Annotated in this window: 53 protein-coding genes (2 of these 53 cut by a window edge); 28 read left to right on the top strand and 25 right to left on the bottom strand. The window is 72.1% G+C overall.

What is annotated here, in order from left to right:
• The 3 genes from ACIP64_RS02580 to ACIP64_RS02570 all read right to left on the bottom strand — a co-directional run.
• Positions 1–74, bottom strand: the start of a protein-coding gene (locus tag ACIP64_RS02580; RefSeq protein WP_401580842.1) for a TetR family transcriptional regulator. It extends 559 nt beyond the left edge of the window; only the first 74 of its 633 coding nucleotides appear in the window; it begins with the start codon at positions 72–74; the stop codon falls past the left edge of the window.
• Positions 61–1599, bottom strand: coding sequence for an MFS transporter (locus tag ACIP64_RS02575; protein ID WP_401580840.1), 1539 nt, complete (start codon positions 1597–1599; stop codon positions 61–63). Before ACIP64_RS02575 ends, ACIP64_RS02580 begins: the two co-directional genes overlap by 14 nt.
• Before the next feature lie 132 nt (positions 1600–1731).
• Positions 1732–2433 (bottom strand): hemolysin III family protein, encoded by a 702-nt coding sequence (locus ACIP64_RS02570; protein WP_401580838.1) that lies wholly within the window; start codon positions 2431–2433, stop codon positions 1732–1734.
• Positions 2434–2688: 255 nt separating this feature from the next.
• Between ACIP64_RS02570 and ACIP64_RS02565 the strand changes: the two genes are divergently transcribed.
• A complete protein-coding gene (locus ACIP64_RS02565) occupies positions 2689–4518 on the top strand; it encodes a phosphoenolpyruvate carboxykinase (GTP) (protein WP_401580836.1) in 1830 nt (609 codons plus the stop codon).
• Between the two features lie 190 nt (positions 4519–4708).
• Here ACIP64_RS02565 and ACIP64_RS02560 read toward each other — a convergent pair whose 3' ends face one another.
• Positions 4709–5101 carry a hypothetical protein gene (locus ACIP64_RS02560; protein WP_401580834.1) on the bottom strand — a complete coding sequence of 131 codons (393 nt, stop codon included), beginning with the start codon at positions 5099–5101 and terminating at the stop codon, positions 4709–4711.
• A gap of 78 nt (positions 5102–5179) precedes the next feature.
• Complete coding sequence (locus ACIP64_RS02555) at positions 5180–6391, bottom strand: pyridoxal phosphate-dependent aminotransferase (RefSeq protein WP_360901780.1); 1212 nt, start codon at positions 6389–6391, stop codon at positions 5180–5182.
• 89 nt (positions 6392–6480) lie between these two features.
• On the opposite strand from ACIP64_RS02555, the gene ACIP64_RS02550 reads away from it, so the two are divergent.
• Positions 6481–8283, top strand: coding sequence for a P-loop NTPase fold protein (locus ACIP64_RS02550; RefSeq protein ID WP_401580832.1), 1803 nt, complete (start codon positions 6481–6483; stop codon positions 8281–8283).
• Here ACIP64_RS02550 and ACIP64_RS02545 read toward each other — a convergent pair.
• Together ACIP64_RS02545 and ACIP64_RS02540 are read right to left on the bottom strand one after the other, a co-directional pair.
• Complete coding sequence (locus ACIP64_RS02545) at positions 8204–9778, bottom strand: amidohydrolase family protein (RefSeq protein WP_401580831.1); 1575 nt, start codon at positions 9776–9778, stop codon at positions 8204–8206. The genes ACIP64_RS02550 and ACIP64_RS02545 overlap by 80 nt on opposite strands.
• Before the next feature lie 578 nt (positions 9779–10356).
• Complete coding sequence (locus ACIP64_RS02540) at positions 10357–11631, bottom strand: alanine racemase (RefSeq protein WP_401580829.1); 1275 nt, start codon at positions 11629–11631, stop codon at positions 10357–10359.
• A 70-nt stretch (positions 11632–11701) separates the two neighbouring features.
• On the opposite strand from ACIP64_RS02540, the gene ACIP64_RS02535 reads away from it, so the two are divergent.
• The 4 genes from ACIP64_RS02535 to ACIP64_RS02520 all read left to right on the top strand — a co-directional run bounded on the left by ACIP64_RS02535 (position 11702) and on the right by ACIP64_RS02520 (position 15312).
• Complete coding sequence (locus ACIP64_RS02535) at positions 11702–12610, top strand: sugar kinase (RefSeq protein WP_401580827.1); 909 nt, start codon at positions 11702–11704, stop codon at positions 12608–12610.
• Positions 12607–13362 (top strand): IclR family transcriptional regulator, encoded by a 756-nt coding sequence (locus tag ACIP64_RS02530; RefSeq protein ID WP_401580825.1) that lies wholly within the window; start codon positions 12607–12609, stop codon positions 13360–13362. Before ACIP64_RS02535 ends, ACIP64_RS02530 begins: the two co-directional genes overlap by 4 nt.
• Positions 13362–13766: a RidA family protein gene (locus tag ACIP64_RS02525; RefSeq protein WP_401580823.1), complete on the top strand. Its 405-nt coding sequence runs from the start codon at positions 13362–13364 to the stop codon at positions 13764–13766. Before ACIP64_RS02530 ends, ACIP64_RS02525 begins: the two co-directional genes overlap by 1 nt.
• 91 nt (positions 13767–13857) lie before the next feature.
• Positions 13858–15312 carry a GntP family permease gene (locus ACIP64_RS02520; protein ID WP_401580822.1) on the top strand — a complete coding sequence of 485 codons (1455 nt, stop codon included), beginning with the start codon at positions 13858–13860 and terminating at the stop codon, positions 15310–15312.
• Positions 15313–15368: 56 nt separating this feature from the next.
• On the opposite strand, the gene ACIP64_RS02515 is transcribed toward ACIP64_RS02520, so the two are convergent.
• Entirely contained in the window at positions 15369–16862 is a 1494-nt protein-coding gene (locus tag ACIP64_RS02515) for a chitinase (RefSeq protein ID WP_401580820.1), read from the bottom strand.
• A gap of 285 nt (positions 16863–17147) precedes the next feature.
• Here ACIP64_RS02515 and ACIP64_RS02510 point away from each other — a divergent pair, with 285 nt between their 5' ends.
• From ACIP64_RS02510 to ACIP64_RS02460, 11 genes are all read left to right on the top strand, one after another.
• Positions 17148–18068 carry a hypothetical protein gene (locus ACIP64_RS02510; RefSeq protein ID WP_401580819.1) on the top strand — a complete coding sequence of 307 codons (921 nt, stop codon included), beginning with the start codon at positions 17148–17150 and terminating at the stop codon, positions 18066–18068.
• A gap of 12 nt (positions 18069–18080) precedes the next feature.
• Positions 18081–18794 carry a Flp pilus assembly protein CpaB gene (gene cpaB, locus ACIP64_RS02505; protein ID WP_401580817.1) on the top strand — a complete coding sequence of 238 codons (714 nt, stop codon included), beginning with the start codon at positions 18081–18083 and terminating at the stop codon, positions 18792–18794.
• The gene (locus ACIP64_RS02500) at positions 18791–20359 is read left to right on the top strand and encodes a CpaE family protein (RefSeq protein WP_401580815.1); all 1569 of its coding nucleotides are present in this window, start codon (positions 18791–18793) and stop codon (positions 20357–20359) included. The genes cpaB and ACIP64_RS02500 overlap by 4 nt, the downstream gene beginning before the upstream one ends.
• On the top strand, positions 20356–20739 hold the full coding sequence (locus ACIP64_RS02495; protein WP_401580813.1) for a TadE/TadG family type IV pilus assembly protein: 384 nt from the start codon (positions 20356–20358) through the stop codon (positions 20737–20739). The genes ACIP64_RS02500 and ACIP64_RS02495 overlap by 4 nt, the downstream gene beginning before the upstream one ends.
• Positions 20736–22073: a CpaF family protein gene (locus ACIP64_RS02490; RefSeq protein WP_401580811.1), complete on the top strand. Its 1338-nt coding sequence runs from the start codon at positions 20736–20738 to the stop codon at positions 22071–22073. Before ACIP64_RS02495 ends, ACIP64_RS02490 begins: the two co-directional genes overlap by 4 nt.
• Positions 22070–23008, top strand: coding sequence for a type II secretion system F family protein (locus ACIP64_RS02485; protein WP_401580809.1), 939 nt, complete (start codon positions 22070–22072; stop codon positions 23006–23008). The genes ACIP64_RS02490 and ACIP64_RS02485 overlap by 4 nt, the downstream gene beginning before the upstream one ends.
• A gap of 16 nt (positions 23009–23024) precedes the next feature.
• Positions 23025–23912 (top strand): DUF5936 domain-containing protein, encoded by an 888-nt coding sequence (locus ACIP64_RS02480; protein WP_401580807.1) that lies wholly within the window; start codon positions 23025–23027, stop codon positions 23910–23912.
• 269 nt (positions 23913–24181) lie between these two features.
• Complete coding sequence (locus ACIP64_RS02475; protein ID WP_401580806.1) at positions 24182–24385, top strand: hypothetical protein; 204 nt, start codon at positions 24182–24184, stop codon at positions 24383–24385.
• Positions 24382–24966, top strand: coding sequence for a pilus assembly protein TadG-related protein (locus ACIP64_RS02470; RefSeq protein WP_401581156.1), 585 nt, complete (start codon positions 24382–24384; stop codon positions 24964–24966). The genes ACIP64_RS02475 and ACIP64_RS02470 overlap by 4 nt, the downstream gene beginning before the upstream one ends.
• 224 nt (positions 24967–25190) lie before the next feature.
• A complete protein-coding gene (locus ACIP64_RS02465) occupies positions 25191–25574 on the top strand; it encodes a hypothetical protein (RefSeq protein WP_401580804.1) in 384 nt (127 codons plus the stop codon).
• Between the two features lie 3 nt (positions 25575–25577).
• Positions 25578–26210 (top strand): OmpA family protein, encoded by a 633-nt coding sequence (locus tag ACIP64_RS02460; protein ID WP_401580803.1) that lies wholly within the window; start codon positions 25578–25580, stop codon positions 26208–26210.
• 408 nt (positions 26211–26618) lie between these two features.
• Here ACIP64_RS02460 and ACIP64_RS02455 read toward each other — a convergent pair whose 3' ends face one another.
• Positions 26619–26978 carry a DUF192 domain-containing protein gene (locus ACIP64_RS02455; protein WP_401581154.1) on the bottom strand — a complete coding sequence of 120 codons (360 nt, stop codon included), beginning with the start codon at positions 26976–26978 and terminating at the stop codon, positions 26619–26621.
• 45 nt (positions 26979–27023) lie between these two features.
• Between ACIP64_RS02455 and ACIP64_RS02450 the strand changes: the two genes are divergently transcribed.
• Positions 27024–27734: a prepilin peptidase gene (locus tag ACIP64_RS02450; protein ID WP_401580801.1), complete on the top strand. Its 711-nt coding sequence runs from the start codon at positions 27024–27026 to the stop codon at positions 27732–27734.
• A 33-nt stretch (positions 27735–27767) separates the two neighbouring features.
• Here the strand turns inward: ACIP64_RS02450 and mgrA are convergent, their stop codons facing one another.
• On the bottom strand, positions 27768–28808 hold the full coding sequence (mgrA, locus tag ACIP64_RS02445; protein WP_401580799.1) for an L-glyceraldehyde 3-phosphate reductase: 1041 nt from the start codon (positions 28806–28808) through the stop codon (positions 27768–27770).
• A 111-nt stretch (positions 28809–28919) separates the two neighbouring features.
• Here mgrA and ACIP64_RS02440 point away from each other — a divergent pair, with 111 nt between their 5' ends.
• From ACIP64_RS02440 to ACIP64_RS02425, 4 genes are all read left to right on the top strand, one after another.
• Positions 28920–29693 (top strand): isoprenyl transferase, encoded by a 774-nt coding sequence (locus tag ACIP64_RS02440; protein WP_401580797.1) that lies wholly within the window; start codon positions 28920–28922, stop codon positions 29691–29693.
• 648 nt (positions 29694–30341) lie between these two features.
• Complete coding sequence (locus ACIP64_RS02435; protein ID WP_319658749.1) at positions 30342–31661, top strand: PhoH family protein; 1320 nt, start codon at positions 30342–30344, stop codon at positions 31659–31661.
• Positions 31662–32095: 434 nt separating this feature from the next.
• Positions 32096–32767: a transglycosylase SLT domain-containing protein gene (locus tag ACIP64_RS02430; protein ID WP_401580795.1), complete on the top strand. Its 672-nt coding sequence runs from the start codon at positions 32096–32098 to the stop codon at positions 32765–32767.
• A 136-nt stretch (positions 32768–32903) separates the two neighbouring features.
• On the top strand, positions 32904–34256 hold the full coding sequence (locus ACIP64_RS02425; RefSeq protein WP_401580793.1) for an AI-2E family transporter: 1353 nt from the start codon (positions 32904–32906) through the stop codon (positions 34254–34256).
• Between the two features lie 48 nt (positions 34257–34304).
• Here the strand turns inward: ACIP64_RS02425 and ACIP64_RS02420 are convergent, their stop codons facing one another.
• The 10 genes from ACIP64_RS02420 to ACIP64_RS02375 all read right to left on the bottom strand — a co-directional run bounded on the left by ACIP64_RS02420 (position 34305) and on the right by ACIP64_RS02375 (position 47785).
• A complete protein-coding gene (locus ACIP64_RS02420; protein ID WP_401580791.1) occupies positions 34305–36704 on the bottom strand; it encodes an FtsX-like permease family protein in 2400 nt (799 codons plus the stop codon).
• Complete coding sequence (locus ACIP64_RS02415) at positions 36701–37387, bottom strand: ABC transporter ATP-binding protein (RefSeq protein WP_401580789.1); 687 nt, start codon at positions 37385–37387, stop codon at positions 36701–36703. Before ACIP64_RS02415 ends, ACIP64_RS02420 begins: the two co-directional genes overlap by 4 nt.
• The gene (locus ACIP64_RS02410) at positions 37384–37908 is read right to left on the bottom strand and encodes a PadR family transcriptional regulator (RefSeq protein ID WP_401580787.1); all 525 of its coding nucleotides are present in this window, start codon (positions 37906–37908) and stop codon (positions 37384–37386) included. Before ACIP64_RS02410 ends, ACIP64_RS02415 begins: the two co-directional genes overlap by 4 nt.
• A gap of 168 nt (positions 37909–38076) precedes the next feature.
• Entirely contained in the window at positions 38077–39525 is a 1449-nt protein-coding gene (locus ACIP64_RS02405) for a catalase (protein WP_401580785.1), read from the bottom strand.
• A 162-nt stretch (positions 39526–39687) separates the two neighbouring features.
• Entirely contained in the window at positions 39688–41670 is a 1983-nt protein-coding gene (locus ACIP64_RS02400; protein WP_401581152.1) for a SpoIIE family protein phosphatase, read from the bottom strand.
• A 678-nt stretch (positions 41671–42348) separates the two neighbouring features.
• Positions 42349–43035, bottom strand: a complete 687-nt coding sequence (locus ACIP64_RS02395) for a class I SAM-dependent DNA methyltransferase (RefSeq protein WP_401580783.1) — start codon at positions 43033–43035, stop codon at positions 42349–42351.
• A gap of 126 nt (positions 43036–43161) precedes the next feature.
• Positions 43162–43845, bottom strand: a complete 684-nt coding sequence (locus ACIP64_RS02390) for a DUF402 domain-containing protein (protein WP_401580782.1) — start codon at positions 43843–43845, stop codon at positions 43162–43164.
• Positions 43846–43943: 98 nt separating this feature from the next.
• Positions 43944–45353, bottom strand: a complete 1410-nt coding sequence (locus ACIP64_RS02385) for a class II fumarate hydratase (protein WP_401580780.1) — start codon at positions 45351–45353, stop codon at positions 43944–43946.
• A 210-nt stretch (positions 45354–45563) separates the two neighbouring features.
• Positions 45564–45935 (bottom strand): peptidase inhibitor family I36 protein, encoded by a 372-nt coding sequence (locus ACIP64_RS02380; protein ID WP_401580778.1) that lies wholly within the window; start codon positions 45933–45935, stop codon positions 45564–45566.
• Positions 45936–46126: 191 nt separating this feature from the next.
• A complete protein-coding gene (locus tag ACIP64_RS02375; RefSeq protein ID WP_401580777.1) occupies positions 46127–47785 on the bottom strand; it encodes a fumarate hydratase in 1659 nt (552 codons plus the stop codon).
• A 140-nt stretch (positions 47786–47925) separates the two neighbouring features.
• Here ACIP64_RS02375 and ACIP64_RS02370 point away from each other — a divergent pair, with 140 nt between their 5' ends.
• Both ACIP64_RS02370 and ACIP64_RS02365 read left to right on the top strand, forming a co-directional pair.
• The gene (locus ACIP64_RS02370; protein ID WP_401580775.1) at positions 47926–48594 is read left to right on the top strand and encodes a DUF1707 domain-containing protein; all 669 of its coding nucleotides are present in this window, start codon (positions 47926–47928) and stop codon (positions 48592–48594) included.
• 305 nt (positions 48595–48899) lie between these two features.
• Positions 48900–49253 carry a WhiB family transcriptional regulator gene (locus tag ACIP64_RS02365; RefSeq protein ID WP_401580773.1) on the top strand — a complete coding sequence of 118 codons (354 nt, stop codon included), beginning with the start codon at positions 48900–48902 and terminating at the stop codon, positions 49251–49253.
• Between the two features lie 347 nt (positions 49254–49600).
• Here the strand turns inward: ACIP64_RS02365 and glpX are convergent, their stop codons facing one another.
• Entirely contained in the window at positions 49601–50644 is a 1044-nt protein-coding gene (glpX, locus tag ACIP64_RS02360) for a class II fructose-bisphosphatase (RefSeq protein WP_401580771.1), read from the bottom strand.
• 160 nt (positions 50645–50804) lie between these two features.
• Between glpX and ACIP64_RS02355 the strand changes: the two genes are divergently transcribed.
• Positions 50805–51335: a DUF4245 domain-containing protein gene (locus ACIP64_RS02355; protein WP_401580770.1), complete on the top strand. Its 531-nt coding sequence runs from the start codon at positions 50805–50807 to the stop codon at positions 51333–51335.
• Between the two features lie 41 nt (positions 51336–51376).
• On the opposite strand, the gene ACIP64_RS02350 is transcribed toward ACIP64_RS02355, so the two are convergent.
• The 3 genes from ACIP64_RS02350 to xseA form a co-directional block, all read right to left on the bottom strand.
• A complete protein-coding gene (locus ACIP64_RS02350) occupies positions 51377–51970 on the bottom strand; it encodes a malonic semialdehyde reductase (protein ID WP_360915094.1) in 594 nt (197 codons plus the stop codon).
• 126 nt (positions 51971–52096) lie between these two features.
• Positions 52097–52348, bottom strand: coding sequence for an exodeoxyribonuclease VII small subunit (locus ACIP64_RS02345; protein ID WP_401580768.1), 252 nt, complete (start codon positions 52346–52348; stop codon positions 52097–52099).
• A 64-nt stretch (positions 52349–52412) separates the two neighbouring features.
• Positions 52413–53621 (bottom strand): exodeoxyribonuclease VII large subunit, encoded by a 1209-nt coding sequence (xseA, locus tag ACIP64_RS02340; protein ID WP_401580767.1) that lies wholly within the window; start codon positions 53619–53621, stop codon positions 52413–52415.
• 169 nt (positions 53622–53790) lie between these two features.
• Between xseA and ACIP64_RS02335 the strand changes: the two genes are divergently transcribed.
• The 3 genes from ACIP64_RS02335 to ppgK are packed head-to-tail and all read left to right on the top strand — an operon-like array spanning position 53791 to position 55821.
• Positions 53791–53976, top strand: a complete 186-nt coding sequence (locus tag ACIP64_RS02335; protein WP_401580765.1) for a hypothetical protein — start codon at positions 53791–53793, stop codon at positions 53974–53976.
• Positions 53977–54004: 28 nt separating this feature from the next.
• Positions 54005–55033: a 4-hydroxy-3-methylbut-2-enyl diphosphate reductase gene (locus tag ACIP64_RS02330; protein WP_360915082.1), complete on the top strand. Its 1029-nt coding sequence runs from the start codon at positions 54005–54007 to the stop codon at positions 55031–55033.
• A 29-nt stretch (positions 55034–55062) separates the two neighbouring features.
• Complete coding sequence (gene ppgK / locus ACIP64_RS02325) at positions 55063–55821, top strand: polyphosphate--glucose phosphotransferase (RefSeq protein ID WP_401580763.1); 759 nt, start codon at positions 55063–55065, stop codon at positions 55819–55821.
• Positions 55822–55863: 42 nt separating this feature from the next.
• On the opposite strand, the gene ACIP64_RS02320 is transcribed toward ppgK, so the two are convergent.
• Positions 55864–56379, bottom strand: the 3' portion of a protein-coding gene (locus ACIP64_RS02320; protein ID WP_360915076.1) for a DUF6542 domain-containing protein. The gene runs 21 nt beyond the window's last position; 516 of the gene's 537 nt are visible here — the last part of the coding sequence; its start codon lies off the right edge, out of view; its stop codon occupies positions 55864–55866.

Genomic DNA, 56379 nt, shown 5'->3' with positions numbered 1-56379 from the left:
TGGATCTTCTTGCGCTCGCGCAGGCTCGGGCGTGTCGGGCTGGTCGGTGCGGTCACGTGGTCATTGTCGGGCATCGACCACCGGCGCTGCCACGTCGGCGGGAGCCGCCGTCCGCGGCTTCCCGCCGGTGCCGGGCAGGAAGAGGGCGGTCAGGACGGCGGCCGCCACCGAGGCGGCGCCGCAGACGAGCAGGGCGAGGTCCATGCCGTGCACATAGGCGGCGTCCGCGGAGGCGGCCAGCGCCCGGTCGCCGAGGGCCGCGGCCACCGCGTGCGCGGCACCGACGGAGTCCGCGGCGGTGCCGGCGGCCGCGGCGGGCAGGCCGGTGGTGTCGAGCCGGTCGGTGTACGCGCCCGCGAGCAGGCTGCCCAGGATCGCCACGCCGATCGCGCCGCCGGTCTGCCGCAGGGTCATCAGCAGCCCGGAGCCGGCACCCGCGCGTTCCCTCGGCAGGGCGCCGAGCGCGGCGTCCATGGCCGGGATCATCGCGAAGCCGAAGGCGAACCCGGTGACCGACAGCCACAGCGCGGTGAACCCGTAGCCGTCGTGGACCTGCGTACGGCTGCCGAGCACGGCGGCCCCGGCGAGCACCAGCAGCCCGGCGGTCACCACCGGCCGTGCCCCGAACCGGGCCACCAGCGGCGCGCTGCCCCGGGCCGCCACCATCAGGCCGCCCATCATGGGCAGCAGCCGCAGGCCGGTGCCCAGGGCGTCGTTGCCGAGCACGGCCTGAAGGTACTGGGGCAGGACGAAGAGCAGCCCGGTGAGGATGAACGTGACCAGCGTCGCGGCGACCGCGTTCCACAGGAAGCCGCGCTGCCGCAGCAGTCCGAGGTCGAGCATCGGCCGCTCCTGGCGTCGTTCCCGCATCACGAGTCCGGTGAGCAGGGCGAGCGCGCCGAAGAGCGCGAGGAGCACCAGGGGGTCGGTCCAGCCGCGCCGCGGGGCCTCGATGATGCCGAGAACGAGCGTGCCGAGTCCGGTCATCGCCAGCACGGTGCTCGGCAGGTCGATCCGGGGGGTGGCGGGGTCGCGGGTCTCGGGGAGCAGCAGCAGGCAGGCGGTGATGCCGACGGCGACCAGCGGGATGTTGATCAGGAAGATCGAGCCCCACCAGAAGTGGTCGAGCAGGGCGCCGCCGATGATCGGCCCGAGCGGCAGGCCCAGCGCCATGGCGGCGGTGACCGCGCCGACGGCCTTCGAGCGCTCCTCGGGCCCGAACAGCGAGGGGAGCACGGACAGCGCGAGCGGCATCACCAGCGCGGCCCCCAGGCCCATCACCGTGCGGGCGGCGACCACTGTTCCGGGGCTGCCGGCGAGGACGCCGAGCACGGAGCCGGCGAGGAAGACCGCCAGGCCCGCGATGAGCATCCGGCGCCGCCCCCAGCGGTCGCCCAGCAGGCCCGCCGGGAGCATCGCGGCGGCGAACACCACGGTGTAGGCGTCCACGATCCACTGCTGGTCGCCGGTGTCGGCGCCGAGTTCGGCGGCCATGGTCGGCAGGGCGACGTTCAGGATCGTCATGTCGAAACCGAGGACGAGCATGCTCGCCACCAGGGCCCCGAGGGCCCACCAGCGGCGGGGGTCGTTCGTTGTCATGGCACAGCTCTTTCTGATAGCCGACGTCAAATGACAGTGACTCTCAAAAAAGAGTAGCTATCAATGCGGGCATGCGAAAGCCCCGCGGACCGCCGGTGCGGTGCGCGGGGCTCTCGGGGCCGCTGCGGGTGGCTACGCGTGGGTGTAGGCCACCAGCGAGATGCCGACGTAGTGGGCGATGAAGGCCGCGAGCGTGAACGAGTGGAAGACCTCGTGGAAGCCGAAGAAGCGCGGCGAGGGGTTGGGGCGCTTGGTGCCGTAGACGATCGCGCCGATGCTGTACAGCAGGCCGCCGACAATGATCAGCACCAGCACGGCGACCCCGCCGTGCCGCATGAAGTCGGGCAGGAAGAAGACGGCCGCCCAGCCGAGCGCGATGTAGCAGGGCGTGTAGAGCCAGCGCGGGGCGCCGACCCAGAAGACCCGGAAGGCGATGCCGGCCAGGGCTCCCGCCCACACCAGCCAGAGCAGTATCTCCTGCTTGCCGGTGGGCAGCAGGAGCAGCGTGAACGGCGTGTAGGTGCCCGCGATGATCAGGAAGATGTTCGCGTGGTCGAGCCGGCGCAGCACGGCCTCGCCGCGCGGGCCCCAGTTGCCGCGGTGGTAGAGCGCGCTCACGCCGAACAGCGCGCAGGCGGTCACGGTGAAGACCGCGCAGGCGATCCGCCCGCGGGTGCTCTCGGCGAAGGCGGTCAGGACGACGCCCGCGACGAGGACGGCGGGAAACATCCCGGCATGCAACCACCCCCTGAGCTTGGGCTTCAGCGGGGCGGTGGCGGAGGCGAGTTCATCAAGGGCGGGAGGCACAACGGGAGTCTCGTCCACGGAGCTCATGGGGTCAATGCTACCTACGCTGGCGTAGGTTACCGTGAGGTAATTTGCAATGTCGCCGGACGTTGGGAGTGGCGATGCTCACCCCACGCGCCCTGGACAGATCGTGTTTCCTGTCCTGATACTCATATGAGTGCGGTCGGCACCGGATGAGCAACCCACGAAGCAGCATCCGGGTCGCAGCCCCCAAGGGGTCCCAACAAAACACCCTCGAAAACTGACGCCAGGTGAGTGCACACCGGGCGGAACGGAGCGATCGTGGCGCGCGTCAATGCGGCTCCCACCCAACATCAGGACCTGATCGCCTGGGTCGGCGAGATCGCCGAACTGACCCAGCCCGACGAGATCGTGTGGTGCGACGGCTCGGAGGAGGAGTACCAGCGCCTGGCCGACGGGCTCGTGAAGCAGGGCACCTTCAAGAAGCTCGACCCGATCAAGCGCCCCAACTCGTACTACGCCGCCTCCGACCCGACCGACGTCGCTCGTGTCGAGGACCGCACCTTCATCTGCTCGGAGAAGGAGCAGGACGCCGGTCCGACCAACCACTGGATGGCTCCCGCCGAGATGCGGGAGATCTTCACCGGTGAGGGCGGTACCGGGGGACTGTTCCGCGGCGCCATGCGCGGCCGGACCATGTACGTGGTCCCGTTCTGCATGGGCCCGCTGGGCTCCGAGCTGTCCGCGCTCGGTGTGGAGATCACCGACTCCGCGTACGTCGCCACCGCGATGCGCACCATGACGCGCATGGGTCAGGACGTGCTGGACGAACTCGGCGAGGACGGCTTCTTCGTGAAGGCCGTGCACACCGTGGGCGCCCCGCTGGAGCCCGGTCAGGACGACGTTCCGTGGCCGTGCAACTCCACCAAGTACATCTCGCACTTCCCCGAGAGCCGCGAGATCTGGTCCTACGGCTCCGGCTACGGCGGCAACGCGCTGCTCGGCAAGAAGTGCTACGCGCTGCGCATAGCCTCGGTCATGGCGCGTGACGAGGGCTGGCTGGCCGAGCACATGCTCGTCCTGAAGCTCACCCCGCCGCGCGGCGGAGTCGAGGCCGTCAAGTACGTCGCCGCCGCCTTCCCCAGCGCCTGCGGCAAGACCAACCTCGCGATGCTGGAGCCCACGATCCCCGGCTGGACCGTGGAGACCATCGGCGACGACATCGCCTGGATGCGCTTCGGCGAGGACGGCCGCCTCTACGCGATCAACCCCGAGGCCGGCTTCTTCGGCGTCGCGCCGGGCACCGGCGAGCACACCAACGCCAACGCCATGAAGACCCTGTGGGGCAACTCGGTCTTCACCAACGTCGCCCTCACCGACGACAACGACGTCTGGTGGGAGGGCATGACGGAGGAGCTCCCGGCCCACCTCACGGACTGGAAGGGCAACTCCTGGACGCCGGAGTCCGGGACACCCGCCGCCCACCCCAACGCCCGCTTCACCGTTCCCGCCGCGCAGTGCCCGACGATCGCGCCGGAGTGGGAGGACCCGAAGGGCGTGCCGATCTCGGCCATCCTCTTCGGCGGCCGCCGCGCCTCCGCGGTGCCGCTGGTCACGGAGTCCTTCGACTGGCAGCACGGTGTCTTCCTCGGCGCCAACGTCGCCTCCGAGAAGACCGCCGCCGCCGAGGGCAAGGTCGGCGAACTGCGCCGCGACCCGTTCGCCATGCTGCCGTTCTGCGGCTACAACATGGGCGACTACTTCGGCCACTGGGTCGGGCTCGGCAAGACGCACGACGCGGACAAGCTGCCGAAGATCTACTACGTGAACTGGTTCCGCAAGGACGCGGACGGCCGGTTCGTGTGGCCGGGCTTCGGCGAGAACAGCCGCGTGCTCAAGTGGATCGTCGAGCGTCTCAACGGCCGGGCCGAGGGCGTCGAGACCCCGATCGGCGTGCTGCCGGCCGAGGGCTCCCTCGACGTCACGGGGCTCGACATCGAGCAGAAGGACCTCGACCTGCTGCTGTCGGTCGACCTCGACACCTGGCGCGAGGAGGCCTCGCTCATCCCGTCCCACCTGGAGACCTTCGGCGACCACACGCCCAAGGAGCTGTGGGACGAGTACCGCGCCCTGGTGAAGCGCCTGGGCTGACGCCCACCGGAATCCGGGGCGCCCGGCCCTCCTCGCGTGTGCGGCGCGGGCGGGCGGTCCCGGCGGTAGGCACGGCCCGGCGGCGGGGGGTCCCTGACCCTGACCACCCTCGCCCGGCGGGTCCGGCCGACCCTCACAGCCCGGGGCCCGGGCATGACGCGTGCGACGTCGTGCCCGGGCCCCGGGTCGTTCAGACGGTGCCGGCGTGGGCGGCGAGACGGCGCTCGGCGAGCGCCGCGGCCTCCGTGTCCTGCCGTGACTCGGCGACGACCAGTGCCCGGCCGGCGAGCGCGTGCGCCCGCCGGTGGAGGGCGGCCCTGCGGTCGGGATCCCCGGCCCGCGGACCGGCGGGGAGCCGGAGCGGCCGCCGTCCGTGGTACAGCCGCGTCACCACGTCCGCGAGCTGTTCCGCCGCACGGTCGAGCTCGGGGCACGGTACCGGCCCCCGCAGCTCGTCGGTGACGGTCAGCAGGGCGGCGAGGTGTCCGGCGAGCTGGAGGTCCAGCTCCTCGTCACGGCTGCGTCGCGGAAGGCGCGGTGCCGCCGCCGTATGGACCGATTTGGTGCGGATCGGTTCGTACATGGGTGCACTCCTCCTGCATTCAGGAGTACATCCTACCTTGGACAGAGTCTAAGGAGGGAGTGAATCGAGCCATCCGGCCTACGGCTGGCCGTAACCGTCCAGGAACCGCCCGATCCGGCCGACCGCGTCCGTCAGATCCTCCTTCGACGGCAGCGTGACCAGCCGGAAGTGGTCCGGCTCCGGCCAGTTGAAGCCGGTGCCCTGCACCACCAGGATCCGCTCCGCGCGCAGCAGGTCCAGCACCATCTGCTGGTCGTCCTTGACCTTGTAGACCTTGGGGTCCAGCCGCGGGAACGCGTACAGCGCGCCCTTCGGCCGCACACAGGTGACGCCGGGGATCTGCGTCAGCAGCTCGTACGCCACGTCCCGCTGCTCGGCCAGTCGCCCGCCCGGCAGCACCAGGTCCTTGATCGACTGGCGGCCGCCCAGCGCCGTGGCCACCGCGTGCTGCGCCGGCACATTGGCGCACAGCCGCATGTTGGCCAGGATGGTCAGGCCCTCCAGATAGCTGGTCGCGTGCTCCTTGGGGCCGCACACCGCGAGCCAGCCGCTGCGGTAGCCCGCCACCCGGTACGCCTTCGACAACCCGTTGAAGGTGAGCGTCAGCAGATCGGGGGCGATGGCCGCGGTCGGGGTGTGGGTCACCCCGTCGTAGAGGATCTTGTCGTAGATCTCGTCGGAGCAGACGATCAGGTTGTGCCGGCGGGCGATGTCGGTCAGCTGCCGCAGCAGCTCGTCGTCGTACACCGCGCCCGTCGGGTTGTTCGGGTTGATGATCACCAGCGCCTTGGTGCGGTCGGTGATCTTCCGCTCGATGTCGGCCAGGTCGGGGAACCAGTCCGCCTGCTCGTCGCACCGGTAGTGCACCGGCGTGCCGCCGGACAGCGACACCGCCGCCGTCCACAGCGGGTAGTCCGGAGCCGGGATCAGCACCTCGTCGCCGTCGTCCAGCAGCGCCTGCATCGCCATCTGGATCAGCTCGGACACCCCGTTGCCGAGGTAGATGTCCTCGACGTCCAGGTCGATGCCCTTGGTCTGGTAGTGCTGCATCACCGCGCGCCGCGCCGGGAGGATGCCCTTGGAGTCGCCGTAGCCGTGCGCGCCGCCGAGGCTGCGCAGCATGTCCTCCAGGATCTCCGGCGGGCACTCGAACCCGAAGGCCGCCGGATTGCCGGTGTTCAGCTTCAGGATGCGGTGACCTGCCGCTTCCAGCCGCATGGCCTCCTCCAGCACCGGGCCGCGGATGTCGTAGCAGACATTGGAGAGCTTCGTGGACTGGATCACCTGCATGTCCGTGAGCTTACGGCCAGCCCACCCCCCTCGCCCCGTGTTCTTGGCCACCTGTGCGCCGAATGGTGACGTACCGCTACTCTCGCCGCATGTTCTCGTTACTCAACGACGAACCTGTCACCAGTGCCGACGACGACCTCCTCGGCGCGGGGCGCCCCGCGCGGCAATTGGCCCGGCTGCTCCTCGACTCGCGTGGCTCCACCCCGTTCACCCTCGCCGTCGACGCCGGCTGGGGGACGGGCAAGAGCAGCCTGATGCGCCTGGTCGACGCCGAGCTGCGAGGCACCGCCGACGTCCACACCGTCTGGTACAACGCCTGGACCTCCCGCGGCGCGGACGCCCTGGAAGGCCTGATCAAGTCCGTCCTGATGCAGTTCGACCGCCGGCTGCTTCGCCGCGCCCTGCACCGCGCGACCGAGCACCGTGCCCTGCTGCGGGTCCTGCGCGCCGCGACCGCGCTGCTCGCCGGACCGCTCGGTGCGGCGGGCCTGGTCGACGAACTGTGGCGCAGCCTCTCCGCCGATGCGCAGGCCCGCAACGAGATGCGGGACGCCCTGCGGGCCCTGGCGACCCAATGGGCCGGCAGCGGCGAGTACGCCCCGCGGCGGCTGCTCGTCGTCTTCATCGACGACCTCGACCGCTGCACCGAGGAGACCGTGCTCGCCGTCTGCGAGGCCGTCAAGGTCTATCTCGACGTCCCGGGGGTGGCCTTCGTCATCGGCTGTGACCGCTCCGCGCTGTCCCCGGGCGGTCTTCTCGGCGGCCTCTCCCCGGCGGGTTCGGCCTTCATGGAGAAGGTCTTCCAGACCAACTACCGTGTCCCGCCCCCGGAGGACATCGAGGGGTACGTGCGCGGATGCGCCGAACGGGCCGGCATCGGAGCCCTCCTCGAGGACACCCACGTCGGCCTGCTCGCCGAACGCACCGGGGGCAATCCGCGCCGGGTCAAGAAGCTGCTCAACGGCCTCGTCCTGGAGGCCGGGCTCAACCCCGTCTGGCAGGACTTCGGTCCCGAGGTCATGCTCCGCACGCTCCTGCTCCAATACCTGTACGGCGACTTCCACAGCGTGCTGATCGGCGGCCGCGGCAGCGATGCGATCAGAGAGTTCCTGGACTACCGGGCAGTGCGGCGCCTGCTGCGCTCGCCCGCGGCGCCCACCGGCCAGGGTGACGCACTGGTGCGCCGCCTTCTCACCGAGCACGAGGTGCCGCTCGCTGCCGACCCCGGACCGCAGGAGCGCGCCCAGGCCCTGGCCGAACTGGAGCGGCAGCTTCCGCCGGCCTTTCCCGCGCTGGTCGCGGACCGTGCGTTCACCTCCCTCGTCGACGACCTCGTCCGCATGCCCGAAGCCGCCGAACTGATCCACCGCCTGCGACGCTCCCCCCAGGCCGCCGTGGTCACGACCGTCGACCTGGACGGCCCCGAAGCTGGGCCCGGCCCCGAACCCTCCCCGGCCCCGGACGACGGCCCGTACTCCGGACGGCGCGTGCTGTGGATCGACGACAACCCCGGGACCGTCGCCACCGAGGTACGGGCTCTGCGGCACAACGGCGCCCACGTCGAGGTCGTCGAGGACCGCACGGGTGCCGAGGAGCGGTTGCCGCTCGCCGCCGCGGACCTGCTGATCTCCGACATCGAGCGGCACGGCGATCCCCGGGCGGGCTTCACCGACCTCGAGCACCTGCGCGGCACAGGCCTCCACACCGGCCCCGCGGTGTTCTACGCGGGATGGGTCTCCCCGGAACGCGAGGAGCGGGCCCACCGGGCCGGCGCCCTCGGGGTCGTCTGCGAACCCGCCGTGCTGCGCGAGCTCATCGACCAGGTCCTGCGGCACCCCGGGCCCGCACCGAACGGCCCGCCAGCACGTCGGTGCGACGGCCGTCCTCGATGACGAACCGGCCGTCGATCAGCACGTACGGAATGCCCGTGGGCAGCGCCCGCGGCCGCTCGAACGTCGCGCCCGCCGCCACCGTCGCCGGGTCGAACAGCACCAGGTCGGCGCGGTACCCCTCGCGGACCAGCCCGCGGTCGGGCAGCCGCAGCCGGGCGGCGGGCCGGCCGGTCAGATGCGCGACGCACTCCTCCAGCGGGAGCACGCCGAGCTCGCGCACGTAGTGGCCCAGGTAGTGCGGGAAGGTGCCGTACGCCCGGGGGTGCGGCTTGTCCCCGACGAGCAGGCCGTCGCTGCCGCCGGTGTGCACGCGGTGCCGCATGATCGCCCGGACGTTCTCCTCATGCCCCACGTGCTGGAGGATCGTCGTGCCCAGGCGGTCCTCCAGCAGCAGGCGGCGCGCGGTCGCGAAGTCCGGGACCCGGCGGCCCACATGGCCCGCGAGGGCGGGCTCCCGCACCCCGGAGACCTCGATCGACGACCAGTCCATCGGCACGCCGTGGCAGCCGTCCGAGCCCTCCACCTCCATCACGTGCCGGATGCGCTCCGCCTGCGCGTCGTCCCGGAGCCGGGCGAGAGTCGCCTCGGGGCCGCCCTCCGTGGCCCAACTCGGCAGGGTCGCCGCGAGCGTCGTGGAGCCCGGCAGGTACGGATAGCTGTCCAAGGTGATGTCCCCGCCCGCCGCCAGTGCCTCGTCCAGCAGCGCCAGCAACTGCGGGGCACGGCCCTCGTTCACCCCGAAGTTCATCGTCGCGTGCGCCAGATGCAGCGCGCAGCCGGCCTCCCGGGTCAGCGCGATCATCTCCGCGTACGCCTCCAGCGCCCCCGCGCCGTAACTGCGGTGGTGCGGGCAGTAGTAGCCGCCGTGCGCGGCCACGACCCGGCACAGCTCGGTCAGTTCCGTGTCCGAGGCGTACATCCCCGGGGTGTACGTCAGCCCCGACGACATCCCCACCGCCCCCTGCGCCATGCCCTCCGCGACCAGCCCCCTCATCCGGTCCAGCTCCGCCGGGGTCGCCGGGCGGTCCTCCCACCCCACGGCCAGCATCCGCACGGTGCCCTGCGGGACCAGGTACGCGGCGTTCACCGCGACCCCCCGGTCCAGGCGGTCCAGGTACTCGCCGACACTGCGCCAGTCGTACTCCAGACCCTCGGGATCGCCGTTCCACCCCGCGAGTTGGCTGCGCAGCTCGGCCAGGGTGCGGTCGTCCACGGGCGCGTACGACAGGCCGTCCTGGCCCAGCACCTCCAAGGTCACGCCCTGCGCCGCCTTCGCCTCGTGCGCGGGGTCGGTGAGCAGGGCGAGGTCGCTGTGGGCGTGCATGTCGATGAATCCTGGCGCGAGCGCCAGGCCGGTCGCGTCCAGTTCGCGGCGTGCGCCGCGTATGTGGGGCTGGATCGCGGTGATGCGGCCTTGGCGGATGCCGACGTCGGCTCTGTACGGTGCACCTGCGGTGCCGTCCACGATGTACGCGTTCCTGATCGCCAGATCCATGTGCGGCGCTCCTCCTCGTCCGTAAGGTTTTTTCCCCGCCCTCCCTCCCGAGTGCCCGGCGCGGTAAGTGCGGGCCCCGCTGGGTGCGTTGTGGGGTCGGCGCCGCTCCGGAGTCCTCCCCCAACCTTCGGCCGGGGGGACCCCCACGGCGCTCGCGGGTTACCCCTGCAATTCGTGTACTGCGGTCGCCGCTCGTCCCCTGCGGGCGGACCCCGGCGCACCCCCTCCCGGGGCCGGTTGGGGCGGCTTACGGCCGGTGGGGTGTCTGTTGGCGGTGACGGCTGCGCACTTTGTTGGCGCTGCGCCAACGGGTGCCCGAGCACGGTGCCGCTTCAGACCACCCACCGGGGATCAGGCGCGGAGACTACGGAGGGGGCGGGGTCGGAGGGGTGGCGTTCTGGACACTGGAGCATATTTGGGTGCACAACCCGGAGTGATCAATCCCGGGTACCTGAGGCACCTAAATGTGCTGTCCAGAATGGCAGCCCCGGAGGCCCCGAACCCGGCCCCCGACAACGCGCGTCGGGGCGCCCAGACTTCATGGGCACACGGGCGGGTGGGCGGGGGACAAACCTGGGTCAGAAGAACGTGCGGAGGAAGTCCGTGACCAGCCCGGTCTCGCCCACCACAGGCACAAGCTGCCATTTGTCGAACGCCGTGCACGGGTGCGACACCCCCAGCCCCACCCAGTCCCCGACCGCCAGGTCGGCCCCCTCTGGCGCCACGTCCACGAACGCGTGCTGGTCGGCGAGTTTCGTGACCGTCAGCCCGGTCGCCGGGACGGTCGACCCGTCCGCGCGGCGCACGACCTGCGGCACGGGGAGGTCGAGGTCGTAGGGCGCGTCGCGCTTGCCCGCGTTGAGGAGGGCGAGGCCCGGTTCGGGCCGGGAGAGCACCTGGGTCCACAGCCGGAACGCGGGTTCCAGCGATCCCTCACCGGCGAGGCGGTCGCGGAAGGGGGTGACGTCCCTGTAGTGGACGTCGTCGTGGGTGACGTAGGCCCCGGACCGCAGCAGCTTCAGCACGGGCCGGGACAGGGAGAGCGCGCCGAAGGACTCCGCGACCGCGTCGAACCATTCGCTGCCGCCGGCGCTGACCACGATCTCCTCGGTCGAGGCGAACCGCCCGGCCGAGTCGAAGTCCCCCGCGAGGGCGACGAGTTCGTCGAGCCAGGCCCGCGGGTCCGCCGCAGGCGCCTCGTAGCCGGCGACGCCGACCAGCCGCAGGTACCGGGACGCGGTCACCGCGTCGGCGACGGACGCCGCCTCGGCCGCGCCGCGCGCCCCCGTGCGGCCGCCGGCCGCGCCGAGTTCCACGACGACGTCGATGACGTGGGTGAGCGCGGCGTCCATGAGTTCGACGCCCCGTACGGAGTCGACGTAGCAGACGAAGCGGAAGTCCGGGTCCGCCGCGAGTTCGCGGGCGAGCCAGCGCAGCGCCGCCGCGTCGACGATCTCGTTGGCGAGGAAGACCCGCTGCACGCCGAACGCCCGGTAGACCCGCACCTGGTGCGGGGTCGCGGCGGTGATGCCCCAGGCGCCGTGCTCGATCTGCCGGGCGAACAGCTGGGGGGCCATGGAGGTCTTGCCGTGCGGCGCGAAGGCCAGCCCGTGCTTGGCCGCGTACGCGGCGAGCTGCGTGAGGTTGTGCTCCAGGGCGGGTGCGGAGAGCGTGAGCAGCGGGGTGGTGAAGCCGCCGTCGAACAGGGAGCGGCGTTCGGCGGCGAGTTCGCCGACGGTGCGTCCGTCCGCGTCGGGCGGAAGGCCCTTGAAGCGGTGGTCCACGCGTTCCTCGCGCAGCTCGTCGATCCGCATCGCGCCTCCCAGGGGCGTTGCATGATGTGCAACGGTCATTGCGTGCTGTGTTGCGACGTGTCTAACATCCCTGCCGGCGCCGGGTCAACGGTGCCCGGAGGGAGCCGAGGTGACCGTGGACGTCGTGTGCGTGGGCGAGTCCATGGTGACCTTTGTGCCCTCCGCGCCGGGGCAGCGCCTCGCCGAGGCCGCCGCGTTCACGCGCGGGACGGGCGGCGCCGAGTCCAATGTGGCCTGCGCGCTCGCCCGGCTCGGCCACACCGCCCGCTGGATCAGCGGGGTCGGCGCGGACCCCTTCGGGGACCACCTGCTCGCGGAGATCGCCGCGGCCGGGGTCGACGTGTCCGGCGTGCGCCGCGACCCCGACCGCCCCACCGGGGTCTACTTCCGCACCGGCGACGGCGAAGTCGCCTACTACCGGGCCGGCTCCGCGGCCGCCGCCCTGTCCCCGGCGGTGGTCGGCCGCGAGGAGGCCTGGGCGGGCCGGGTCCTGCACCTGTCCGGCATCACGGCCGCGCTCTCGGCGGCCTGCGCCGCCCTCGTCCACGAGCTCACCGCCCCCGCGCCCGGCCGCCCGCTGATCTCCTTCGACGTCAACTACCGCCCCGCGCTGTGGCGTTCCGGTGATCCGGCGCTGCTCGCCGTGCTCGCCCGCCGCTGCGACGTGGTCCTGGTCGGCGAGGACGAGGCGCAGGCCGCCTGGGGCCTGCCGGACGCCGACGCCGTGCGCGAGGCGCTGCCCGAACCCGCCGTCCTCGTCGTCAAGCAGGGCGCGCTCGGAGCCATCGCGTACGAGGGCGGCGGGGGCGTCTTCGTGCCCGCGGCCGCCGCACCCGTGGCCGACCTCGTCGGTGCGGGGGACGCCTTCGCCGCCGGGTTCCTGTCCGCGACGCTGCGCGAACAGCCGCTGCCCGACCGCCTCGCCCGCGGCCATGCGCTGGCCGCCGCGGCGATCGGGGTACGCGGCGACTCCCTTGCCGCCCTGGGCGAGGAGGCATGGGGGAGACTGCGCGCATGAGCCAGACCGTGGACCGCGCGCTGCGCATCCTGCCCCTGCTCGCGGAGGGGCCCGCCAACCTCGAACAGGTCGCCACCCGCCTGGACGTGCACAAGTCCACCGCGCTGCGGCTGCTGCGCACCCTGCACGAGCACGGCATGGTCTACCGCCAGGACGACCAGCGCTACCGCCTGGGCGCGCGGCTGTTCGCGCTCGCCCAGGAGGCGATGGAGCACCTGGACGTCCGGGGCATCGCCCACCCCCACCTCGTCGCCCTGGGCGAACTGACGGGCCACACCGTCCACCTCGCCGTGTACGAGGAGGGCGAGGTCGTCTACATCGACAAGGTCGAGAGCCGGTACCCGGTCCGCATGTACTCGCGGATCGGCAAGCCCGTCGCCGTCACCGTGGCGGCCGTCGCCAAGCTGCTGCTGGCCGATCTGCCCGAGGCCGAGCGGCGCGCGGTCGTGCGGGGGCTGGAGTACCCGCGCTACACCTCCCGTTCGACCCCGGACGCCACAGCCCACCTGGCCGAACTCGCCCGTGTGCGCGAGCAGGGCTGGGCGAGCGACCTCGGCGGGCACGAGGAGTCGATCAACTGCGTCGCCGCGCCGATCCGCGGCGCCGACGGCCGTGTCGCGGCCGCCTGTTCCCTGTCCGCCCCGAATGTGGTCGTCAGCGCGGAGGAGCTGCTCGAACTGCGTCCGCAGATCCAGCGCACCGCGGAGGCGATCAGCCGCGAGTACTCCGGAAAACCGAGCCAAGGAGCCTGATGAGCGACAAGACCGCGATCACCCCGCCGGGCCACACCACCCCGCCCGCCCGGTTCTCCCACGGCGTCCGCAAGGGCGGCATCCTCCAGGTCGCCGGCCAGGTCGGCTTCGGTCCCGCGGTGGCGGGCCGGGCTCCCGCCCCGGTCGGGCCGGGGCTGCGGGAGCAGACCCTGCAGACGCTCGCGAACGTCCAGGCGGTCCTGGAGGCGGGCGGCGCCTCCTGGGAGGACGCCGTCATGATCCGCGTCTACCTCACCGACACCGCCCACTTCGCCGAGTTCAACGCCCTCTTCGACGCGTACTTCGCCGACCTGAAGGGCGCCCCCGCCGCCCGGACGACGGTCTACGTCGGCCTGCCCGCCGGGCTGCTCGTCGAGATCGACGCCCTCGCCGTCCTGGACTGACGACCGCCCCCCACCGCGCCACACGTCCCACCCCAGCACCCGTACGCCGTCCCGTGGTCCCCCCATGCCCGAAAACCCACCGGGAGCCCGAGTGAACACCGAACCCGTCCCCCACACCGGCGGTCTCATAGCCCTGATCCCCGGCACCGCCGGGCTGCTGACCGTCGCCGTCCTCGGCATCGTCCTGTTGCTGTTCCTCATCATCAAGGCCAGGCTCCAGCCCTTCGTGGCGCTGCTGGCGGTCTCCATCGCGGTGGCGCTCGCCGCCGGGCTGAGCGTCACCGAACTCTTCGGCACCGTGCAGCGGTCGACCGCCACCAGCCTCATCGAGACCGGCATGGGCGGCATCCTCGGCCATGTCGCGATCATCATCGGCCTCGGCACCATGCTCGGCGCGATCCTGGAGATCTCCGGCGGCGCCGAGGCGCTGGCCGGCCGGCTGCTCGGCGCCTTCGGCGAGCGGCGGGCCCCGCTGGCGATGGGCCTGACCGGGCTCGTCTTCGGCATCCCGGTCTTCTTCGACGTCGGCATCTTCGTGCTGGCCCCGCTGGTGTACGCGGCCGCCAAGCGCAGCGGAAAATCGATTCTGCTCTACTGCCTCCCGCTGCTCGCGGGACTCTCCATGACGCACGCCTTCCTGCCCCCGCACCCCGGCCCGGTGGCCGCGGCCGCCGTCTTCCAGGTGGACCTCGGCTGGGTCGTCCTGATGGGTGCGGTCTGCGGCCTGCCGGCGGTACTGGCGGCGTGGGCGTTCTCGGCGTGGATCGGCCGGCGCATCTTCGTCCCCGTGCCGCAGGACATGGCGGACGCCGTCGAGGAGGCACGGCAGGCGGTGCTCGGCGACGGCCGGGAGCCGGCTGCCGCGCCGCGTCAGGAACCGGTCTCCGTCGGCATCGTGCTGGCGATCATCGGCACCCCGCTGGTGCTGATCCTGCTGGCCACCTTCTCCTCCGTCACGATGGACGAGGGCACCGCCCGTTCGCTGCTCACCTTCTTCGGGCACCCCTTCGTGGCGCTGACCCTCGCGCTCTTCCTCGCGTACTGGCTGCTCGGCATCCGGCGCGGCTGGAGCCGGCGGAGCCTGGAGCAGGTCTCCACCGCCTCGCTCAAGCCGATCGGCAACATCCTGCTGGTCGTCGGCGCGGGCGGCGTCTTCGGCGCGGTCCTCAAGGCCAGCGGCATCGCCGACGCGCTCGCCAAGGCCTTCGGGGACGCCGGGCTGCCGGTGATCCTGCTGGCCTGGCTGCTGAGCGTGGCGCTGCGGGTGGCCCAGGGCTCGGCGACCGTCGCCATCGTGACGACGGCGGGCATCGTCCAGCCGGTGCTGGCCTCGGGGCACTTCTCGCAGGCCCATCTGGCGCTGGTCATCTGCGCCATCTCGGCGGGCTCGATCTTCGCCTCGCACGTCAACGACGGCGGATTCTGGATGGTCGCCAAGTACTTCGGCATCAGCGAGCGCGACACGCTGCGCACATGGACGGTGCTGGAGTCCGTGCTGTCGGTGGCGGGCTTCGCCGTCGCCGGCGCGGTGAGCCTGGCGGTCTGAGCGTGACACCGCGCCCCCGGGGGACGGGACCCCTCCCGGGGGCGCGGTGCGGCGGGTTACGGCAGGCCGTGCACGTGCGGGCCGACCGTGCCGGAGAAGCCGTTGCCGTTCGCCGCGTCCCAGTTGGTGGACCAGGTCATCGCGCCGCGCAGCCCCGGCCAGGTGGTGGAGGGCTTGAAGGAGCCGCAGTTGGTGCCCTTGGTCAGGCAGTCCAGGGCGTTGTTCACCACGGCCGGCGAGACGTAGCCGCTGCCCGCCGCCCGGGTGGACGCCGGGAGTCCGAGGCCGACCTGCGAGGGGGCCAGGCCGCTCTGCAGCTGGATGCAGGCGAGGGCCGTGATGAAGTCGACCGTGCCCTGCGCGTACACCTTGCCGTCGCAGCCGTTCATGGTGCCGCTGTTGTAGTACTGGGTGTTGACGACGGTCAGGATGTCCTTGATGTTGAGCGCGGTCTGGAAGTAGCCGAAGGACGTCGACTGCATGTCGATGGTCTGCGGGGCCATGGTGATGATCAGCCCGGAGCCCGCCTTGGCCGACAGGGAGCGCAGCGCCTGCGTCATCCAGGTCGCGTTGATCCCGTTCTCCAGGTCGATGTCGACACCGTCGAACCCGTAGGTCTGCATCAGCGAGAAGACGCTGTTGGCGAAGGTGTTCGCCGAGGCGGAGTCGCTGACGCTGATCGTCCCGTTCTGCCCGCCGACGGAGACGACGACCTTCTTGCCGGCCGCCTTCTTCGCCGCGATGTCGGCCTTGAACTGACTGACGGAGTAGTTCAGCGCCGGGTCGAGGGTGAAGGAGACCGCGCCGGGCGTGGTGGTGGCGTCGGCGAAGCTGACCGCGATGATGTCGTACTGGCTCGGCACCTGGGCGATGGTCTGCACGGTCGCGCCGTTGTTGAAGTTCTGCCAGTAGCCGGTGAGTACGTGCTTGGGCAGCGAGCCGCCACCGGTGGGCGTCGGGGTCGGCGTGGGGGTGGGGGTCGGCGTCGGCGTCGGGTCCGTGGGCGTGGGGGTCGGGGTGGGCGTGCCCGAGCCGGGCGCGCCCAGCAGGCTGACGTCGTCCGCGAGGTACGCGGGCTGCGCGTACCAGCCGTGGAGGTAGACGGTGACCGAGGTGGTGCTCGCGCCGGTGGTGAAACTGGTGGACAGCGGCTGGTACGAGGTCGCGGACGGGGTCCAGACCGAGGCCTCCGCCATGCCGGTGCCGGTGGCGCCGAGGTAGACGTAGCTGCCCTGGACGTAGGCGCTGAGCGTGTACGTCGAGTTGGGCCGCACGCTGACGGTCTGCGAGCAGCGGGAGTTGTCCGAGGAGGACGGCGTGCCCTGAAGGGCCTTGGTGCCGCCGTGGACGGGGGAGCCGACGACCGCGCCGCTGGAGGCGGTGCACGTCCAGCCGGACAGGCCGCTCTCGAATCCGCCGTTGGTCACGAGGTTGGTGTCGGCGGCGTTCGCGCTGCCGGAGTTGGCGACGAGTCCCGCCACCGCGAGGGCGGCGGCTCCGACGGCCGCCGCGGCTCTCAGGGCGGTGCTCCGCGAGCGTGCGAGTTCCACTACTGCCTCCTGGGGGCGAGGAGTTGGGCAACGGGTACGCGAGTGGCCACTCTTGTGAGGTCGAAGTTTGGTCCAGACCAATCCTCCGGTCAATACCCCCGGGCGGTACGGCTGTCCCGTCGCCGCGGTCGCGCATATGCGCCCAGCATCTGCTGTCGCACGCGTATTCGTCCCGTCCCATGGGTACCGACTTCATCAAGTGTTCGGCGACTTAGCGCACTGCTCCCACTACACACCGATAGGCTCACCGCGATGGGACTGGGCGGGAGTTCCGGGAGGCAACGGGTGTCGAGTGTCATAGCGGTCACGACGGACGACCTCGCGCTCCCCCTGGAGGAGCACGTGAGCCGCACCGTCGCCGCTCTGGAGGCCCACGGCCATCTCGTGGTCCTCGTGCCGCCCGAACCCACCGACCCGCTGCGCCGCCGTGTGCACACCGTACGGGCGGCCCTGGAGGCGGACCGGGTGGCGATCGTGCCCGTCGACCTGCCGCCGCTGGCCGCCGTCCTGCTCGCCGAGCAGCTGCGGCAGCTCGCCGCGACCGATCTCGGGCCCGGGGTGCTCGCGGGGGCCGCCCGCCTGCTGTCCCACTACCTCCACTCCGGCGCGCTGCTGGGTTCCGTCTCCAAACTCGACCGCGTGGAGGTCCCCGTCGGCGCGCACCTGAAATCGCTGATGCCGGGCCGCCACTTCGCCGTCCTCGCCCATCCCGAGCCGCACCTCGTCGAGGCCGATCCCTCCGCGGTGCCCGCCGGACCCGCCTTCCTCACCCAGCTCGTGTTCGCCCAGGGCCACGGCGTCGACCCCGGCTGGGTCACCGGCCCGCTCGCCCGCACCTGGCGTGCCCAGCACGTGCGCGAGGTGCCGCTGCCCGCGGACTCCGCGCGCTGGTGGGGGACCGGCAAGCTCGTCGAGTTCACCGCGTACATCGCCGACGTGGGCGTGCTCTACCAACTGGTCACCTCCGTACGCCGCGACAACTGCGGCTGGTGCGGCCTCGCGGTCATCGGCGACCGCTGCCTGTTCTGCTCGGCCCCGGTCGACGGACTCCAGCGCATCCGGCCGCCCGAGCGGCCGCGTCAGGTCGTGCACGCGCAGCAGCGCCCGCACACCCTCGCGGCCCGCACCGCCCCCTCCCTCCCGTCCCCTCCCTCCGACGATCCCTCCGAAGGCTCTCCCCACCAGCACTCGGCACTTGAGCGATAGGGCCCCACCTCTATGAACTCACGTCAGCGTCGCGGCGTCGTCCTCCTCGTGGTCTCCGCGCTGTGTGCGCTCGCCGCGTTCGCGGGCGTCGTCACCGTCATCGGCGACGCGCGCTCCCAGGTCGGCCCCAAGGTGACCGCGTACCGGCTGGCCAAGGACGTCCCCGCGTACGAGTCCATCGGCCGCGGCCAACTGGAACCGGTCCGCATACCCGAGCGCTGGCTGCCCGCCACGGCCGTCCGGAACATCGGACAGCTCAGCGGCAAGATCGCCGCGGTCCCGCTGGAGCGCGGATCGCTGCTGCAGACCGACATGGTCGCCGAACGGCCCGCGCTGCAGGCCGGGCAGATGGAGATCGCGATCATGATCGACGCGGAGACCGGCGTCGCCGGCAAGATCACACCGGGGGCCCGGGTCAACATCTTCGCCACCTTCGCTCCCCGCAAGGACACCGACCCCGAGGTCTCGAAGATCATCGTGGCGAACGCCCGGGTCATCGACGTCGGGGAGATCAGGGCGTTCGACACCGGGGCCGACAGCCAGCGGGCCGGCGCCAAGGGCGTCCCCATCACCTTCGCCCTCGGCGCCGAGGACGCCCAGCGCGTCGCCTTCGCCGAGTCCTTCGCCCGGCACGTACGCCTCGCCCTCGTCGCCCCCGGCGACGACACCGCGCCGTCCGCACGCGACCGCACCTACACCCTCGCCCGTGACGGAGCCGCCTCGTGAACGGCGTCCGCATCCTGTCCGGCACCCCGGACCCCGACACCGCCCGCGCCCTCACCGGCCTGCTCCACCAGCTGCCCGGTGCCGACCCCGGCCCCGCGCTGCCCGACTCGACCACCCTCCTCGACGTCCTCGCACGGGCCGCCGACACCGGGATCGACGAACTGCCCGAGGCCGTCGTCGTCCACGACCGCATCAGCCCGATGCCCGCCCTGGAGGTCATCCGGGAGATCGCGCTGCGCTTCCCGGCCGTCGGTGTCGTCCTGCTCACCGCCGACGCCAGCCCCGCGGTCCTGTCCGGCGCCATGGACGCCGGCGCGCGCGGCGTCGTCTCGCTGCCCCTGTCGTACGACGAACTCGGGGCCCGCATCGAGGCGGCCGCCGGCTGGGCGGCGGGCGTACGGCGCCATCTCAGCCCGCAGCAGGCCGCGTTGCCCGCCGTGCCCGGCGGCACCATGGTCGCCGTCGCCGGGGCGAAGGGCGGCGTCGGCACCACCGTGATCGCCGTGCAGCTCGCGCTGGCCGCGCAGGCCGCGGGGAAGTCCACCGCCCTGGTCGACCTCGACCTCCAGGGCGGCGACATCGCCTCGTACCTCGACGTCCAGTTCCGCCGCTCGGTCGCCGACCTCGCCGACATCCCCGACGTGACCAGCCGCGTGCTCCAGGACGCCATGTACGTCCACGAGGCCGGGCCCGCGCTGCTGCTCGCGCCCGGCGACGGCGAACGCGGCGAGGAGGTCACCGACCGCTCCGCGCGGCACGTCCTGCACGCACTGCGGCAGCGCTACGAGGTCGTCGTCGTGGACTGCGGCACCCAGATGACCGCCGCCAACGCGGTCGCCGTCGAGACGGCCGACACCGCGCTGCTCGTCGCCACCCCGGACGTCGTCGCCGTGCGCGCCGCCAAGCGCATGGTGCGCCTGTGGGACCGGCTGCAGATCCGCAAACCGCAGGACGTCCTCGTCACCGTCAACCGGCACACCCGCGGCAGCGAGATCCAGCCCTCGCTGGTCGCCCGCATCACCGGGACCAAGGTCTCCGCCGCGGTCGTCCCGGCGGCGTTCCGGGAGCTCCAGGCCGTCGTCGACGCCGGACGGCTCCAGGACCTCGACAACCGCTCCACCGTCAAGCAGGGCGTGTGGGCGCTGGCCGCCGAGGTCGGCCTGTCCGGGCCGGCCGGCAGCGCCCTCGTCCCCCGCAAGGGCCGGCGCGCGCGTGGCGACCAGGGCCAGGTCGCGCTGGAGACGCTCGGCATGACACCGCTGATCCTGCTGGTGCTGATCCTGGTCTGGCAGGCCGTGCTCGCCGGCTACACCTTCACCCTCGCCGGCCACGCCGCCGACCAGGCCGCCCGCGCCGCCGCCGTCGGCAAGGACGCCCGCGCGGCCGCGGTCGACGACCTGCCGGGCGCCTGGAACCAGGTCACCGTGGACTCCGGCAGGGCCGACGGCATGGTGGACGTGACCGTCGGACTGAAGGTGCCCGTGCTCTTCCCCGGCTCCGTCGACTTCCCGCTGTGGGTCCACGGCCACGCCTCGGCGGTCGACGAGGAGGTGGACGCCCCGTGACCGGCCGCTCCCGCCGGCGGGACCGGGGCAGCGCCTCGCTGGAGTTCCTGGGGATGCTGCCGATCCTGCTGCTCATCGCCCTGGCCGGCGTCCAGTTGGGCATCGCGGCCTACACCGCGGCCCAGGCCGGCACCGCCGCCCGCGCCGCCGCCCGCATGGAGGCCCGCCACGACCACCCCCTGAGCGGCGCGGCGGCCGGCACACAGGCCGTCAGCTCCTGGCTGCGGGACGGCACGAACGTGACGACCGACGGCGGCGGCGACGCCACGCACGCCACGGCCACCATCGAGATCCCCTCGGTGATCCCCGGCCTGAGCCCCGGCTCCGTCACCCGCAGCGCGACCATGCCCAGGGAGGACGAGGAGGGGACGGACGGATGAGCCTGCGCGACCGCATCGCGACCCACGACGACACCGCCCCGCAGACGCAGGAGGGCCACCTCGTCGCCGTCTACCGCGCCAAGCTGCTCCAGGAGATCGACCTCGCCGAGATGTCCGCGCTCGCCGCCGCCGAGCGCCGGGTGCGCCTGGAGCGCGTCCTGGGCCACATCATCAGCCGCGAGGGCCCCGTGCTGTCCACGAAGGAACGCACGGGCATCATCCGCCGGGTCGTCGACGAGGCCCTCGGCCTCGGCATCCTCGAACCGCTGCTGGAGGACGCGTCGATCACCGAGATCATGGTCAACGGCCCGGACCGGATCTACATCGAACGCGGCGGCCGGGTGGAGCCCGTCGCCGCCCGCTTCAGCAGCGCGGAGCAACTGCTGCAGACCATCGAGCGGATCGTCTCCACGGTCAACCGCCGCGTGGACGAGTCGAACCCGATGGTCGATGCGCGCCTGCCGTCCGGCGAGCGCGTCAACGTCATCATCCCGCCGCTCTCGCTCACAGGCCCGATCCTGACGATCCGCCGCTTCCCACGCGCGTACACCCTGCACGAGCTGATCGGGCTCGGCACGCTCGACGAGCACATGCTGATGCTGCTCTCCGCGCTGGTGCGGGCGAAGTTCAACATCATCGTCAGCGGCGGCACCGGCTCCGGCAAGACCACCCTGCTCAACTCGCTGTCCGGGCTGATCCCCGACGGCGAGCGCATCATCACCGTCGAGGACGCCGCCGAACTCCAGCTCCAGCAGGAGCACGTCGTCCGCCTGGAGAGCCGGCCGCCCAACGTCGAGGGCCACGGCCGGATCACCATCCGCGACCTCGTGCGCAACTCGCTGCGCATGCGCCCGGACCGCGTCATCGTCGGCGAGGTCCGCGGCGGCGAGACCCTCGACATGCTCCAGGCGATGTCCACCGGCCACGACGGCTCGCTGGCCACCGTGCACGCCAACTCGGCCGAGGACGCGGTGCTGCGGCTGCAGACCCTGGCGTCGATGTCCGAGGTGAAGATCCCCTTCGAGGCCCTGCGGGACCAGATCAACAGCGCGGTGGACGTGATCGTCCAGCTCCGCCGGGACGTGGACGGCACCCGCCGCATCGCCGAGATCGCGCTGCTGTCCTCCCGCGGCCGGGACACCTTCCGGCTCACCACCGCCACCCGCTTCCGCGCCGAGCCGATGGGCGCCGACCGGATCGTCCGCGGCTGGTTCCAGCACCAGCCGGTGCCGCGGGAGATGGCCGAACGCCTCTACCTGGCGGGGGAGTCGGTCCCCGCTGCCTTCGGCGTCGGGGAGACCGAACTGGAGCTGTCGAGCCGGGAGGCCAAGTGAGTTCCGCGACGATGGCACTGGCCGTGCTCGGGGTGACCGGCATCGCCCTGCTGCTGGGCGTGTGGGGACTGCACGCCTGGTCCGGCGGGCGCGCCGACCGGGCCGCCCTGGTCGACCGGCTCGCCGAGGTCCCGGCCGGCCGGCGCAGCGCGGTCGCCTTCTCCGGACTGGACCGCCGCGTGCGCGCCACCGGGTGGGGCCGGCGGCTCGCCGCCCGGCTCGCGGCGACCGGCACCAACCTGACCCCAGGCCAGTTCACCGCCGCGGCCGTCGGCGTGGTCGGCGGCTCCTGGCTGGTGGCCGATGTCGTCCTGGCGCCCTTCTTCGGGCCGATCGCCGCACTGCTCGCGGCATGGGCGGTCAGCTCCTTCCTCGGCTGGCGGCGGCGGGTGCGCACCGAACGCTTCATCGCCCAGCTGCCCGACCTCGCTCGCGTCCTCGCCAACGCCACCCAGGCCGGGCTCGCCCTGCGCACGGCCGTCGGCATGGCCGCGGAGGAACTGGACGCGCCGGCCGGCGAGGAACTGCGCAAGGTCGCCGACGCGATGGCACTCGGCCACTCCATCGAGGACGCCCTGGAGGAACTGCGCGAACGCCTCCCCAGCCGGGAACTGGTCGTCCTGGTCTCGACCCTCGTCCTGTCCTCCCGGGCCGGCGGCTCGGTCGTGGAGTCGCTGCGGAACCTCACGGTGACCCTGGAGGAGCGCAAGGAGACCCGGCGCGAGATCCGCACCCAGATGTCGCAGGTCACGGTCACGGCCTACGCGGTGCCGTTCATCGGCATCGGATCGCTGCTGCTGCTGGACCGGATCATGCCGGGCTCGCTCGCCGCGATGACCGGCTCGACGGCCGGACGGATCGCCGTCGTCATCGCCCTCGGCCTGTACGTCGTGGGGTTCGCCCTCATCCGCCGCATGTCGCGGATCGATGTGTGAGGGGGATGGGACACCGATGATCTCCCTTGCCCTGGCCGCCGGCTCCGCGCTGGCCGTCCTCGGCCTGTGCTACGGCATCGGCCTGTACCGCTCCGAGGTCAAACTGCCGAGCGACCTCCAACTGGCCCTGGAGGTCGGCCGCACCCGCACCACCCGCGTCGGCAACGCCGTCGACCGCCTCGGCATCCGCTGGGCGCCGCTCGTCCTGCGCCTGATGGGGCCCGCCCGCGTCAGCCGCGTCCGCGCCCGCATCGACCACGCCGGCCACCCCTACGGCCTGACCGTCGACCGCTACGCCGCCCGCCGCGCCGTCTACGGGGCCCTGGGCGGGCTCGCGGCCCTCGTCCTCCTTCGGGCAGGGAACTGGTTCGCGGCGCTGCTGATGGTCGCGTACGGCCTCGGCTGGACCGACCTCGGCATCTGGCTCGCCGTCCGCAAACGCCGCGACGAGATCGAGCGCACCCTGCCGGACTTCCTCGACGTCCTCGCGGTCGTCGTCAGCGCCGGACTCGGCTTCCGACAGGCACTCGAACGCGTCGCCTCCGTCTACAAGGGGCCTTGGAGCGACGAGATCCGCATCGCCCTGCGCCAGATGGACGTCGGCGTCAGCCGCCGGGACGCCTTCGACCAGTTGCGCAGGCGCAACAGCAGCGAGCAGGTGGGCCAGTTCGTCTCCGCCCTCCAGCAGGGCGAGGAACTGGGCGCGCCCATCGCGCGCACGCTGCTCCAGATCGCGACGGACATGCGGCGCACCGAGGCGCAGAACGCCCGCCGCCGCGCGGCCCGTACGGTGCCGCGCGCGACAGGCGTCATCACGACGCTGCTCGTGCCCGCGACGATGATCCTCCTCATGACCGGGACGATCCTCGGTTCCCGGATCAACTTCGGCGATCTGCTGGGGTGAGGGGGACATGGGGGAATGGCCGGGGCCCGGGACGGGTATTGACCCATGCCCGCGCCATCGGGTGCGGAAGTCCGCGACTGCGGTGTACCTTTGCAGTCGCAACCATATTTGCACCTGCAATCGAGCATGGACCGCAGCGGGTTGGCCCGAGGGGAGGCGGCGCACCGTGAACCTCGCCGCAGCCCTGTCCCGCCGCAACAGCCAGAGCCCGGCCGACGCAAGGGGCGCGGCCGGCGTACATCACGTGACTACGGTTTGGGGCACGAGAGATGAGCAGGTGGGTTGTGAAACGGCTGACGGCACTGCGGATGCGGGGCCGTGCCGGCGGCGACGCGGGGCAGACGTCCTTCGAGTACCTGGGGATCGCGGTGGTGATCGCCGTGATCATCGGGGTGCTGGCGACCACGGACATCGGACAGGCCGTCAAGGACGGCATCATGACGGCGATCAGCAACATCGTCGGCAGCGGCTGATCGGGCGCGGAGACGCGGGTCAGACGCTCGGCCTCTACATCGTGGCCGTCGGGGCCCTGTTCTTCCTCGCCTTCGCGTTCTTTGCCGTGGGCCAGGCCTCCTCCGTACGCAACAGTGCGCAGACCGCCGCTGACGCGGCAGCGCTCGCCGCCGCCAGGGAGACCCGGGACGGCGTCCGCGACGACTTTCTCGATGCGCTGAAGGCGGGTGACCTCGACCGGCTGACAGATCTCCTGGCGGGGAACCCGATGGACGGAGCCGGCGCCTGTGGCGCAGCCGACGACTTCGCGGCACGGAACGACGCGGCGATCGACACGTGCGAGCTCGTCAGCGGCCCGCGCGGTGCGCGGGTCTCCCTCCACACCCAGGGGACAGTGGGCAAGTCGGTCGTGGACGGCACGGAGAGCATGCACGCGCGAGCCACCGCCACCGCCGTGGTCGAGGCCGTGTGCACGGTGGACGACAAGGACGGCGACTCGGTGAAGTTCACCTGCGACAAGGGCGACCTGAGCGTGGACCCGACCGCCGACGACTTCGACCTGAACCTGGCGGAGTTCTACTCCGTCCATCTCAGCGAGTGAGGAACGGGGGACCGATGCGATTCCGGCAACGGCACAACGCCCGCAGGGGTATGGCCGTCGTGGCTGTCACGGCGGGTCTGGCCCTTGCCCTGACCGGTTGCGGGGGCGGTGGTGACGACGGAAAGCCGGAGGGCAAGGCTCCCTCCAAGTCCGGCGCCGCACCCAGCAGCCCCGGCGCGGACGGCGGGTCTCCGTCCGCTGAGCCCGCACAGATCCTGGCCCAGATGAAGGGCGAGAAGGACATCACGATCACCTTGAACGAGGCCGTGCGTGATTCGGGCGGCTTCGTCACCGTCAGGGGCACACTCACGAACAACGGCACATCGATCTTCAACGCCACGTCATGGGTGGGGCAGGAGATCGCGGTCCAGAAGTCCGGCGCATCCGTCGCGGGAGCCGTGATCGTCGACGAGGCGGGCAAGAAGCGCTACTACGTGCTGCGCGACACCGAGGGCAAGTGCTTGTGCACCATGGGCCTCAACCTGATCAAGCCGGGCGAGACCCGGCCGATCTTTGCGCAGTTCCCGGCTCCGCCGGCCACCACCACCGAGGTGGAGTTCCAGTTGCCGACGATGCCCCCGGCCAAGATCACGCTTTCGGAGGGGTGAGTCATGCCCCGTCCCCGGCCCGTGGCCGCCGCCGTGCTGGGCCTCGCGCTGACGCTCGTCACGCCGGTGGCGCACGCGGACGACGATCCGACGGCGCAGCCGACCCCGTCCGCGCCGACGCCGGTCGACGCGGACGACCCGGACCTGGAGCTCCCGGAGGGCGCGAAGCTGGCGCCGCCGAAGGTGCTGGACATCGTGTCGGTGACGGACGGGTCCTCGTCCGAGGACGCCTCCGCCGACGACGGGGAGGAGCGGCACGAGGAGTCCAACTCCTCGGTCACGTACGCCCTCCAGTCCGACGTGCTGTTCCCGAAGGACAGCGCGAAGCTCAACCCGGCCGCGACGGCGCGGATCCGGGCGATCGCGTCCGACATCGATGCCAGGAACGTGACGCAGCCGATCCGGGTGTTCGGCTTCACGGACAACCTCGGCTCCTACGAGCACGGCCAAGTGCTGTCCAAGAAGCGGGCCGACGCGGTCTACAAGATCCTCTCCGGGGAGCTGGCCTCGCTCGGGAACGACAGCCATTCCTTCCAGGTCCGCGGCTACAGCGAGGACTATCCGATCGCCGACAACTCCACCGAGGCGGGCCGCAAGCAGAACCGCCGGGTGGAGATCACGTTCCGGCCTTCCTGAGGCGTGCGGGCGGCCGCGGGTCAACGGCGCGACTCACCCGGGCGGGGTACGCGAGGCCCATGGGTGATTAAATTCCCCGGCCGCCCGCCCGTCACGCGGAGTGATGAAACAGGCACGCCATCGGTATGTTTTGGGGAGAAGGACGCCGCTTATTGGGCCAAAGGGGTGAATCGGATTCCGTGTGGGGCCCTTTCTGAAGGGAACCTTCACATCTCCCTCATGACCTTGGTCCTGCAATGCGGCGGATACGCGGTACCTTGGAAGCCCCCCCCCTCGGGCCGGTCCGCTCTCCCCCCCTGCGGACCGGCCCGTCTCCTTTTCCCGTCCGGGTCGGGGCGCCGAACACGCACCGTGATCACGGGATGCCTCTGGGGAACCGCCGCGGCGCCGCCCCGGGTGCCCCGGGTGTCAGTGGCCCGCGGGTTCCACGCCCACCGTCACGCCGGGCACCAGCCCCCAGCCGGACATCGCGCCCGCCTCCGCCTCCAGCACGTGCCGGGCCCGCAACCGCGGCCGGCCGAGGCGGCCCGGGGCCATGGTGCGCACGGCCAGTACGCGCAGCCGCCGGTCGAGGTAGGCGACGTCGATGGCGAACCGCATGCCGAGGGTGTGGACGCTCGCGGCGGGCGTCAGCAGCAGGGCGCCGGTGACACCGTCACGCCCCAGCAGACCGCGCGTGCGGGCACGGTAGGAGGCGGCGACCTCCAGCGGCACCGCACCGCCGGGCAGGCGCAGTTGCGCGGTGCCGTCGTGCAGGCGGGTGCGCATTGCGGTCACGTCCCTTCGGGTCGCGGGCCCGTGTACTGTCGCCCGGTGCATGTCTATCCGATCGTCGCGGCCGCCGTCTGGGGAACGGTCGCGGGTCTCGTCCTGCCGCGTGCGGCGCACCGTCTGGCGGTCGGCGAGGAGCAGTCGTGGCGGACGGCGGGCCCCGAAGGGGAGCCGTACCCGGCGGGAGTGCCGGGCTGGCTGGGGCCGGTGCGCGGCGCGTGGTGGGCGGACGGCCGCTGGTACGCCCTGTGCACGGCGGCGCTGTGCGCGGCGCTGGCCGGCCGCACGGGGGCGCGGCCCGAGCTCGCCGTCTGGCTGCTGCTGGTGCCGCTCGCGGTGCTGCTCGCCCGGGTCGACCTGGCGGTGCTGCGGCTGCCCGACGTGCTGACGCTCCCCGCCGCCGCGGGGACGGCGGTCCTGCTCGGGGCCGCCTGGCTGGTTCCCGGCCACGCCGGGTCGTGGCCGCGCGCCCTGCTCGGGGGGCTGGCGCTCGGGCTGCTCCATCTCGTCCTGCACCTGGTCAACCCCGGCGGCATGGGCTTCGGGGACGTCAAACTCGCCCCGACCGCGGGGCTCGTGCTGGGCTGGTACGGGTGGGACACGCTGGTGGCCGGGACCTTCACGGCCTTCCTGCTGGGCGCCGTGGCCGGGCTGGCGCTGCTGGCGGCCCGCCGGGCGGACCGCCGGACGCCGCTGCCCTTCGGGCCGTTCATGCTGGCCGGCGCCCTGGCCGGGGTGCTGCTGCTCCCCTGACCAGGACGCCGGACGGTGCGGTGGTGCTCCCGGTCACGCCTCGCTGCTGCGCGACCAGAGGTTGACGCCCGACTCCAGGGCGAAGGTGTCGATCTGCGCGAGCTCGTCGGCGGTGAGGGCCGGGGCGCCGACCGCGCCCACGTTGGCCTCCAGCTGGGCGACGCTGCTCGCGCCGATCAGGGCCGAGGTGATCCGCGGGTCGCGCAGCACCCAGCTCAGCGCGAGCTGGGCCAGGGACTGCCCCCGGCCGGCGGCGATGTCGTTCAGGCCGCGCAGCCGGCGGACGACCTCGTCGGTGATCAGCGTCGGGTCGAGCGACTTGCCCTGGGCGGCGCGCGAGCCCTCCGGGATCCCGTTGAGGTACTTGTCCGTCAGCAGGCCCTGGGCCAGGGGGACGAAGGGGATGCAGCCCATGCCCTCGTCGTCCAGGACGTCGAGCAGGCCCTCGTCCTCGACCCAGCGGTTGATCATGGAGTAGGAGGGCTGGTGGATCAGGGCCGGCACGCCCATCTCGCGCAGCAGGCGGGCCGCCTCGCGGGTGCGCTGCGGGCCGTACGAGGAGATGCCGACGTACAGCGCCTTGCCCTGCCGGACGGCGGACGCCAGGGCGCCCATCGTCTCCTCCAGCGGGGTCTCGGGGTCGTAGCGGTGCGAGTAGAAGATGTCGACGTAGTCCAGGCCCATGCGGCCCAGGGACTGGTCGAGGGAGGACAGCAGGTACTTGCGGCTGCCCCATTCGCCGTACGGGCCGGGCCACATGTCGTAGCCGGCCTTGGTGGAGACGACCAGTTCGTCGCGGTAGGGGCGGAAGTCCTGGGCGAAGATCGTGCCGAAGTTGGACTCGGCCGAACCGTAGGGCGGGCCGTAGTTGTTGGCCAGGTCGAAGTGCGTGACGCCGAGGTCGAACGCGCGGCGCAGGATGGCGCGCTGGGAGTCGAGGGTGCGGTCGTCGCCGAAGTTGTGCCAGAGGCCGAGCGAGATCGCCGGGAGCTTCAGGCCGCTGCGGCCCGACCGGCGGTACTCCATGGCGTCGTAGCGCTCGTCGGCGGCGCGGTAGAGAGTGCGAATATCCACGGAAGTCGTCCTATCACGAGGGCACCCGGCGGCCCGCGCACCCGGTTCGGCGCCCCGCGGGGAGGCGCGTTAGTGTTGCCGCGGGGGGACGACCGCAGGAGGGGCCCGGCAATGAATCTGCGCGACCTGGTACGCCTCAGGTTGACCGACCTGTATGCCCACCGGGTGGAGCGGCGGCTGGATCCGGCCCAGAGCCCCAAGCACATCGGTGTGATCCTGGACGGCAACCGCCGCTGGGCCAAGGCCGCGGCGCGCACGACCGAGCAGGGCCACCGGGCCGGCGCGGACAAGATCACCGAAATGCTGGGGTGGTCCGAGGAGACCGGCGTCGAGGTCGTGACGCTGTGGATGCTGTCCACCGACAATCTCGACCGTCCGGCGGAGGAGCTCGTCCCGCTGCTCGGCATCATCGAGGACGCGGTCCGCGGGCTCGCGTCGAGCGGCCGCTGGCGCGTCCACCACGTCGGGGCGAAGGACCTCCTGCCGTCGCGGACGCAGTCCGTCCTCAAGGAGGCCGAGCAGGCCACCGAGGGCGTCGAGGGCATACTCGTGAACGTCGCCGTGGGATACGGCGGCCGGCAGGAGATCGCGGACGCGGTCCGCTCCCTGCTCCACGAGCACGCCGGACGCGGCACCTCCATCGAGGACCTCGCGGAGATCCTCGACATCGACCACATCGCGGAGCACCTCTACACCCGCGGCCAGCCCGACCCCGACCTCGTCATCCGGACCTCCGGCGAGCAGCGGCTGTCGGGCTTCATGCTGTGGCAGAGCGCCCACTCGGAGTACTACTTCTGCGAGGTCTTCTGGCCGGCGTTCCGCAAGGTCGACTTCCTGCGGGCGCTGCGCGACTACACCGCCCGCCACCGCCGCTACGGGACCTGACGGCGCCGGCCCCCCGGGGTCGGGTTTGCGGGCGTGAAACGACACGCCGGGGTGGAGCACCCGTTCGGAGTACCGCCGCGGCGCCTTGCGCGCCCTCCACGAGGGCCTTCGCGCCGCCCTCCGTACGCCGGACCTGCCGCGCGGTCGTGTGACGGGGCAGCCCGTGACCGCTGCTCGCGGTGTCCGCCGCAGGATCTCGCGCACACCCTCCGCGGAGCCGTGGCCGCAGGTCGCGGGCCCGTACGGGCGCCCGCGATGAGAGATGCGCCACACCGGGCAGGGCCGAATGCCGTGACGGACGTGGCCGGATTGCGCTGTGGGGGCCGGTGGGAAAACGGCCGGAGAAGCAGCGGAGACGCGCGGGCTTGGGCCAACGGCTGTCATATGCAGTCGCATAGGCCTCCACTTTCGAGGGAATAGATCCGTCAGACCGACATCCGGCCCATGGATGTCGGACAGCAGCGGACGGCACCTGGCTGTCCGCCCGGGAGGCCCTTTGCTCACGGACGTGCCGTTCTCAGCACTTGACTCGGACGGCACTGACCGCGTCGACTCGAAGGGCCGTGGTTCGGCCCTGGTGGTCGCTCCCGGCCCTGTCCCGCGCGACGCCGTCGCACCCCGACCTCTTCCGAGGGGGTTCGTCCACACGTGGTGACCAGCAAGAATCGCCGTGAGCACGACCGGCGCACATACGTACTCGACACCAGCGTGCTGCTTGCCGACCCGCATGCCCTCCTCCGCTTCGACGAGCACGAGGTGGTACTCCCGGTCGTGGTGGTGACCGAGTTGGAGGCCAAGCGCCACCACCCGGAGCTCGGTTACTTCGCCCGCCAGGCGTTGCGGCTGCTCGACGAGTACCGGGTCCGGTACGGGCGGCTGGACGCGCCCATCCCGATCGGCGAGCTGGGCGGCACCCTGCGCGTCGAGCTGAACCATTCGGACCCGGGCGTGCTGCCGGCCGGCTTCCGGCTCGGCGACAACGACTCGCGCATCCTGGCGGTGGCCCGCAACCTGCAGGCCGAGGGCTACGACGTGACCGTCGTGTCCAAGGACCTGCCGCTGCGGGTCAAGGCGTCCTCCGTCGGCCTGCTGGCCGAGGAGTACCGGGCCGAGCTGGCGATCACCTCGGGCTGGACCGGTATGGAGGAGGTGGTGGTCCCCGCCGAGCAGGTGGACGAGCTCTTCCAGAGCGAGGTCGTCGACCTGCCCGAGGCGGACGGGCTGCCGGTGCACACGGGGCTGGTCCTGCAGTCCGAGCGCGGCAAGGCGCTCGGCCGGGTCACGGCCGACGGGCGTGTGCGGCTGGTGCGCGGCGACCGGGAGGCGTTCGGCATCCACGGGCGCAGCGCCGAGCAGCGGATCGCGCTCGACCTGCTGCTCGACCCGGACGTCGGCATCGTGTCGATGGGCGGCCGGGCCGGCACCGGCAAGTCGGCGCTCGCGCTGTGCGCGGGCCTCGAGGCGGTGCTGGAGCGTCAGCAGCACCAGAAGGTGATGGTCTTCCGGCCGCTGTACGCCGTGGGCGGGCAGGAGCTGGGCTACCTGCCGGGCAGCGAGGCCGAGAAGATGAGCCCCTGGGCCCAGGCGGTCTTCGACACCCTGGGCGCGGTGACGTCCAAGGACGTCATCGAGGAGGTCGTGGCGCGCGGCATGCTGGAGGTCCTGCCCCTGACCCACATCCGCGGGCGCTCGCTGCACGACGCCTTCGTGATCGTGGACGAGGCGCAGTCCCTGGAGCGCAATGTCCTTTTGACCGTTCTGTCGCGCATCGGGCAGAACTCCCGGGTTGTTCTCACTCATGACGTCGCCCAGCGCGACAACTTGAGGGTGGGTCGGTACGACGGCGTGGTCGCCGTTGTGGAGAAGCTGAAGGGGCACCCGCTCTTCGCCCACATCACGCTGACCCGCTCCGAGCGCTCGCCGATCGCCGCGCTCGTCACCGAGATGCTGGAGGACGGGCGGACGTGACGCGATGACGGAACGGGCCCGACAGGGGCCCGCCGTCAGGGCAGTTGAGCAGTACCGCTAGGCTGCTGCGCCGCAAGGGCGCAGCAGCCTAGCGGCGTCTGCGGCCACTACCGGGGGGTACGAGAAAATTCCGGGGCCCACGTGCCGTGTGAGGTTTGACACCCGGCAGGGAATTGCGTTGACGAGTGCGGCTAGGGCAGGCTGTCGGTTCTGTCAGGCCCTGCCCATGGCACACCCGTACCTATAAGCGTACGGAACCTCAGAATTGAACAGCGTTCGCCGTGGGCCGCCCGAGCTGAATCAGCGGACTCCCGCCTCGAAGGGGGGAGACCACCGGGCCAGTAGCTTCTGTGACCGGTGCATGAAGAAGCCAGCGCGAAGGGCACGATCGCGTCCGCGAGGTCACCAAGCGGGCGACGCTGGAAGGAAACCGTGTGAGCCGGATCTCGGTCCGGGGATTCGCGGTGGCTTCGGCCACTGCGGTCACCACCGTGGGCGCTGTCGTCGGTGTCGCCTCCGGTAGCGAGCAGCCGGGCCTGCAGCCCGTCGCCGCCACCGATGCGACGACCGTTCTCGCGGACATCCCCGCGGGGCAGCAGGTTCAGCAGGCGTCGCTGACGCAGCAGGTGCAGGCACAGACGGACGCCGCCGACGCCACCGCGCGGAAGGCCGCCGAGGAGTCCGCCCGCAAGCAGGCCGCCAAGGACGCCGCCGCCCGCAAGGAGGCCGAGAAGAAGGCCGAGGAGAAGCGGAAGCAGGAAGCCGCCTCCCGTGCCGCGGAGCGCGCCGCGCTCGTCGTGAAGGCCTCGTACACCACCGCCGAGGTCCAGGCGATGGCGCAGGGGATCATAGGCGACGAGGCCCAGTTCCAGTGCTTCTCCAACATCGTCACGCGTGAGAGCGGCTGGAACTACACCGCGACGAACTCCTCCTCCGGCGCGTACGGGCTCGTGCAGGCCCTGCCCGGCTCGAAGATGGCCTCCGCGGGTGCCGACTGGCGCACCAACCCGGGCACCCAGATCAAGTGGGGCCTCAAATACATGAACAGCCGCTACGGCAGCCCCTGCGGCGCCTGGTCGTTCTGGCAGAACAACAACTGGTACTAGGCAATACGTCTGAATCACCCGGTACCACCGCAAAGCGCCGCCGAGCCCCTGACCCCCTCTGTGGGTTCAGGGGCTCAGTGCGCGTACGGTGGTGCGGTCGGAAAGACCGCGGGGGGCGGGGGACAGGGGTACAAGGATGTCGGAGAAGCGCCAGTGGGGCGCCGGTCTGGCCGCCGAACTGGCCAGGCTGGCCGGCCGGCTGGAGGAACAGCGCCGTGCCGCGGCCGAGAAGGCGCGCGCGGAGGCGCGCGCCGAGACCCGCCGCCAGGAGGAACAGGCCGCCGCCGCACGCCGGTACGTGCCCCGCGGCGCCGCCCCCGGTGACCCGGTCTCCCAGGTCCCGTGGAGCATGCGGGTCGCCGCCGAGGTCGGCTGGCGGCTGCTGGTGCTGGCCGGCACCGTCTGGGTGCTGATGCGGGTGATCGGCACGATCCAGCTGGTGGTGCTGGCCTTCGTGGCCGCGCTGCTGATCACCGCACTGCTGCAGCCCTTCGTGGGCCGGCTGAAGCGGCTGGGCGTGCCGCGCGGAGTGGCCACCGCCATCGTCTTCATCGGCGGCTTCGTGATCATGGGCCTGGTGGGCTGGTTCGTGGTCTGGCAGGTCATGGAGAACGTCGACAACCTCTCCAACAGCCTCCAGGACGGCATCAACGAGCTGAAGCGCTGGCTGCTCAACAGCCCGTTCCATGTGACCGACGACCAGATCAACCAGATCGCGGTGAACCTCCAGGACGCGATCGGCACCAACTCCAAGGCCCTCACCGACGCCGGACTCCAGGGCGTCACCGTCGTCGTGGAACTGCTCACCGGCATCCTGCTGGCGATGTTCAGCACGCTCTTCCTGCTCTACGACGGCCGCAACATCTGGAACTGGTGCCTGAAGCTCTTCCCCGTCGCCGCCCGCGACGGACTGGGCGGCGCCGGCCCGCGTGCCTGGCGCACCCTCACCCTGTATGTGCGCGGCACCGTGATCGTGGCGCTGATCGACGCCATATTCATCGGTATCGGCATCTACTTCCTCCGGGTGCCGATGGCGGTGCCGCTCGCCGTCATCATCTTCCTGGCCGCGTTCGTGCCGCTGGTCGGCGCGGTGGCCTCGGGCACGATCGCGATGGTCGTAGCGCTGGTGACGCAGGGGCCGTTCACCGCGCTGATGGTGCTGGTCGTCGTGCTGGCGGTGCAGCAGATCGAGGGCCACATCCTCCAGCCGTTCATCCTCGGCCGGGCGGTGCGGGTGCACCCGCTGGGCGTGATCCTCTCCGTCGCCGCCGGTTCGCTGATCGCGGGCATCGGCGGCGCGGTGGTCGCCGTACCGCTGGTCGCGGTGACCAACACCGTCGTGGTCTACCTGCGGGCCAACTCCCGGCAGGCGGCGCTGCGGGCCGCCGAGTCCGAGACCGCGGCAGGTCCGCAGGACCCCGCCCCGGCCGGGACCGTCCCCGCGGCCGCCCCCGGACTCCCCGGCCCCGCCCCCGAACAGGGCGCCTGAGCCGCCGGCGGGCCCGGCCTCCTCGGGGGAGGCCGGGCCCGCCGCGCGTCACTCCGTGCGCAGTCCGTCCGGGCGCATCATGCGCCACAGCGGCGGCATGCTGAGCAAGGTCACCAGCAGGACGACCCCCGCGGCGATGCCGCTCATCGTGGCGACGCTGCCCCAGGCGAAGTGCAGGGGCGCGCCGACCATCTTCAGCAGGGCCGCGCCGAGCCCGGCGCCGCCGACGACGGCCAGGGCGAGCCCGAGCGCGACCGGGAGCGCGGTCTGCCAGAGCACGGACAGCCCGAGCACCGAGCGCCGGGTGCCGAAGGCGACCAGGACCGCCAGCAGCTTCCTGCGCTCGCGCAGCTGCTCCAGCATCGAGACGAGCAGGCTCGCGCCGATCAGTGCCAGCGTGGCGGCGGCGCCGACGAGCAGACCGCGCCGGATGGTGGCGAACTTCTTGTCCTCGTTCGTCGCCTCCAGCTGGTAGATGTCTGCCAGCGGGTCGAGGCGCGTCGTGGTGTTGCGGGCCTGTTCGAACGCGTCCGGCACGTGCGGGTCCGTCCGGAGCATGACCTTGACGTCCGGGCTCTGCAGCAGGGCCACGTCCAGGGCCCGGGGAGTGGCCAGCACGCCCCACTCCTGGGCGCCGTCCGGGCCGACGCGCGAGGTCACCCGGTGGGCGGTGGCCGGTACCGTCCACAGCCGCGGGGTTCCGATGTAGTGGTCCCCCAGCGGCATGTTGAGGTCGACGGCGCGCCCCGGCCGCACGAACGCGTCGATGTCGCCGTAGCCGTACGCGTCGTCGGCGAGGAACACGTCGCCGTCCGCGCAGCCGTGACCGAGGTCCAGCAGCTCGCGCAGGGTGGCGCAGTCGGCCACCAGGACCGGGACCGACGGCAGGTCCGTCGTGGACTTCTTGGTGGAGGTGTCCGCCGGCACGGCGTTGGAGGAGACGACGCCGAGCGCGTCCCGCACCCCCGGGGTGGCGGCGAAGGCCTGCTCGGCCCGGTGGGCCTCGGCTCCGCTGCCGACGTCCGTCGTGGCGATCATCTGCGCCCGGTGCGGGTCCTTGCCGGAGGAGCTGACGAAGTCGCCCTGCACGCCGGTGAAGAGCGTCTGCAGGGCGATCGCCCCGGCCACCGCGGCCGTCACGCCGCTGACCATCCGGGCGGAGGCGCCGCTGTTGAGCTGGATCCTGCGGGTGGCCAGCTGCCACGCCACCGGGCCGCCGCGGAACCGGCCGACGATCGACTCGACCACCCAGGGCAGCAGGGCGGTCAGTCCCACGAGGAGCAGGACCGTGCCGGCGGCCACCTGGTACGAGTTGACGCCGTTTTCGTTGCTGACCGCGCCGAAGAGCGGGGCCAGCAGGCCGACGCCGGCCAGCGGGATCAGCAGCCGCCACCACAGCCGGCGGCGCCGCGCCGTGGCGTTGCGCACCACACCGAGCGGCTCGACCGCGATGCCGCGCATGGCCAGCAGCGTCACCGCGACCGCGGCCGCCGGCACCGCCAGGCCCACCAGCAGGGCCAGGCCCGGGCCGGGGGTGATGTCGGAGGGGTAGACGCTGATGTCGTACAGCGTCACGTCGGACGCGAACTGCCGGGTGCCCAGGAACAGCCCGGCGCCGACGGCCAGTCCGAGCAGCGAGCCGAACAGCGCCTCGCCCGCCGCGACCCGCCGGGTCATCCGGCTGTCGGCGCCCACCAGCCGCAACGCGGCCAGCCTGCGGTCGCGGCGCTCGCCGCCGAAGCGGACGGCGCTGCCGATGAAGACCGCCACCGGGAGCAGCAGCACCACGAAGATGATGATCACCAGCAGGGAGAGCACGCCCCCGAGCGGCTCCGACTGCACGGTGCCGCGTCCGAAGTACGGGATGCGGGTGGCGTTGCCGGTGCCGATGTCGTCGCCGGTGCCCCGGGCGACGAGCTTGTCGCTGCCCGCGTAGTAGGCGAGTTCGGCCGGTCCGACCAGGCCCTTGTCGCCGATGGTGCCGGTGATGCGGTAGTCCAGGCGCTCGCGCAGCAGCGTGCTGCCGGGCTTGTCGAGCAGCCGCTTCAGGGCGGGGGAGACCACCATCTCGCCGGGTGCCGGCATCGCCTTGACACCGGGCGGCAGGACCGGGCGGTCGCCGTCGGCCTTCAGGAGCAGGCCGCGGATGTCGTCGTCGTGGAAGGTGGTGTTCGCCTCGGCGTACAGCACGGTGCTCGCGCTGACCTTGGGCGGGTCGTTGAACCAGGAGTAGTCCCGGTCGTAGCCGCGGTCGCTGCGGGCGCCCAGCATCGCCGGGACGGAGGCGGCCACCAGCAGCAGTGCCACGCCGAGGCCGACGCCGACCGCGGTCAGTACGGTGCGGGTCCAGCCCTCGCGTCCGCCGCTCGTGGCGAAGCGGAAGCCCAGCCCCACGTCGCGGACCCAGCCGGACAGGAGGCCGCCCCGCGCTTCGGTTCCGGAACTCATGCCACGCGCTCCATGTCCCGTGACTTGCCGTCCCGTACGACGACCTCGCGGTCGGAGTAGGCGGCGACCCGCGCCTCGTGGGTGACCAGGACGACGGCGGCACTGGTGTCCCGGGCCGCGTCGGTCAGCAGGCGCATCACGCGCTCGCCGTTGAGGGAGTCCAGGGCCCCGGTCGGTTCGTCGGCGAAGACCACGCGGGGGCCGGTGACCAGCGCGCGGGCCACCGCGACCCGCTGCCCCTGGCCGCCGGAGATCTCGCCGGGCCGCTTGCGGCCGAGGTCGTCGACCTCCAGCCGGGCCATCCACTCCGTGGCGCGGGCCTCGGCCTCCTTGCGCTTGACGCCGTTCAGCCGCAGCGGCAGCGCCACGTTCTCCACGCAGGTCAGCTCGGGCACGAGCTGGCCGAACTGGAAGACGAAGCCGAACTCGCCGCGGCGCAGCGCGCTGCGCTCGGCGTCGGTCATCGCGGTCAGGTCCCGTCCCCGGTACAGCACCTGGCCGGAGTCCGGCCGCACGATGCCGGCCAGGCAGTGCAGGAGCGTCGACTTGCCGGAGCCGGACGGCCCCATGACGGCGACGACCTCGCCGGCGCGTATGCCGAACTCGGCGCCGTCCAGCGCCGGGGTCGGGCCGTACGCCTTGTGCAGGTCGACGGCCTCCAGCAGCAGGTCCGTGGTGGTCATGCGGTTACCTCCGCCGCGAGTCGGTCCAGTCGTGCCGTGGTGAGTTCCAGCCAGCGCAGGTCCGCCTCGAGGTGGAACAGCGCGTGGTCGCACACCAGCTGGTCCGCGAGGTCGCCCTCGCGCTTGCGCACGGTCAGCTCCCGCATCAGGCGCAGGTGCTCCGAGCGCTGGGTGTCCAGCAGGTCGGCGGCGCTGCGGCCGGTCAGCAGTGCGAGGACGACCTTGGTGTACAGGGTGCTCTGCAGGTAGGGCTCGGGCTTCTCGGGCTCCGCGAGCCACTTGCCGACGTCGGTGATGCCCGCGTCGGTGATCGCGTACCGCTTGCGCTCCGGGCCGCCGCCGGGCTCGATGCCCTCGACCTCCACGAGCCCGTTCTTCAGCAGCCGCGCCATGGTCGAGTAGACCTGGCCGTAGTGCAGGGGGCGGTCGTGGCCGAACTTGTCGTCGAAGGCCCGCTTCAGGTCGTACCCGTGGCGGGGGCCGGACTCCAGGAGCCCGAGCAGGGTGTGGCCGATGCTCATGCGGAGGACTCTACACGAGGGGTATACCTACAGTGTATAGATCTTGTTCATAGTGACGAGGGTGTGACACAACCCCCTCTGAGCAGGCCTTTTGTTCGGCATTGGACACGATGCAGCCCCGGGGCACGGACGGACATCACGTGCGCCGGGGCTGCGATCAGGAGGAGGTCACAAGCCGTTGACGTTGGCGGCGATGCGGTCGCCGACCTCCTTGTCGATGTTGCGCCAGTACTGGACCGCGCGCTCCAGGACGGGGGCGCTGACCCCGTTCTTCAGGTGCCCGGAGACATTGGAGACCAGCCGGTCGCGCTGGGCGTCGTCCAGGACCTTGCGGACCATCGTCCCGGCCTGGCCGAAGTCGTCGTCCTCGCGGTGCAGCTTGTAGGGCTCGTGCACCATGTTCCCCGCGACCTCCCAGCCGGCCGGCTCGCCGAAGCGCTCGATGTCGGCCTCGGGCCCGCCGAAGGAGTTCGGCGCGTACGGTGCCGCCGTGCGCGACGGCTCGTACCGCATCGGGCCGTCCTTGGCGTACGAGCGCACCTCGGTGTGCGGACGGTTCGGCGGCAGCTGCGCGTAGTTGGGGCCGATCCGGTAGCGATGGGTGTCCGCGTACGAGAACAGCCGGCCGAGGAGCATCTTGTCCGGCGAGGGGCCGATGCCGGGCACCATGTTGCTGGGCTCGAAGGCGGCCTGCTCGATGTGGATGAAGTAGTCCTCGGGGTTCTTGTTGAGCGTCATCCGGCCGACCTCGATCAGCGGGTAGTCGCCGTGCGGCCACACCTTGGTCAGGTCGAACGGGTTGAACCGGTAGTCCGCCGCGTCGTCGAACGGCATGATCTGCATGTACAGCGTCCACGAGGGGTGATCGCCGCGCTCGATGGCCCGGTACAGGTCACGGCGGTGCAGGTCGCCGTCGGCGCCCGCGTAGTGGTCGGCCTCCTCCTGCGTGAGGAAGTCGATGCCCTGGTCGGTCTTGAAGTGGTACTTGACCCAGAACCGCTCGCCGCCGCCGTTGACCCACATGTAGGTGTGGGAGCTGTAGCCGTTCATGTGGCGGTACGACTTGGGCACGCCGCGGTCGCCCATCAGCCAGGTGACCTGGTGCGCCGACTCGGGGGACAGCGTCCAGAAGTCCCACTGCATGTTGTTGTCGCGCAGCGAGCTGTCGCGGCGGCGCTTCTGGCTGCGGATGAAGTCCTGGAACTTCATCGAGTCGCGCACGAAGAAGACCGGCGTGTTGTTGCCGACCAGGTCGTAGTTGCCGTACTCGGTGTAGAACTTCAGCGCGAAGCCGCGCGGGTCGCGCCAGGTGTCCGGGCTGCCCATCTCGCCGGCCACCGTCGAGAAGCGGGCCAGCATCTCCGTCCGCCGTCCCGGCTGGAAGAGATCGGCCTTGGTGAACTGACTGACGTCGTTCGTCACCTCGAAGACGCCGTACGCGCCCGAACCCTTGGCGTGCACCACACGCTCCGGAACCCGCTCGCGGTTGAACTGCGCCATCTTCTCGATCAGGTAGTGGTCCTGAAGGAGGATGGGGCCGTCCGAGCCCACCGTGAGCGAATGGGCATCGCTCTCCACCGGGATTCCGGCGTTGTTGGTGGTGTAGGGGGTGCTCATGTGAATGTGTCCTCCCGTCGATCTTCGGAAGAGTCCGTCGGGGGCTCCTGGTCGCTCACGACCACACAAACACTGAAACACCGGCTCGGCACGCCGGGCAATGCCTTCCGGCGACAGATCTGGACAAAGTCCAGAAATGCATCCGGTACGGACACGGAGCGTCTAGTGCTGGACACCGCCCGGAATGCCCATTTCGAACCAGACCACCTTGCCGGCGCTCAGCCGGGTCGCTCCCCAGCGCTGGGCCATCCGGTTGACCAGGTACAACCCGCGGCCGCCCTCGTCCTGGGGCTGGGCATGGCGCATCCGCGGCAGCGTGGGGGCGTCGTCGCCCACCTCGCAGCGCAGCACGTCCGTGCGGAGCAGCCGCAGCGTGATGGGCCGTTCGGCGTACCGCACCGCGTTGGTGACCACCTCGCTGACCAGCAGCTCGGTCGCCTCCGCCAGCGGCTCCAGGCCCCAGCGGTTCAGCGCCTGGCGCACCAGCCGCCGGGCCCGGCCCGCGGTCTGGGCGCGCGGCTCGAGGAACCAGTACGCCACGTCGCGCGGCGCGATGCCGTCGAAACGGGCGGCGAGCAGCGCGATGTCGTCGTCCCGGTCGCCCGGGCCGACGATCTCCAGCACCTCGTCGCACAGCGGCTCCAGCGGCGGCGGGCACATCACCGCGGAGGCGGTGTGCAGCCGCTCGCGCAGCATCTCGATGCCGCCCCACACGTCCCGCGCCCGCGACTCCACCAGGCCGTCCGTGTACAGCAGCAGCGTCGCCCCCGCCGGGGCGGGCAGCTCGACCGCCTCGAACGGCACGCCTCCCACGCCGATCGGCGCGCCCGGCGGCACGCGCAGCACCTCGGCCAGCCCGTCCGCGTGCAGCAGCACCGGCGGGGGATGGCCCGCGTTGGCGATGGTCACCCGGTGCGCGATCGGGTCGTAGACCGCGTAGATGCAGGTGGCCATCCGGTCCTGGCCGAGCCGCTGGGCCTGCTCGTCCAGGTGGTAGAGGACCTCCTGCGGCGACAGGTCCAGGCCCGCCAGGGTCTGCACGGTCGTCCGCAGCTGCCCCATGATCGCCGCCGAGGTCATGGAGTGGCCCATGACGTCGCCGACGACCAGCGCCACCCGGCTGCCGGGCAGCGGGATCGCGTCGTACCAGTCGCCGCCCACCCGGGCGGACTCGGCGGCCGGTAGATAGCGGCTGGCGAGGCGCACCCCGGTGGGCTCCGGCAGGGAGTCCGGCAGCATCTCGCGCTGCAGGGAGTCGGCGATCGACGCCTCGCGGTCGTAGAGCACCGCCTTGTCCACGCCGAGCGCGGTGTGGGTGGCCAGTTGCGCGGCCACCAGCAGGTCGTCGGGGTCGAAGGGGGACCGCTCGGGACGGCGCAGCAGCACGGTCGCGCCGATCACCCGGCGGCGGCCGCGCAGCGGGGCCAGGATGGCCCGCCGGCCGGTCGGGAGGTCTAACGTGTCGCCGGACCCCGCGTCCGGGCAGCCGCCCACCAGCTCCAGGAGCGCGGCCGTGGCCTGCGGACTGTCGGAGAAGACCGGGCGCACCCCGCGCAGCACCTCCGCCAGCGGTCCGTCCATCGCCACGTCCACGACCTCGGCGGCCGCGCCGTACTGGCCCTCGGTGGACGGCACCACCGGCATCAGCAGGCCCTCGACGGGCTGCTCGGTGTCGTCCGGCACGCGGTCGGTGCGGCGCAGCCGCAGCAGGAGCGGGCCCGAGGGACGCTCGTCGCCGACCGGCAGCGGGTCGCGCAGATAGACCAGGATCGCGTCGGCGAAGGCCGGCACCGTCGAGCGGCACAGGCCCAGCACGATCTCGTCCAGGTCCAGTCCGCGGGCGATACGGCGGGTGGCCGCGCCGACGTAGCGCAGCCGCTCGGCCTCGGCGTGCCCGGCCCGGCCGCGGTTCTGCGGGCCGACCTTCTTCAGCGGGCGGCCGGCGGTGGACTCCTCGTCGACCGGGTGGCCGCCGGGGCCGCCGTTGCGGCTGCCCGAGCGCGCGGCGGGCACACCGGTGTCCGGCATCCGCGCACGGGTGCGCGGCTCACCGCTCTCGGGCTGCGCGGGACCGGACGCCCCGGGCGTGCCCGGGGCGCCGCCGGCCGCGGAGCTGCGGCGGCCGGGCTCGACCGGGGCGGCCATGGCGGTGGCCGCCCGCAGGTCGTGGGTGGAGGGCCCGTCCCACGGCCGGCCCGCGGAGTCGTCGCCGGGGGAACCGGGCGGACGCAGATGCGCCGGCTGCCGGGCGTGGGCGGCGTCCGGGACGCCGGCCGTCACACGCGGGACGCCGCCGGCGGTCTCGCCCGCCGCCACCCGGGCGGCCTGACGGTCCCTCACCTCGGCGGCTCTGCGGTCGGGCCGGGTGCCGCGGGCGCCGCGGCGGCCGGTCTTGGCGGGCGCGCCGGTCTCGCCGGCCGGCTGCCGCTGGGCAGGAGTGACGGGTTGCAGGGACGGCGTGCCCGGGTCGTTGCCGGTCGTGCCGGCGGCGCGCTTGGCCGCGCCCGCGCCACCGCCGCGCCGGGGACGCCGGGCGCGGCGGGAGGACGGTCCGGCCGGGGTGGAGGAGGGGACAGGGGCCTGGTTCTGCGCGGGTTGTGCCGCGCCGTTCCCGGCCGTGCCGGCCTCGCCGGCCACCGCGGCGGCCGGGGGCAGCCGGAATCCGGTCCGCGGATCGGGGACCGGCTCGGGGTCGCCCGGACGTGCCGGGCCGGCCGCTGTCGCCTGGGCGGCGGCCTGCTCAGAAATGCGCTCCGTGCTCACGCTGGTCGTTCCATCCGGTCGGGTGCGTCACGTGCGGGACCACGTGGCGGGGCGGCCGCGTCAGGCGGGTCGGCGGCAGTGCAGGAAGAGTTGCTCCTCCGGCGGCACTTCTGTGGTGTGCGGCGCGTAGGCGTACGACTCCTCCCTCAGGACCTCGAATCCTGCGTCGGTCACCACCTGGCGCAAATCGTCCCGTAGATAACCCGATACCCGGATGGTGTTACCAAGGAACGGAATCGGGAAGTCATCCACATCGGCTTCTACCATCGAAAGAGTGAACAGCCCACCGGGAGCGAGTAGATCGCGCACGGCCCGCACGACCAGCGGAATCTCGGCGCGGGAGAGCATCAGCAGCGAGAAGAAGGCGGTGACGGCGTCGAAGCGCCCCAGATCCTGCCGGCCGCGCGCGGCGAAGAGGCCGCCGGGCCGCACATCGGCGATGTCGCCCTGGTGGAAGTCGGCCGACGGCACGTACTGGCGGGCCAGCGACAGCATCACCGGGGACAGGTCGATTCCGGTCACCTCGTGCCCGGCGTCGGAGAGCTGACGGCAGGTCGGCACCCCGGTGCCGCACCCCAGGTCCAGGACGCGGGAACCGGCCGGCAACTGCTCCAGCAGCCATGCGCCGGCCGCGAGCTGTCCCTCCTTGTGCGGGAAGGCCTCGTCGTAACGGTCGCCGATGGCGTCGAAGGCCTCCGCCTGCCCGGTGCGGTCCAGCTGTATGTCCTCGTAGCCGCCGACTCCCACAGCCTGGGCCTCCCGTGATGACCTGCGTGACGTAGCGTCAAACTCTAGTGTGAGCCTGTGATTTGTGCAGCACTATGGGGCACGATCTTACGATTGGGACTGGGGGGCACGGCAAGACTCACGCGGTCACCTTGCCGGACGGTCCCAGTCAACCGGAAGAGCCGGTACCGGCCACGCCGGATTCGGACGCCAGTGCTGCCAGCCCTCGTCGAAGGGGTGGCCCCAGTCCCGGATGACACCCACCGCGCGGCGCCCGGCCTCGCGCACCCGTTCCGCCGTCGCGGCCGGCATCAGCCCGGCGGCCTGCGCCTGCTCGAACTCGTCCTCGTCGCGCCAGTGCCAGGCGCGGTCCGGGTCGACATGGATGTCCAGGAAGTGGTCCTCGGAGTCCACGCCGCCCGACCAGCGGCGGTGCGGCTCCTCCAGGTTCACGTACCAGTTCTTGAAGACCCAGCCCCGCTCCCAGAACAGCCAGACCGACCAGGGCTCCCCGGGGCGGGCCAGCTTCAGCACCCCGCTGCCCCACCAGCGGTCGACGCTCGTCGTACGCGGTTTGAGGTAGCGGGTCTCCAGCGGCTCCTGGTGGATCGGCGTGCCGTCGGCGAGGACCGGCCTGACGCACTCGGTGCCCGGCGCCATCCACACGGCCAGCAGCTCCGCGTCGTCCCGGACCACCGTCACCGGACGGCAGATGTGCACCCGGTCCGTCGCGTTGCCGCGGTAGCGCCACAGCACCTGGTCGCCCGGCGACCAGTGGTCCTGGCCGCCGTCCTGCCCCGTACCCGGATGAAGAAGGATGTCCGCCGTCATGACGTGATCTTACGGACGACGGGTCACGGCGGCGTCTCTCTTGCGCCGATCCTTCGTCACGGGCCCGTACGGCACGCCGTCCCGGCGGACGGCCGGTGTCACGGGCGGGTCATGCGCAGCACGTCCAGAGCCTCGTCGAGCTGCTCCAGGGTGAGCAGGCCCCGCTCGACGTACCCGGAGTCCAGCACCACCTGACGGATCGTGCGGCGCTCGGCCAGCGCGCGCTTGGCGACCTTGGCGGCCTCCTCGTAGCCGATGTACCGGTTGAGCGGCGTGACCACGGAGGGCGAGGACTCGGCGTACTCGCGGGCGCGCTCGACGTTCGCCGTGATGCCGTCGACGGTGCGGTCGGCGAGCAGCCGGGAGACGTTGGCGAGCAGCCGCACCGACTCCAGGACGTTCTTCGCGATCACCGGGAGCATCACGTTGAGCTCGAAGTTCCCCGCCGCGCCCGCCGCGGCGATGGTCGCGTCGTTGCCGGTGACCTGGGCGGCCACCATCAGCACCGCCTCCGGGATGACCGGGTTGACCTTGCCCGGCATGATCGACGAGCCGGGCTGGAGGTCGGGCAGCGCGATCTCGGCGAGTCCGGTGCGCGGCCCGGAGGCCATCCAGCGCAGGTCGTTGGAGATCTTGGTGAGGCCGACCGCGATCGTGCGGAGCTGGCCGGAGGTCTCCACGATGCCGTCGCGCGCGCCCTGCGCCTCGAAGTGGTCGCGCGCCTCGGTGAGCGGCAGTCCGGTGGCGCGCGCCACCTCCGCGATCACCGCCGCCGAGAAGCCGGCCGGGGTGTTGATCCCGGTGCCCACGGCCGTACCGCCGAGCGGCAGCTCCGCCAGCCGCGGCAGCGACGCGCGCAGCCGCTCCACGCCGTAGCGCACCTGGGCGGCGTAGCCGCCGAACTCCTGGCCCAGCGTGACGGGCGTCGCGTCCATCAGGTGCGTACGGCCGGACTTCACCACGTCCGCGAACTCGGCGGACTTGCGCTCCAGGGCCGCCGCCAGGTGCTCCAGGGCGGGGATCAGGTCGCCGGTCACCGCCGCGGTCGCCGCGATGTGGATGGAGGAGGGGAAGACGTCGTTGGAGGACTGGCTGGCGTTGACGTGGTCGTTGGGGTGCACGTCGCGGCCGAGCCGCTCGCTCGCCAGGGTCGCGATGACCTCGTTGGTGTTCATGTTGGACGAGGTGCCCGAGCCGGTCTGGAACACGTCGATCGGGAAGTGCTCGTCCCAGCGCCCGGCGGCGACCTCCGCGGCCGCCTCCTGGACCGCCTCGGCGACGTCCTTGTCCAGCACGCCGAGCTCCGCGTTGACCTTCGCCGCGGCCGCCTTGATCCGGGCGAGCGCCGCGATGTGGGCCCGCTCCAGCCGCTGCCCGCTGATCGGGAAGTTCTCCACCGCCCGCTGGGTCTGGGCGCGCCACTTGGCGTGGGCGGGAACGCGCACCTCGCCCATGGAGTCGTGCTCGGTGCGGTACTCGCGCTCGTCCCCTGCGTCCTGCTCGGGCATCGCCGGAATCCCTTCCATCGCGTACGTCGCCGGGTGTCCTGGTACCTCCCAGTAGACCCCCTCACCACGACAGCGGCACGACCCGTTTCATTCCCCCGGGGGTCCCGGGGAGCGCCGCGGCCCGGCACCGCGCACGCGGTGCCGGGCCGTCCCGGCCGGCTCGTGCCCCGGGGCGCGCCTCGGGGCCGGTGGCCGGGTGGTCGCGGCGCGTCAGTCGATGCAGACCATGTCGACCTTGTTCGCGGAGCTGCCGAGGTTGGCCGGCTGGAAGTTGGCGTGCGAGACCGGGACGTCCCCCAGCGCGATCCAGGCGTTGCTGCCGTTCCAGTTGTAGAGGTGGACGGTGCCGCCGCCCTTGTTGACGATCGAGTCGATCCGGTCGTTGAGGCCGATGTCGCCCAGGTTGTGGCAGCCCTTGCTCGGAGCCGTCCAGATCTTGTGGGTGCCGTTGGCGCCGTCGTAGTAGCACGAGTAGCCCGGGTAGCAGTAGTCGGCCTGGTCGGCCGCCTGGCTCGGTGCGGCCACCGTGGCGCTGAGCACGGCCCCCGCGCCCAGGGCCAGGGCGAGCGAAATCCTCTTCATGGTGGGTCCCTTCGAAATGCCGGACACGCCGCCGTGCGGTGTCGCGGCGGCGTGATCTTGCTCAAGGGACGCTAGTTGAACGGTAAACCACCTTCGTAGAAGGTGAGCGCCGATCGGATCTTCGTGCGCGGCACGGCGACGCCCCCGCCGGTCGGACCGGCGGGGGCGTGGGAGGTGCCGCGGGACCGGGATCAGGCGCCCGGACGCAGCGGGATGCTGGTGAAGGTGGGTGCCGGGGCGGGGTCGGTGAAGAAGTCGTTGCCCTTGTCGTCGACGACGATGAAGGCCGGGAAGTCCTCGACCTCGATCTTCCAGACCGCCTCCATGCCGAGCTCGGCGTACTCCAGGACGTCGACCTTCTTGATGCAGTCCTGGGCCAGGCGCGCCGCAGGGCCGCCGATGGAGCCGAGGTAGAAGCCGCCGTGCGCGGCGCACGCGTCGGTGACCTGCTTCGAGCGGTTGCCCTTGGCGAGCATGACCTTGGAACCGCCCGCGGCCTGGAACTGCTCGACGTAGGAGTCCATGCGGCCGGCGGTGGTCGGGCCGAACGAGCCGGAGGCGTAACCCTGCGGGGTCTTGGCCGGGCCCGCGTAGTAGACCGGGTGGTCACGCAGGTACTGCGGCATCTCCTCGCCCGCGTCCAGCCGCTCCTTGATCTTCGCGTGCGCGATGTCGCGGGCGACGACCAGCGGGCCGGTCAGCGACAGCCGGGTCTTGACCGGGTACTTCGAGAGCTCCGCCAGGACCTCGTCCATCGGGCGGTTGAGGTCGACGCGTACGACGTCCTCGTCCGACAGGTGCTCGTCGGTGGTCTCCGGCAGGTACTTGGCCGGGTCGGTCTCCAACTGCTCCAGGAAGACGCCCTCCGCGGTGATCTTCGCGACGGCCTGGCGGTCGGCGGAGCAGGAGACGGCGATGGCGACCGGCAGGGAGGCGCCGTGCCGGGGCAGCCGCACCACGCGGACGTCGTGGCAGAAGTACTTGCCGCCGAACTGCGCGCCGATGCCGATCTTCTGCGTGAGCTCGAAGACCTTCTCCTCCAGCTCCTTGTCCCGGAAGCCGTGGCCGGCCGGCGAGCCCTCGGCCGGCAGCTCGTCCAGGTAGTGCGCGGAGGCGTACTTGGCGGTCTTGAGCGCGAACTCGGCGGAGGTGCCGCCGACGACGATCGCCAGGTGGTACGGCGGGCAGGCCGCCGTACCGAGCGAACGGATCTTCTCCTCCAGGAACTTCATCATGGAGGCCTCGTTCAGGACCGCCTTGGTCTCCTGGTAGAGGAAGGACTTGTTGGCCGAGCCGCCGCCCTTGGCCATGAAGAGGAACTTGTAGGCGCCGCCGTCGGTCGCGTACAGCTCGATCTGGGCCGGCAGGTTGGAGCCGGTGTTCTTCTCCTCCCACATGGTCAGCGGGGCCATCTGGGAGTAGCGCAGGTTGAGCTTGGTGTAGGCGTCGAAGATGCCGTGCGACAGGGCCGCCTCGTCGCCGCCCGAGGTGAGCACGTTCTGGCCGCGCTTGCCCATGACGATCGCGGTGCCGGTGTCCTGGCACATCGGCAGCACGCCGGCCGCGGCGATGTTGGCGTTCTTCAGCAGGTCCAGGGCGACGAAGCGGTCGTTGGGGGACGCCTCGGGGTCGTCCAGGATGCGGCGCAGCTGGGCGAGGTGCGCGGGGCGCAGGTAGTGGGAGATGTCGTGCATGGCCTCGGCGGCGAGCGTGCGCAGCGCCTCCGGCTCCACCGTGAGGAAGGTCCGGCCGTCGGCCTCGAAGGTGCTGACGCCCTCGGAGGTGATCAGTCGGTACGGAGTGGTGTCCTCACCGAGGGGGAGCAGGTCCGTGTAGGCAAACTCGGGCATAAGGGACATCCTCACTGGCGCTGCGTCATAGAAGCCCGACAAGCGTAGAACGAACGCGGGGTGCCCGGTGTGTGAGGTGACCCTCACCGACCGGGGCAGGGGCCTAGTCGCGATCTATCGCGTTTGTGTACCGTAGTCGCGTGGATGAGTCCTCGCTCCGGAAGCGTGAGCAGCAGCCCTTGAGTCCCCCTGTCGCCGAAGCCGACATCCGCGCGTCCGACGCGGACCGCGACCGGGTGGCCGACATTCTTCGCGATGCCCTGGCGGAGGGGCGTCTGAGCACCCAGGAGCACTCGGAGCGGCTGGACGGCGTGTACGCGGCGAAGACCGTGGGCGAGCTGGAGCCCTTCGTACGCGACCTGCCGGTCCCCGCGCCCGCGGCCGCCGCGGCACCGGCCTCGCAGTGGGTGCCCGACCACACCGGGGAGAACCCCAACCTCGTCGGCATCCTCGGCGGCGCCGAGCGCAAGGGCCGCTGGCGCGTGGGCTCGAAGATCAACGCGGTCGCGATCCTGGGCGGCGTGGTGATCGACCTCACGGAGGCGACGTTCACCGCGCCCGAGGTCGTCATCAACTGCACCGCCATCATGGGCGGGGTCGAGATCAGGGTGCCGGAGAACGTGACCCTGCGCGGCGGTGGCGTGGTCGGCATCATGGGCGGCTCCGACGTCAACGCGTACGAGGCCCCCGACCCCGGCGCCCCGGTCATCAAGGTGCAGGGCCTGGCCTTCTGGGGCGGCGTGGAGGCCAAGCCGCGGCGCGGCAAGCGGGTCAAGAAGAAGGACGCCCGCCCCGAGCTGGACTACTGACGACGCGTCACCTGGCATCGGCTCCCGCCGCCCGCGCGCGGTGCGCGGCGGTGCGCGGGTGCGCCCCAAGGCGCGCCGCAGCGGCGGCGGTTGCCGGTGCGGCGGCGCACCGTCCGGCACACGGCGCGTACGCACGGGCGTGCGACCCCCGGACACGGTGCGCATGAACGCGCGTACAGCGGGTAGGGCATGGGGACACGTCGCTCGCCGCCGTACCCCACGTCGGCAACCCCCGTGCCGACGCAGCGGGAAGGGCAGCGACGGGCAAGGGTGACACCAAGCCGAGCCGTCGTCAGGAGTATCCCGTGCTTCAACCGATCGAGCCCGCGGCAGCATCCAGTTCCTCCCTGAGTCACCCCCGGGACCTGGGCGGCCCATGGCATTCGGATGCCGCGTGCCACAGCGATGAGGCAGGTCTGTTCTTCGCGCCCTCCAAGGAGCCGACGGCGGCCCGGCTGTCGCGCGAGGAGGCCGCGAAGCGGGTCTGCGCCCGTTGCCCGGTCATGCTGGAGTGCCGGGAGCACGCGTTGATGCAGCCGGAGCCCTACGGCGTGTGGGGCGGCATGACCGCGGCCGAGCGCAGGGTCGTGCTCGCGCGCCGGCGCCGCCGCGAGGCGGAACTGCAGCGGCCCGCACCGCGGATCGCCGCCGCGGGTTAGTCCCCCAGCTACCGCTGGGAGGTGCCCCCACCCCGGCTACCGCTGGGAGGTGCCCCCAGGCGTGGCACTTCCCCGGCTTCGGCCGGGGGAGTTGTCGCCCCGTCCGCGTAGCCGGCTGTGCCACGGAGCCGACCTTCCGTCTCACGACGCCCCCGGGAGCCGCGGGACCTGCCCTCGTGGCGGTCGGCGCCAGTCTCGGAAGATGCCCCGGACGGGCCTGCCCCGCGGACACGTGCGAACGCCGGAGGCCGGGAGCACGCCCCCAGGGGCGTGCTCCCGGCCTCCGTGCGCACAAGTGCCGGGAGTTTCGCGCTTCCCGTCTTCCGGCCCCTCCGGCCGGGAGGCGGTCAGCGCGCGCGGTCGAAGTCGATCGTGCTGTAGGCGCGCAGCTTCGACAGCCGGTGCGTGGAGTCGATCTGCCGGATCGTGCCGGACTTGGAGCGCATCACCAGCGACTGGGTGGTCGCGGTCTCGGCGCGGTAGCGCACCCCCCGCAGCAGCTCGCCGTCGGTGATGCCGGTGGCGACGAAGAACACGTTGTCGCCCTTGACGAGGTCGTCCGTGTGCAGGACCCGGTCGAGGTCGTGGCCGGCGTCGAGGGCGCGCTGCCGCTCGGCGTCGTCCTTGGGCCAGAGCTTGCCCTGGATGGTGCCGCCGAGGCACTTGATCGCGCAGGCCGCGATGATGCCCTCGGGCGTGCCGCCGATGCCCATCAGCAGGTCGACGCCGGTGCCCTCGCGCACGGCCATGATGGCGCCCGCGACATCGCCGTCGGAGATGAACGTGATCCGCGCGCCGGTCTCGCGGATCTCCTTGGCCAGTCCTTCGTGCCGCGGCCGGTCGAGCACGACGACGGTCACGTCCTCGGGGGCGCCGCCCTTGGCCTTGGCGACCCGCCGGATGTTCACCGACGGCGGGGCGGTGATGTCGACGAAGTCGGCGGCCTCGGGGCCGGTGACCAGCTTGTCCATGTAGAAGACGGCCGAGGGGTCGTACATCGCGCCGCGGTCGGCGGCGGCGAGGACGGCGACGGCGTTGGGCATGCCCTTGGCGGTGAGCGTCGTCCCGTCGATCGGGTCCACGGCGATGTCGCACTCCGCGCCGGTCCCGTCGCCGATCCGCTCCCCGTTGAAGAGCATCGGCGCCTCGTCCTTCTCGCCCTCGCCGATGACGACGACGCCGTTCATCGACACGGTCGAGACCAGGGTGCGCATGGCCTTGACGGCCGCGCCGTCCGCGCCGTTCTTGTCGCCCCGGCCCACCCAGCGGCCGGCGGCCATCGCGGCGGCCTCGGTGACCCGCACCAGTTCGAGGGCGAGGTTGCGGTCGGGGGCCTCGGGACTCACTTCGAGCTGCGGCGGCATGGTGTGGTTCTCGTGCTGCTCGGTCATCACAGCGCACCTTTCTGTACGAGGACGGCCGGAAAAGAGGGTGGTACGACCTTATCCGCCAGGTGCCAGGATGAGCAGGGGGCCCGTCACATGAGCGCGGGCGGGCCGGTGCGGGACCCGGGCGCCGGGACGCTCCGGGGCATGGGGGACCATAGGGGGCGTGGCAAAGAAGCGCGGCACGGAAACAGTGCGGGACATGGTGCTCTCGATGGCGGCGATCGGCGTCGTGGTCGGGATCATCTGGTTCTTCATCCCGCACGACGAGAACCACGACCCCGTCCAGGTGGTCGGCTACCGGGTCGAGCTCGACCAGGCCCGCCGCAGCGCCCCGTACCCGGTCGCGGCCCCCGAGGGGCTCGGCAAGGGCTGGCGGGCGACCTCGGTGACGTACGAGGATACGAACCCGAAGGCCGTGCACTGGCACCTCGGCTTCGTCGACCCGCAGAACGAGTACGCGGCCGTCGAGCAGAGCAACGCGGACGCGGAGGCGTTCGTCGCGGCCACGAGCCACGACGCGCGCAAGAGCGGCACGCGCACCGTCGGCGGCGAGACCTGGGACCGCTACGAGGGCCCCAAGTACGACGCCCTGGTGCGGCAGAAGGGCGGGGTGACCACCATGGTCACCGGAACCGCCCCGGCCGACCGGCTCGCGGAACTGGCCGCTGCACTCCAGGAGCGCAGCGGCCAGTAGCACCGGACGATCCCGGCGCCCGCGCGGGCGCCGGAGGTGTCTCAGACGGTGGTGACGACCTCGTCGTAGGGCAGTCGCGGCGAGCGCGCGCGCCAGGCGTTCTCGCCCGCCTTGCCGATGTTCACCACGGCGAGCACGGAGTGGTCGCCGTCGGGGAAGAACTCCTTGTTGATCGCGTCGGCGTTGTAGCCGGTCATCGGGCCTGCGGCCAGGCCCGCGGCGCGCACGCCGAGGATGAAGTAGCCGACCTGGAGCGCGGCGTTGAAGGCCGCCGACTGCTCGCGGACCGGGCGCTCGCCGAAGAGCATGTCCTTGGCCTGCGGGAAGGCGGGGAACTGCACCGGCAGCTCCTCGTGGAACTCGTTGTCCGCGGCCAGGATGGCCACCAGCGGCGCCGTGGAGGTCTTCGCCCGGTTGCCCTCGTTCATGAGCCCGACCAGCCGCTCGCGGCTCTCCGCGGAGCGGACCAGCACGATGCGCAGCGGCTGCTGGTTGTAGGCGGTGGGCGCGTACTTCACCAGGTCGTACACGTCCTGGACCTGCTCGTCGGTCACCGGCTCGGTGGTGAAGGTGTTGGCGGTGCGCGCGTCGCGGAAGAGAAGGTTCTGTGCGGCGGTGTCGAGCTGGAGGGTCATCGGGTACCTCGGGGGGCTGTGGGGAACCGCCCCGGCGGGGCGGCCTCGAACTTTCCCTCTAACATAGGTGAAGATTCAACTATTCCGGGATGCCCGTCCCGTGAGCACCGTCACGACACCCCCCGGCTACTCCTCCTCGGCCGCGCCGGACGCCCCGGGCGCACCCTGCACCGCGTCGTCCGACTCCTCCGCGAGGGCCGCGTCCAGGCGCGCGCGGGCGCCCTCCAGCCAGTTGCGGCACACCTTGGCAAGCTCCTCGCCGCGTTCCCACAGGGCGAGGGACTCCTCCAGCGTCGAACCGCCCGCCTCCAGTCGGCGGACGACATCGACGAGCTCGTCGCGGGCCTGCTCGTACCCCAGCGTGTCCTGATCAGCCATGGCACCAGACTAGGGCCGCCCTCGGACAGGGCGGGTCCGCCCGGCGCCGTACGCCGCAGCCGGCTCAGCGCGTGACGCGGACCGTGAACTCGCCGTCGGCGACCCGGGCCCGCAGCTTCTCCTCGTCGGCCACCTCGCCCGCGGCCCGCACGACCCCGCCGTCCTCCCGCTGCAGGACGGCGTACCCGCGCTGCAGCGTCGCCGCGGGGGACAGCGCGACCACCCGGGCCCGGGTGTGCGCCAGCTCGTCGTCCGCGCGGTCCAGGCGGTGCCGCAGATGCCGCCGCGAACGCTCCAGCAGCGCCGCCACCTGCTCCTCGCGCTCCTCGACCATCAGCCGCGGACGTGCCATCGACGGACGGCTCATCGCCGCCGCCAGCCCCCGCTCCTCCCGGTCCAGCAGCCCGCGCACCACCCGCAAGGAGCGGTCCCGCAGCTGCCCGACCCGGGTCAGCTCCTCGCCCACGTCCGGAACGACGCGCTTGGCGGCGTCGGTCGGCGTCGAGGCGCGCAGATCCGCGACCAGGTCCAGCAGCGGGGTGTCCGGCTCGTGCCCGATCGCGGACACCACCGGCGTACGGCACTCGGCGACCGCCCGCACCAGCCGCTCGTCGGAGAACGGCAGCAGGTCCTCCACGCTGCCGCCGCCGCGCGCCACGATGATCACGTCGACGCCCGGGTGCGCGTCGAGCCCCTGCACCGCCTCGATCACCTGCGGGACCGCGTACGCCCCCTGCACCGGCACATTGCGCACCTCGAAACGGACGGCCGGCCAGCGCAGCCGCGCGTTCTCCAGCACGTCGCGCTCCGCGGCCGAGGCACGGCCGCACACCAGGCCGATCAGCTGCGGCAGGAAGGGCAGCGGACGCTTGCGCTCCAGCGCGAACAGGCCCTCGCCGGCCAGCCGCTTCTTCAGCTGCTCCAGCCGCAGCAGCAGGTCGCCGATCCCTATCGGGCGGATCTCCGCCGCCCGCAGTGACAACTGCCCCCGCGGGGCGTACCACTCCGGCCGGGCGTGCACGACGACCCGCGCGCCCTCGCCGACCGCGCCGTCGAAGGCGTCGAACACGGCACGGCGGCAGGTCACGCTCAGCGAGATGTCGTGCGACGGATCGCGCAGCGTCAGGAAGACCACGCCCGCGCCGGGGCGCCGGGACAGCTGCGTGATCTGCCCCTCCACCCACACCGCGCCGAGCCGGTCGATCCAGCCGCCGATTAGCCGCGACACCTCGCCGACCGGGATCGGCGCCTCCGCGGACGTGTTCTGAGCCATACGCCGAGACTAGCCCCCGCCACGGACAGTGACCCCGCCCCGGGCGGGATTGCCCCGGGGCAGCGGTCGGTCCCGCCGCCGACCCGAATGGCGCCCACCGCTGTCCGTCCCCCCGCGGACGCCGCACGCTGGGACGCAGCCCCATGCGCCCGTGCCCGGGAGGTCCCCCATGCGCTCACACGGCCCGCCGCCCCCGCGGCCGCCGCGCGTCGGCGGCGGCTTCCGCATCGGGCGCCGCGGCCCCGGCTGCGGCTGCTTCAGCTGCCTGACGGCGGTGGCCGCCGCGGTGCTCGCGGGAGGGCTGCCCGGACTGCTGCGCGCGGCTCGCCGCGGGCGCCCCCGGCGGGGCCGATGACCTCGGTCACGCCCCGTACGATGGGCACATGACTGCTGCTGCCCGACGGGTCCTGCTCGCCGCCCCCCGTGGCTACTGCGCGGGCGTGGACCGCGCCGTGATCGCCGTCGAGAAGGCCCTGGAACAGTACGGGGCCCCGATCTACGTCCGCCACGAGATCGTCCACAACAAGTACGTCGTGCAGACCCTGGAGAAGAAGGGCGCGATCTTCGTCGAGCAGACGGCGGAGGTCCCCGAGGGGTCGATCGTGATGTTCTCCGCGCACGGTGTGGCGCCCGTCGTCCACGAGGAGGCCGAGCGCGGCAGGCTCGCCACCATCGACGCGACCTGCCCCCTGGTGACCAAGGTCCACAAGGAGGCCGTCCGCTTCGCCAACGAGGACTTCGACATCCTGCTGATCGGCCACGAGGGCCACGAGGAGGTCATCGGCACCTCCGGCGAGGCCCCCGACCACATCACGCTGGTCGACGGCCCGGCCGACGTCGCCAAGGTCGAGGTCCGGGACCCCTCCAAGGTGGTCTGGCTCTCCCAGACGACCCTGTCCGTGGACGAGACCATGGAGACGGTCGATGCGCTCAAGGAGAAGTTCCCGCAGCTCATCTCGCCGCCCAGCGACGACATCTGCTACGCCACGCAGAACCGCCAGCTTGCGGTGAAGCAGATGGGCGCCGAGGCCGACCTGGTGATCGTCGTCGGCTCGCGCAACTCCTCCAACTCCGTCCGCCTGGTCGAGGTCGCCAAGCTGGCGGGCGCCCGCGAGGCGTACCTCGTGGACTTCGCCGCCGAGATCGACGAGGCCTGGCTGGAGGGCGTCTCCACGGTCGGCGTCACCTCCGGTGCCTCCGTTCCCGACGTCCTGGTCGAGCAGGTGCTGGAGTGGCTGTCGCAGCGCGGCTTCGAGGACGTCGAGATCGTCAAGGCCGCCGAGGAGTCGATCGTCTTCTCGCTGCCCAAGGAGCTCCGCCGCGACCTGCGCGCCGAGGCCGCCGCCAAGGTGGCCGCCGCCCCGGCCGCCGGAACCGCCCCCGAGCAGGCGGGTCCGCCGTCCGAGGGGTGACCGTCCTTCCCACGTCGTAGCGTTGGGCCATGAGCGTTTTCGGTGTGGACATCGGCGGTTCGGGGATCAAGGGCGCCCCGGTCGACCTGGATCGCGGGGATCTGGCGGAGGAGCGCTGCAAAGTGCTCACTCCGCATCCCGCGACGCCCGACGCGGTGGCGGACTGCGTCAAGCAGGTCGTCACCCATTTCGGCTGGCAGGGACCGATCGGCGCGACGTTCCCCGGTGTGGTGACGCACGGGGTCACGCGCACGGCGGCCAACGTCGACAAGGGCTGGATAGGCATGGACGCGGCCGGCCTGCTCTCCGAGCGGGTCGGCCTGCCCGTGACGCTGCTCAACGACGCCGACGCGGCGGGCATGGCCGAGATGGCGTACGGCGCGGGGCGCGGCCGCTCGGGCACGGTCATCATGCTGACGCTCGGCACGGGCATCGGCAGCGCCGTGTTCGTGGACGGCAAGCTGCTGCCCAACTCCGAACTCGGCCACCTGGAGCTGCACGGGCACGAGGCGGAGAAACGCGCCTCCACCAAGGTCAAGGAGGACGAGGAGCTCAGCTGGGAGCACTGGGCGCGCCGGGTCAGCAAGTACCTCGCGCACGTCGAGATGCTCTTCTCGCCGGAGCTGTTCGTCATCGGCGGCGGCGTGAGCCGCAAGGCGGACAAGTTCCTGCCGCTCATCGAGGGCATCGAGGCGGAGATCGTGCCGGCCGCGCTGCAGAACAACGCGGGCATCGTCGGCGCGGGCATGGCGGCGGCCGCGGCGGTCACCACCGCCGCCGCCGGATAGCGGTCCGGGACGCGGACGCGGACGCGGGCGGGTACGGCGCGGTCAGCGGCGTTCCGCGCGCCGCGCCCGCGTCACGTACGCCACCTTCCGCACGGCCGTGATCACGGCGGCGCACACCGTGCCGCCGTACAGCCAGCCGGTCAGCGTCGCGAGCCCGGTGAGCAGCGCCATCACGTGCCCGGTCAACCCGCCGCCGCCGTCGGCGGTCACGGCCAGCGCGATGGTGAAGGCGATGGGCGCGCTCACCGGCGCCGCCGACAGGTCGTACGGCCGCACCCACACGCCGCCGGCGATGCAGGCCAGCAGGAAGACGACGCCGAACAGCGTGCCCGGCTCGCCGTTCACCAGGGAGTCCACGGCCCCGCCGCACAGGGCGGTCAGCGTGATGAAGACGCCGGTGCCGAGTCCCGTCAGACGGGACTCGCTCTGTCCCCGCCGCACCCCCCACAACGGGCCGCGGCGCGGACCTCCGCCCACGGCGGTCGCGCCCGCGGGCCTGCGCGCCGGACGCTCGGCCGGTCTGGCCGGCCGCGTCACGGCACCGTTGTTGTGCGGCGT

The sequence above is a fragment of the Streptomyces sp. NPDC088733 genome, assembly GCF_044751185.1.
Lineage (GTDB): Bacteria > Actinomycetota > Actinomycetes > Streptomycetales > Streptomycetaceae > Actinacidiphila.
Note: the sequence above shows the minus strand (reverse complement) of the source record. Positions and strands in the feature narration are given on the sequence as shown.

Coding starts and splice junctions, on each gene's coding strand:
- ACIP64_RS02575 (WP_401580840.1), bottom strand. CDS start 1,599: ATGACAACGAACGACCCCCGCCGCTGGTGGGCCCTCGGGGCCCTGGTG.
- ACIP64_RS02570 (WP_401580838.1), bottom strand. CDS start 2,433: ATGAGCTCCGTGGACGAGACTCCCGTTGTGCCTCCCGCCCTTGATGAA.
- ACIP64_RS02560 (WP_401580834.1), bottom strand. CDS start 5,101: ATGTACGAACCGATCCGCACCAAATCGGTCCATACGGCGGCGGCACCG.
- ACIP64_RS02555 (WP_360901780.1), bottom strand. CDS start 6,391: ATGCAGGTGATCCAGTCCACGAAGCTCTCCAATGTCTGCTACGACATC.
- ACIP64_RS02550 (WP_401580832.1), top strand. CDS start 6,481: ATGTTCTCGTTACTCAACGACGAACCTGTCACCAGTGCCGACGACGAC.
- ACIP64_RS02545 (WP_401580831.1), bottom strand. CDS start 9,778: ATGGATCTGGCGATCAGGAACGCGTACATCGTGGACGGCACCGCAGGT.
- ACIP64_RS02540 (WP_401580829.1), bottom strand. CDS start 11,631: ATGACCGTTGCACATCATGCAACGCCCCTGGGAGGCGCGATGCGGATC.
- ACIP64_RS02530 (WP_401580825.1), top strand. CDS start 12,607: ATGAGCCAGACCGTGGACCGCGCGCTGCGCATCCTGCCCCTGCTCGCG.
- ACIP64_RS02525 (WP_401580823.1), top strand. CDS start 13,362: ATGAGCGACAAGACCGCGATCACCCCGCCGGGCCACACCACCCCGCCC.
- cpaB (WP_401580817.1), top strand. CDS start 18,081: ATGAACTCACGTCAGCGTCGCGGCGTCGTCCTCCTCGTGGTCTCCGCG.
- ACIP64_RS02490 (WP_401580811.1), top strand. CDS start 20,736: ATGAGCCTGCGCGACCGCATCGCGACCCACGACGACACCGCCCCGCAG.
- ACIP64_RS02480 (WP_401580807.1), top strand. CDS start 23,025: ATGATCTCCCTTGCCCTGGCCGCCGGCTCCGCGCTGGCCGTCCTCGGC.
- ACIP64_RS02475 (WP_401580806.1), top strand. CDS start 24,182: ATGAGCAGGTGGGTTGTGAAACGGCTGACGGCACTGCGGATGCGGGGC.
- ACIP64_RS02465 (WP_401580804.1), top strand. CDS start 25,191: ATGAAGGGCGAGAAGGACATCACGATCACCTTGAACGAGGCCGTGCGT.
- ACIP64_RS02460 (WP_401580803.1), top strand. CDS start 25,578: ATGCCCCGTCCCCGGCCCGTGGCCGCCGCCGTGCTGGGCCTCGCGCTG.
- ACIP64_RS02455 (WP_401581154.1), bottom strand. CDS start 26,978: ATGCGCACCCGCCTGCACGACGGCACCGCGCAACTGCGCCTGCCCGGC.
- ACIP64_RS02440 (WP_401580797.1), top strand. CDS start 28,920: ATGAATCTGCGCGACCTGGTACGCCTCAGGTTGACCGACCTGTATGCC.
- ACIP64_RS02425 (WP_401580793.1), top strand. CDS start 32,904: ATGTCGGAGAAGCGCCAGTGGGGCGCCGGTCTGGCCGCCGAACTGGCC.
- ACIP64_RS02420 (WP_401580791.1), bottom strand. CDS start 36,704: ATGAGTTCCGGAACCGAAGCGCGGGGCGGCCTCCTGTCCGGCTGGGTC.
- ACIP64_RS02415 (WP_401580789.1), bottom strand. CDS start 37,387: ATGACCACCACGGACCTGCTGCTGGAGGCCGTCGACCTGCACAAGGCG.
- ACIP64_RS02410 (WP_401580787.1), bottom strand. CDS start 37,908: ATGAGCATCGGCCACACCCTGCTCGGGCTCCTGGAGTCCGGCCCCCGC.
- ACIP64_RS02405 (WP_401580785.1), bottom strand. CDS start 39,525: ATGAGCACCCCCTACACCACCAACAACGCCGGAATCCCGGTGGAGAGC.
- ACIP64_RS02400 (WP_401581152.1), bottom strand. CDS start 41,670: ATGGCCGCCCCGGTCGAGCCCGGCCGCCGCAGCTCCGCGGCCGGCGGC.
- ACIP64_RS02390 (WP_401580782.1), bottom strand. CDS start 43,845: ATGACGGCGGACATCCTTCTTCATCCGGGTACGGGGCAGGACGGCGGC.
- ACIP64_RS02385 (WP_401580780.1), bottom strand. CDS start 45,353: ATGCCCGAGCAGGACGCAGGGGACGAGCGCGAGTACCGCACCGAGCAC.
- ACIP64_RS02380 (WP_401580778.1), bottom strand. CDS start 45,935: ATGAAGAGGATTTCGCTCGCCCTGGCCCTGGGCGCGGGGGCCGTGCTC.
- ACIP64_RS02375 (WP_401580777.1), bottom strand. CDS start 47,785: ATGCCCGAGTTTGCCTACACGGACCTGCTCCCCCTCGGTGAGGACACC.
- glpX (WP_401580771.1), bottom strand. CDS start 50,644: ATGACCGAGCAGCACGAGAACCACACCATGCCGCCGCAGCTCGAAGTG.
- ACIP64_RS02350 (WP_360915094.1), bottom strand. CDS start 51,970: ATGACCCTCCAGCTCGACACCGCCGCACAGAACCTTCTCTTCCGCGAC.
- ACIP64_RS02345 (WP_401580768.1), bottom strand. CDS start 52,348: ATGGCTGATCAGGACACGCTGGGGTACGAGCAGGCCCGCGACGAGCTC.
- xseA (WP_401580767.1), bottom strand. CDS start 53,621: ATGGCTCAGAACACGTCCGCGGAGGCGCCGATCCCGGTCGGCGAGGTG.
- ACIP64_RS02335 (WP_401580765.1), top strand. CDS start 53,791: ATGCGCTCACACGGCCCGCCGCCCCCGCGGCCGCCGCGCGTCGGCGGC.
- ACIP64_RS02330 (WP_360915082.1), top strand. CDS start 54,005: ATGACTGCTGCTGCCCGACGGGTCCTGCTCGCCGCCCCCCGTGGCTAC.
- ppgK (WP_401580763.1), top strand. CDS start 55,063: ATGAGCGTTTTCGGTGTGGACATCGGCGGTTCGGGGATCAAGGGCGCC.